Annotated in this window: 53 protein-coding genes and 1 pseudogene (2 of these 54 running past the window's edge); 20 read left to right on the top strand and 34 right to left on the bottom strand. The window is 62.6% G+C overall.

The annotated features are described in order from the left end of the window. Positions 1-416, bottom strand: the 5' portion of a protein-coding gene (locus ATY75_RS22965) for a 3-keto-5-aminohexanoate cleavage protein (RefSeq protein WP_088939348.1). It extends 487 nt beyond the left edge of the window; 416 of the gene's 903 nt are visible here — the first part of the coding sequence; the start codon lies at positions 414-416; its stop codon lies off the left edge, out of view. Here ATY75_RS22965 and ATY75_RS22960 point away from each other — a divergent pair. Continuing rightward, positions 415-1,515: a GlxA family transcriptional regulator gene (locus ATY75_RS22960; RefSeq protein ID WP_245317620.1), complete on the top strand. Its 1,101-nt coding sequence runs from the start codon at positions 415-417 to the stop codon at positions 1,513-1,515. The genes ATY75_RS22965 and ATY75_RS22960 overlap by 2 nt on opposite strands. Here the strand turns inward: ATY75_RS22960 and ATY75_RS22955 are convergent. Next, the gene (locus ATY75_RS22955) at positions 1,490-2,365 is read right to left on the bottom strand and encodes a LysR substrate-binding domain-containing protein (protein ID WP_088939346.1); all 876 of its coding nucleotides are present in this window, start codon (positions 2,363-2,365) and stop codon (positions 1,490-1,492) included. The genes ATY75_RS22960 and ATY75_RS22955 overlap by 26 nt on opposite strands. A 112-nt stretch (positions 2,366-2,477) precedes the next feature. On the opposite strand from ATY75_RS22955, the gene ATY75_RS22950 reads away from it, so the two are divergent. Then, on the top strand, positions 2,478-3,383 hold the full coding sequence (locus tag ATY75_RS22950; protein WP_088939345.1) for an EamA family transporter: 906 nt from the start codon (positions 2,478-2,480) through the stop codon (positions 3,381-3,383). 65 nt (positions 3,384-3,448) lie between these two features. Here the strand turns inward: ATY75_RS22950 and ATY75_RS22945 are convergent, their stop codons facing one another. After that, on the bottom strand, positions 3,449-3,883 hold the full coding sequence (locus tag ATY75_RS22945; protein WP_088939344.1) for a hypothetical protein: 435 nt from the start codon (positions 3,881-3,883) through the stop codon (positions 3,449-3,451). 670 nt (positions 3,884-4,553) lie between these two features. Here ATY75_RS22945 and fdhA point away from each other — a divergent pair. After that, on the top strand, positions 4,554-5,744 hold the full coding sequence (fdhA, locus tag ATY75_RS22935; RefSeq protein WP_064841772.1) for a formaldehyde dehydrogenase, glutathione-independent: 1,191 nt from the start codon (positions 4,554-4,556) through the stop codon (positions 5,742-5,744). 99 nt (positions 5,745-5,843) lie between these two features. Here the strand turns inward: fdhA and ATY75_RS22930 are convergent, their stop codons facing one another. Then, positions 5,844-6,650 (bottom strand): transporter substrate-binding domain-containing protein, encoded by an 807-nt coding sequence (locus ATY75_RS22930; RefSeq protein ID WP_088939343.1) that lies wholly within the window; start codon positions 6,648-6,650, stop codon positions 5,844-5,846. 104 nt (positions 6,651-6,754) lie between these two features. Between ATY75_RS22930 and ATY75_RS22925 the strand changes: the two genes are divergently transcribed. Both ATY75_RS22925 and ATY75_RS22920 read left to right on the top strand, forming a co-directional pair. Next, positions 6,755-9,142 carry an EAL domain-containing protein gene (locus tag ATY75_RS22925; protein ID WP_190241409.1) on the top strand — a complete coding sequence of 796 codons (2,388 nt, stop codon included), beginning with the start codon at positions 6,755-6,757 and terminating at the stop codon, positions 9,140-9,142. Between the two features lie 76 nt (positions 9,143-9,218). Then, the gene (locus tag ATY75_RS22920; RefSeq protein WP_088939341.1) at positions 9,219-9,803 is read left to right on the top strand and encodes an isochorismatase family cysteine hydrolase; all 585 of its coding nucleotides are present in this window, start codon (positions 9,219-9,221) and stop codon (positions 9,801-9,803) included. An 11-nt stretch (positions 9,804-9,814) separates the two neighbouring features. Here ATY75_RS22920 and ATY75_RS22915 read toward each other — a convergent pair whose 3' ends face one another. Next, a complete protein-coding gene (locus ATY75_RS22915) occupies positions 9,815-10,840 on the bottom strand; it encodes a GlxA family transcriptional regulator (RefSeq protein WP_088939340.1) in 1,026 nt (341 codons plus the stop codon). Positions 10,841-11,003: 163 nt separating this feature from the next. Here ATY75_RS22915 and ATY75_RS22910 point away from each other — a divergent pair, with 163 nt between their 5' ends. Beyond that, on the top strand, positions 11,004-11,999 hold the full coding sequence (locus ATY75_RS22910; protein WP_088939339.1) for a glycine betaine ABC transporter substrate-binding protein: 996 nt from the start codon (positions 11,004-11,006) through the stop codon (positions 11,997-11,999). A gap of 127 nt (positions 12,000-12,126) precedes the next feature. Continuing rightward, complete coding sequence (locus tag ATY75_RS22905) at positions 12,127-14,163, top strand: FAD-dependent oxidoreductase (RefSeq protein WP_088939338.1); 2,037 nt, start codon at positions 12,127-12,129, stop codon at positions 14,161-14,163. 49 nt (positions 14,164-14,212) lie between these two features. On the opposite strand, the gene ATY75_RS22900 is transcribed toward ATY75_RS22905, so the two are convergent. The 13 genes from ATY75_RS22900 to ATY75_RS22840 all read right to left on the bottom strand — a co-directional run bounded on the left by ATY75_RS22900 (position 14,213) and on the right by ATY75_RS22840 (position 27,763). Next, positions 14,213-15,010, bottom strand: coding sequence for an ABC transporter ATP-binding protein (locus tag ATY75_RS22900; protein WP_088939337.1), 798 nt, complete (start codon positions 15,008-15,010; stop codon positions 14,213-14,215). Positions 15,011-15,021: 11 nt separating this feature from the next. Beyond that, positions 15,022-15,915 carry a nitrate ABC transporter permease gene (ntrB, locus tag ATY75_RS22895; RefSeq protein ID WP_088939336.1) on the bottom strand — a complete coding sequence of 298 codons (894 nt, stop codon included), beginning with the start codon at positions 15,913-15,915 and terminating at the stop codon, positions 15,022-15,024. Between the two features lie 58 nt (positions 15,916-15,973). Next, positions 15,974-17,287, bottom strand: a complete 1,314-nt coding sequence (locus ATY75_RS22890; protein ID WP_088939335.1) for a CmpA/NrtA family ABC transporter substrate-binding protein — start codon at positions 17,285-17,287, stop codon at positions 15,974-15,976. A gap of 507 nt (positions 17,288-17,794) precedes the next feature. Continuing rightward, entirely contained in the window at positions 17,795-18,982 is a 1,188-nt protein-coding gene (locus ATY75_RS22885; protein ID WP_088939334.1) for an alpha-hydroxy acid oxidase, read from the bottom strand. Between the two features lie 199 nt (positions 18,983-19,181). Continuing rightward, positions 19,182-20,093 (bottom strand): ABC transporter permease, encoded by a 912-nt coding sequence (locus tag ATY75_RS22880; protein ID WP_088939333.1) that lies wholly within the window; start codon positions 20,091-20,093, stop codon positions 19,182-19,184. Further along, entirely contained in the window at positions 20,090-21,190 is a 1,101-nt protein-coding gene (locus tag ATY75_RS22875; protein WP_088939332.1) for an ABC transporter permease, read from the bottom strand. Before ATY75_RS22875 ends, ATY75_RS22880 begins: the two co-directional genes overlap by 4 nt. Beyond that, complete coding sequence (locus ATY75_RS22870; protein WP_088939331.1) at positions 21,190-22,710, bottom strand: ABC transporter ATP-binding protein; 1,521 nt, start codon at positions 22,708-22,710, stop codon at positions 21,190-21,192. The genes ATY75_RS22875 and ATY75_RS22870 overlap by 1 nt, the downstream gene beginning before the upstream one ends. A 3-nt stretch (positions 22,711-22,713) precedes the next feature. After that, positions 22,714-23,811, bottom strand: a complete 1,098-nt coding sequence (locus ATY75_RS22865; protein ID WP_064841635.1) for a BMP family ABC transporter substrate-binding protein — start codon at positions 23,809-23,811, stop codon at positions 22,714-22,716. Positions 23,812-23,837: 26 nt separating this feature from the next. Then, on the bottom strand, positions 23,838-25,217 hold the full coding sequence (locus ATY75_RS22860) for an amidohydrolase (protein WP_088939330.1): 1,380 nt from the start codon (positions 25,215-25,217) through the stop codon (positions 23,838-23,840). A gap of 1 nt (position 25,218) precedes the next feature. Further along, positions 25,219-25,878, bottom strand: a complete 660-nt coding sequence (locus ATY75_RS22855; protein WP_088939329.1) for a glutathione S-transferase family protein — start codon at positions 25,876-25,878, stop codon at positions 25,219-25,221. Continuing rightward, positions 25,875-26,720 carry an aromatic ring-hydroxylating dioxygenase subunit alpha gene (locus ATY75_RS22850; protein WP_088939328.1) on the bottom strand — a complete coding sequence of 282 codons (846 nt, stop codon included), beginning with the start codon at positions 26,718-26,720 and terminating at the stop codon, positions 25,875-25,877. Before ATY75_RS22850 ends, ATY75_RS22855 begins: the two co-directional genes overlap by 4 nt. Beyond that, the gene (locus ATY75_RS22845) at positions 26,717-27,370 is read right to left on the bottom strand and encodes a Rieske 2Fe-2S domain-containing protein (RefSeq protein WP_088939327.1); all 654 of its coding nucleotides are present in this window, start codon (positions 27,368-27,370) and stop codon (positions 26,717-26,719) included. The genes ATY75_RS22850 and ATY75_RS22845 overlap by 4 nt, the downstream gene beginning before the upstream one ends. Positions 27,371-27,496: 126 nt before the next feature. Next, complete coding sequence (locus ATY75_RS22840) at positions 27,497-27,763, bottom strand: acylphosphatase (RefSeq protein WP_088939326.1); 267 nt, start codon at positions 27,761-27,763, stop codon at positions 27,497-27,499. 282 nt (positions 27,764-28,045) lie between these two features. Between ATY75_RS22840 and hpaR the strand changes: the two genes are divergently transcribed. The 10 genes and pseudogenes from hpaR (at position 28,046) to ATY75_RS22790 (ending at position 37,384) form a co-directional block, all read left to right on the top strand. Next, a complete protein-coding gene (gene hpaR / locus ATY75_RS22835; RefSeq protein WP_245317619.1) occupies positions 28,046-28,513 on the top strand; it encodes a homoprotocatechuate degradation operon regulator HpaR in 468 nt (155 codons plus the stop codon). Positions 28,514-28,624: 111 nt separating this feature from the next. Then, a complete protein-coding gene (locus ATY75_RS22830; protein ID WP_088939324.1) occupies positions 28,625-29,611 on the top strand; it encodes a helix-turn-helix domain-containing protein in 987 nt (328 codons plus the stop codon). Positions 29,612-29,713: 102 nt separating this feature from the next. After that, positions 29,714-31,120: an aldehyde dehydrogenase family protein gene (locus ATY75_RS22825; RefSeq protein ID WP_088939323.1), complete on the top strand. Its 1,407-nt coding sequence runs from the start codon at positions 29,714-29,716 to the stop codon at positions 31,118-31,120. A 3-nt stretch (positions 31,121-31,123) separates the two neighbouring features. Then, the gene (locus tag ATY75_RS22820; RefSeq protein ID WP_088939322.1) at positions 31,124-32,719 is read left to right on the top strand and encodes a GMC family oxidoreductase N-terminal domain-containing protein; all 1,596 of its coding nucleotides are present in this window, start codon (positions 31,124-31,126) and stop codon (positions 32,717-32,719) included. Between the two features lie 63 nt (positions 32,720-32,782). Continuing rightward, a pseudogene (locus tag ATY75_RS22815) lies at positions 32,783-33,037 on the top strand (branched-chain amino acid ABC transporter substrate-binding protein); the annotation flags it as partial. Between the two features lie 66 nt (positions 33,038-33,103). Beyond that, complete coding sequence (locus tag ATY75_RS22810; protein ID WP_088939321.1) at positions 33,104-33,970, top strand: branched-chain amino acid ABC transporter permease; 867 nt, start codon at positions 33,104-33,106, stop codon at positions 33,968-33,970. Next, entirely contained in the window at positions 33,967-35,004 is a 1,038-nt protein-coding gene (locus tag ATY75_RS22805; protein WP_088939320.1) for a branched-chain amino acid ABC transporter permease, read from the top strand. Before ATY75_RS22810 ends, ATY75_RS22805 begins: the two co-directional genes overlap by 4 nt. After that, positions 35,001-35,705, top strand: a complete 705-nt coding sequence (locus ATY75_RS22800) for an ATP-binding cassette domain-containing protein (protein WP_088939319.1) — start codon at positions 35,001-35,003, stop codon at positions 35,703-35,705. Before ATY75_RS22805 ends, ATY75_RS22800 begins: the two co-directional genes overlap by 4 nt. Before the next feature lies 1 nt (position 35,706). Further along, a complete protein-coding gene (locus tag ATY75_RS22795; RefSeq protein ID WP_088939318.1) occupies positions 35,707-36,423 on the top strand; it encodes an ABC transporter ATP-binding protein in 717 nt (238 codons plus the stop codon). Beyond that, entirely contained in the window at positions 36,410-37,384 is a 975-nt protein-coding gene (locus ATY75_RS22790; protein ID WP_088939317.1) for a helix-turn-helix domain-containing protein, read from the top strand. Before ATY75_RS22795 ends, ATY75_RS22790 begins: the two co-directional genes overlap by 14 nt. A gap of 33 nt (positions 37,385-37,417) precedes the next feature. Here ATY75_RS22790 and ATY75_RS22785 read toward each other — a convergent pair whose 3' ends face one another. From ATY75_RS22785 to ATY75_RS22710, 16 genes are all read right to left on the bottom strand, one after another. Further along, positions 37,418-37,807, bottom strand: a complete 390-nt coding sequence (locus tag ATY75_RS22785) for a nuclear transport factor 2 family protein (RefSeq protein ID WP_088939316.1) — start codon at positions 37,805-37,807, stop codon at positions 37,418-37,420. A 9-nt stretch (positions 37,808-37,816) separates the two neighbouring features. Further along, the gene (locus ATY75_RS22780) at positions 37,817-38,596 is read right to left on the bottom strand and encodes a MoaF C-terminal domain-containing protein (protein WP_088939315.1); all 780 of its coding nucleotides are present in this window, start codon (positions 38,594-38,596) and stop codon (positions 37,817-37,819) included. Between the two features lie 15 nt (positions 38,597-38,611). After that, positions 38,612-39,400, bottom strand: a complete 789-nt coding sequence (locus ATY75_RS22775; RefSeq protein WP_088939314.1) for an SDR family NAD(P)-dependent oxidoreductase — start codon at positions 39,398-39,400, stop codon at positions 38,612-38,614. 114 nt (positions 39,401-39,514) lie between these two features. Next, the gene (hpaI, locus tag ATY75_RS22770; protein WP_088939313.1) at positions 39,515-40,321 is read right to left on the bottom strand and encodes a 4-hydroxy-2-oxoheptanedioate aldolase; all 807 of its coding nucleotides are present in this window, start codon (positions 40,319-40,321) and stop codon (positions 39,515-39,517) included. Positions 40,322-40,332: 11 nt separating this feature from the next. Then, positions 40,333-41,136 (bottom strand): 2-oxo-hept-4-ene-1,7-dioate hydratase, encoded by an 804-nt coding sequence (gene hpaH, locus ATY75_RS22765; protein WP_088939312.1) that lies wholly within the window; start codon positions 41,134-41,136, stop codon positions 40,333-40,335. A gap of 1 nt (position 41,137) precedes the next feature. After that, on the bottom strand, positions 41,138-42,007 hold the full coding sequence (locus ATY75_RS22760; RefSeq protein WP_088939371.1) for a fumarylacetoacetate hydrolase family protein: 870 nt from the start codon (positions 42,005-42,007) through the stop codon (positions 41,138-41,140). A 25-nt stretch (positions 42,008-42,032) separates the two neighbouring features. After that, positions 42,033-43,484 (bottom strand): NADP-dependent succinate-semialdehyde dehydrogenase, encoded by a 1,452-nt coding sequence (gene gabD / locus ATY75_RS22755; protein ID WP_088939311.1) that lies wholly within the window; start codon positions 43,482-43,484, stop codon positions 42,033-42,035. 59 nt (positions 43,485-43,543) lie between these two features. Next, positions 43,544-44,524: a 3,4-dihydroxyphenylacetate 2,3-dioxygenase gene (gene hpaD / locus ATY75_RS22750; protein WP_088939310.1), complete on the bottom strand. Its 981-nt coding sequence runs from the start codon at positions 44,522-44,524 to the stop codon at positions 43,544-43,546. 39 nt (positions 44,525-44,563) lie between these two features. Then, complete coding sequence (gene hpaE, locus ATY75_RS22745) at positions 44,564-46,081, bottom strand: 5-carboxymethyl-2-hydroxymuconate semialdehyde dehydrogenase (RefSeq protein ID WP_088939309.1); 1,518 nt, start codon at positions 46,079-46,081, stop codon at positions 44,564-44,566. Between the two features lie 45 nt (positions 46,082-46,126). Beyond that, the gene (locus ATY75_RS22740; RefSeq protein ID WP_088939308.1) at positions 46,127-46,513 is read right to left on the bottom strand and encodes a 5-carboxymethyl-2-hydroxymuconate Delta-isomerase; all 387 of its coding nucleotides are present in this window, start codon (positions 46,511-46,513) and stop codon (positions 46,127-46,129) included. 52 nt (positions 46,514-46,565) lie between these two features. Next, on the bottom strand, positions 46,566-47,585 hold the full coding sequence (locus ATY75_RS22735) for a phosphotransferase (protein ID WP_088939307.1): 1,020 nt from the start codon (positions 47,583-47,585) through the stop codon (positions 46,566-46,568). A 7-nt stretch (positions 47,586-47,592) separates the two neighbouring features. Next, positions 47,593-48,876 carry an aspartate aminotransferase family protein gene (locus tag ATY75_RS22730; protein WP_064841606.1) on the bottom strand — a complete coding sequence of 428 codons (1,284 nt, stop codon included), beginning with the start codon at positions 48,874-48,876 and terminating at the stop codon, positions 47,593-47,595. Between the two features lie 2 nt (positions 48,877-48,878). Next, positions 48,879-50,234, bottom strand: a complete 1,356-nt coding sequence (locus tag ATY75_RS22725; protein ID WP_088939306.1) for an aspartate aminotransferase family protein — start codon at positions 50,232-50,234, stop codon at positions 48,879-48,881. Positions 50,235-50,251: 17 nt separating this feature from the next. Continuing rightward, positions 50,252-50,902 (bottom strand): HAD-IA family hydrolase, encoded by a 651-nt coding sequence (locus ATY75_RS22720; protein ID WP_064841604.1) that lies wholly within the window; start codon positions 50,900-50,902, stop codon positions 50,252-50,254. Then, complete coding sequence (locus ATY75_RS22715; protein ID WP_088939305.1) at positions 50,899-52,152, bottom strand: Tm-1-like ATP-binding domain-containing protein; 1,254 nt, start codon at positions 52,150-52,152, stop codon at positions 50,899-50,901. Before ATY75_RS22715 ends, ATY75_RS22720 begins: the two co-directional genes overlap by 4 nt. After that, entirely contained in the window at positions 52,152-52,937 is a 786-nt protein-coding gene (locus ATY75_RS22710) for an IclR family transcriptional regulator (protein ID WP_064841602.1), read from the bottom strand. Before ATY75_RS22710 ends, ATY75_RS22715 begins: the two co-directional genes overlap by 1 nt. A 322-nt stretch (positions 52,938-53,259) precedes the next feature. On the opposite strand from ATY75_RS22710, the gene ATY75_RS22705 reads away from it, so the two are divergent. The 3 genes in view from ATY75_RS22705 to ATY75_RS22695 are tightly spaced (at most 58 nt apart) and all read left to right on the top strand, a layout consistent with a single transcriptional unit that may run on beyond the window. Continuing rightward, positions 53,260-54,714: an APC family permease gene (locus tag ATY75_RS22705; protein WP_064841601.1), complete on the top strand. Its 1,455-nt coding sequence runs from the start codon at positions 53,260-53,262 to the stop codon at positions 54,712-54,714. A 58-nt stretch (positions 54,715-54,772) separates the two neighbouring features. Continuing rightward, a complete protein-coding gene (locus tag ATY75_RS22700) occupies positions 54,773-56,251 on the top strand; it encodes an aldehyde dehydrogenase (RefSeq protein WP_088939304.1) in 1,479 nt (492 codons plus the stop codon). Between the two features lie 33 nt (positions 56,252-56,284). Beyond that, positions 56,285-57,235, top strand: partial view of a cytochrome P450 gene (locus ATY75_RS22695; RefSeq protein ID WP_088939303.1) — the 5' portion only. 231 nt of this gene lie beyond the right edge of the window; the window shows 951 of its 1,182 coding nt (coding positions 1-951); the start codon lies at positions 56,285-56,287; the stop codon falls past the right edge of the window.

Here is a 57,235-nt window from a genome sequence, read left to right as displayed (position 1 = left end):
TTCATCGTGCCGCAGTCGAGCGTGCAGATCTCCGGCAGGCATTCGGCGACATGGCTGACGCGCTCGGTCGCGCCCACCATATCGGTGCCCTTCGGATTGAGGGGCAGGGGGCTTTCGACATCGCCGAAGATCAGATCCCCGCCCATGCCGGCGGTGAGATTGAGGACGACGTCGATATCGGCCGAGCGGATGCGCTCGGTGACCTCCCTGTAGAGATCGTTGCGGCGGCTGGCAGCCCCCGTTTCCGGATCGCGAACATGGCAGTGAACAACAGCCGCCCCAGCCTTGGCGGCGTCGATCGCGGAAGCCGCGATCTGTTTGGGAGTGATGGGAACGTGGCTGGATTTGGAAACCGTATCGCCGGCACCGGTAACGGCGCAGGTGATGAAGACATCGCGGTTCATCACTAGAGGCATGTTTTTGTTCTCCCCGTCTTGTCAGCCATTACGCGACAGGATTGGCGGCGATGCTTTGCATTTTCGGAAGCCATCGATACATTATCGGAACAAAGGGGAGGCGACCTTGCTGCAGCGATCGACGGAACGGCTCGATATCGATCTTCTCGTCCTGCCGGATACGAACCTGATCCTGATCGCATCGGTCATCGAGCCGCTGCGCGGCGCCAACCGCATCGCCGGCAGCGAGCTTTATCGCTGGCGGCTGCTGACGCCGGACGGCACGCCGGTGCCGACCACCAGCCATATCGCCATCCCGGTCGAAGGCAGCTTCCAGGCGACGATTGAAGACAGACCGCTCTTCGTGCTGGCCAGTTACAACTGGCGCCGCAGCGCGACGCCGGCGCTGAAGATGCAGCTTTCCCAGGTCGCCCGCCACCGCAGGATCATTGCCGGCATCGAGTCCGGCACATGGCTGCTCGCCGAAGCAAGCCTGCTCGACGGGCTGCGGGCGACGGTCCACTGGGAAGACTACGAGGATTTTGCCCTGGCCTATCCCGAGGTCCGGGCCGTCAAGGACCGTTTCGTCATCGACGGCAAGCGGCTGACGACATCAGGTTCGCTGCCGACCGTCGACCTGATGCTGGAGGTGATCCGGCAGCGGCAGGGTTATTCGCTGGCGCTCGAAGTCAGCCGGCTGTTCCGCTACGAGCAACCCTTCTTCCATGTGGACGAACCGCTTTCCGCAGCCTCGGCGGGACTGCGCATGCATGACCCGCGGGTGACGCAGGCGGTGCATCTGATGGAAGAGCATATCGAGCAGCCTCTCATTCTCACGCGGCTGGCCCGTAGGGTGGGCGTCAGCGCCCGGCATCTGCAGGATCTCTTCCAGCAGAGCATCGGCGCGCCGCCGCATGTGCATTATCTGGCGCTGCGACTGAATGCGGCGCGCCGCAAGGTGATCGAGACGACGGCCTCCTTCGCCGACATCGCGGCGGCGACGGGCTTCAATTCGGCCTCAGCCTTTGCCAGAAGCTACCGCGCGAGTTTTTCTGAGAGCCCGTCCGAAACCCGGCGCCGCCTGCGCCGCCGCATCACACCATCGCCGGCGCCGCCATAGGCTGGAACGCCTCGCGCACCCTTTCGGCGAGTTCCCGGACGGCTTCGCTGGAGCGGAAAGTGCTGCGGCGGAGCACAACCTTCGAGGAATCGACCGGCGGAAAACCGTCTTCGGCCGTCAGTTCCCGGCAGCCGGGCGGAATGCTGCTGCGGGAAAGCGTGGTGACGGCAAGGCCTGCTGTCACGGCGTTCTTCAGGCCAGAACCGGTATCGGCGATGAAGGCGATCCGGTAGCTGCGGCCGATCTGCTCCAGCGAGCGCAGCGCAAAATCGCGTGACCAGGTGGAGTTGCGATAGGTCGCAACCGGCAGGGGATCGATGTCGTGCAGCCGGTGGACCATCGATGTGACCCAGACGGTGGGATCAATGCAGAGGACCTCGCCCTTGTTCTGATCGCTCCAGTCGAAAACGACGGCGAGATCGAGTTCGTCCCGTTCCAGGGCGGCAAGGTTGCGGACCGTGTAGTCGCAGGACACCGTGACCTCCACCGCCGGATGGCGCACCGCAAAGGCCGCGAGCGCCGCGGGCAGCACCGTCTGGCTGTATTCCTCGGGAATTCCGATCCGCACCGGCCCGTCGAGGGGTTTGCTGCGGATCGTCGCGGCGGCCTCGTTCAGGAGATCGATCACCCTGCGGGCATAAGGCACGAGCTGAATGCCCTGGCGGGTGAGCAGCACGCCACGGGCACCGCGCTCGAAAAGGATCTCGCCGATCGCCGCCTCGAGCCTCTTGATCTGGGTGCTGACCGCCGACTGCGTCCGCCCGATGCGCTGGGCAGCCGCGGAGAAATTCGACGTCTCGGCGACGACCAGGAAGGTCCTCAGCAGGTCGCTTTCGATTGGTTCATGCATGCGCTAGCCATAGAAAAAATCGATAGTAGCCATCTCTACTATTCGTTTGTCTTATGTCAATCGCTGGCGCAGAACTGGGCGGCGTTCGACTTCCTTCTTTGAGACTATCTGCGTGACCATTGAAAATCCGACCACGCGCCTCGCAGGCAGCGAGCACGAGAAGGGTGTGCTTCTCATCGTTGCCGCGACGCTTGCCTGGAGTGCGAGCGGCGTTTACTCGCGGCTGCTCACGACCGACGTATGGACGGCGATCGCCTGGCGGTCGCTGTTCGGAGGCATGTTCCTGCTGATCCCCTGCCTTTTCCTCGAAGGGGGCATCTCGCGGCGGCAATGGCGTTCCGTCCTCCATCCCTCCGGTCTTGCGATGATCGCATGCCAGACTTTCAGTCAGGGATGTTTCATCGGGGCGCTCTACATGACCACCGTCGCCAATGTGACGATGATCTATGCGACGACGCCCTTCATCGCAGCCTTGTTCGGCTGGCTCATCCTCAAGGAGAGGGTTGCCAGGCGGACGCTGATCGCCGGCGCCGTTTCCCTCTTCGGCGTCGGCGTCATCGTCGCCTCGTCGATCGGCGGCGGCACGGGTTGGGGCGATCTGCTGGCGCTCGGCATGACGACGTCCTTCGCGCTCGTCATCATCATTCCGCGCATCAGCCCCGGCGTTCCGAGCCTGCCGCCGACCGTCGTCAGTGCCTTTCTGACCCTGGTCATCTTCGCGCCGTTCGGTTCGGTCGGCTCGCTCGACCTGCACAACTGGATCGTCCTCGCCGCCTTCGGCGCCACCAATTTCTCGCTGGCGCTGGTACTGTTTCTCGCCGGGGCAAAACGGATGCCGCCGGCTGAAGCTGCGCTGATCGGCACGATGGAAATCGTGCTGACGCCCTTCTGGGTCTGGCTGCTGTTTTCAGAGCAGCCGCCCGTCGCCACCTATTTCGGCGGCGCGATCATCCTCGGCGCGGTGTTCTGGCACACGGCTGTCGACTTCAACCGGGGCCGGCGGACTTACGACGGCTAAGCACACCGCCCGATTGCTGCGGCGGCCGTTTCATGTGGCTTTGTTTCATGTGGCCTGGGCCTCAATTAGCCGAAGAACGCACGGAGCTGAGCGAAAAACCCGCTTGGTGTGGGATCTGCCATCTTTCGCACCCGGCGAGCGACCGTTGCCGCGCTGACGCGTTCACCAAAATGACAGAAGCAGACAAGCTCGTGCAATTGCCCGTCGCTGAGCTCGAAGAACCGCTTGGCCTCTCCATAGCTATCATTTTCCATTCCTGCCGCCCGCAGAATGGGATCAGCGAATGCGACGGAGATCGGGGTGTCGTCGTCCCGCATGGCAATCCGATCTTCGATCGGCTGATATTCCGTTTCGTGAAGCGTCTTGAGAAACGGTCTGGGGCTGCGTTCGAGACTTTCGGCCCACCGTTCAATCCGTTCGCGCCGCGTTAATTCAAGGCGCTTGCAGGTCGTGCTGACCTTCGCAATCGTTTTCAACTGCTCCAGTGCATACTGTTCCATTTCGGCCTCCTATCTCTAAGAAAAATAGATGGTCCGCTCCCAAAAACAGCGTGGCTCAGGTCGCAGCCGATGTCCAATCACGATTGGAAACGGCATCTGCCGCTGATCGACCAGATGCGGATCAACGGGTGACAACCGGCGCAGGAACCCTACATTGCTCAAAGGATTTGATCGGAGGCCTGCATTCAAACCTTCTGAACCGATCCGGAAAACCGCCCGATTCCGGGGATCAACTCATGCCTGTCGGCAGCATGCTATCCGCAGCTTTCCGACTGTCGTCTTTGAGTTGCGCCCATGTCGTTTTCTCGGGCGCTGTTTTCCGCCGGGCATGGTTTTCTTGTGATGTTCAAGGCGCTCGTCACTGGCGACGGAACCGTTGGAAGGCCGACCGAAGATTCCAAGATGAATCGAAAGGAGGTTCTGGAGCCCGGAAACCAGCTCTTTGCGCAGCAAATCGGCGGATTGCGGCGGCGATGACGAGTGGAACGACAGGCCGGACCTATCGTCTCGCTCCTCCCCTCCATCAATCTGCCCCCGCCTGTTTGCGAAGTTCGAATATCGCCCGATGCGGCGTTGTGAATACCGGGCTGCAGAGGAGGCAGACCGGAGGAAAAGTTGTCATCGATTGCATCGGTTGCAGATCGAGGCATTCAACGAATGGGAGGAATCCATGAGCAAGAATAGAGGCGTCGTTTATTTGAGGCCGGGCAAGGTCGAAGTTCGCGACATCGACGACCCGAAGCTGGAAGCGCCCGACGGCCGCCGCATCGAGCACGGCGTTATCCTGAAGGTGATCTCGACCAATATCTGCGGCTCCGACCAGCATATGGTCCGCGGCCGCACGACGGCGATGCCGGGCCTGGTCCTCGGTCATGAAATCACCGGCGAGGTCATCGAGAAAGGCGTCGACGTCGAGATGCTCGACATCGGCGATATCGTCTCGGTGCCGTTCAATGTCGCCTGCGGCCGTTGCCGCTGCTGCAAGTCCCAGGATACCGGCGTCTGCCTCACCGTGAACCCGGCCCGTGCCGGCGGCGCTTACGGCTATGTCGACATGGGCGGCTGGATCGGTGGACAGGCACGCTACGTCACTATCCCCTACGCCGATTTCAATCTGCTCAAAATCCCGGATCGGGACAAGGCGATGGCGAAGATCCGCGATCTCACCATGCTCTCCGACATTCTGCCCACCGGCTTCCATGGCGCGGTGCGCGCAGGCGTCGGGGTCGGCTCGACCGTCTATGTCGCGGGCGCCGGCCCTGTCGGCCTTGCGGCTGCGGCTTCGGCGCGCATCCTCGGCGCCGCGGTCGTCATGATCGGTGATTTCAACAAGGACCGCCTGGCGCATGCGGCGAAGGTCGGCTTCGAACCGATCGATCTTTCCAAGAGCGACCGTCTCGGCGATATGATCGCCCAGGTCGTCGGCAGCAACGAGGTGGACAGCGCCATCGACGCGGTCGGCTTCGAAGCACGTGGCCATTCGGGCGGCGAACAGCCGGCGATCGTCCTCAATCAGATGATGGAGATCACCCGCGCCGCAGGCTCGATCGGTATTCCCGGCCTCTACGTCACCGAGGATCCGGGCGCCGTCGACAATGCTGCCAAACAGGGCAATCTGTCGCTCCGCTTCGGCCTCGGCTGGGCCAAGGCGCAGTCTTTCCACACCGGCCAGACACCGGTGCTCAAATACAATCGGCAGCTCATGCAGGCGATCCTGCACGACCGGCTGCCGATTGCTGATATCGTCAATGCCAAGGTTATCCCGCTCGACGATGCCGCTGCCGGCTATGAGAGCTTCGACCATGGCGCCGCGACGAAATATGTTCTCGATCCGCATGGAGAGGTCGCGAAAGCCGCCTAACGCCAGGGACTGAAGACCAAACTGCAGCGCCGCGCATCTTTTCAGACGCGCGGCGCTGTAATATTTGATGCTCTCAATCAGAAGAATCTGTCGGCAAAACTACTGGATGCTGAACGGGAAGTATTTTGCGTTGATCATGTCATAGGTCCCGTCCGCCTTGATGCTCTTCAACGCGTCGTTCAAGCGGGTAAGACGTTCCTTGTCATCCAGGCGCAGCGCGATGCCGGCACCTTCGCCGAAATATGTGACGTCGACCAGATCCGGTCCTTTGAACTCGCAGCAGGTTCCCGCCTTGGTGTTGGCGATCCAGTCGTAAATGGCGAGTTTGTCCTCCAGGATGATATCGACGCTGCCGTCCGAGAGCCCCTTGTACAATTCAGGCGAAGACCGGAAGACCTTCTTTTTCATGTCGGGATAGAGATGGTTGGCGTAGGATTCCTGCGCCGTCGACGACGTCACCCCGAGGATTTTGCCGCTGAGGGCGGCGGGGCTGACATCGCTGATCGGCGAATCTTTCCGTGCAATGAACACCGACGGGCTGTTGTAGTATTTCTCCGTAAAGGCAACCTTTTGGCGCCGTTCGAGGCTCATCGACATGGACGAGATGATCGCGTCGTATTTATCGGCAACGAGATTGGGGATGATATCGTCCCATTTCTCCATGATGAACTGGCAGTCGAACTTGCCGACCTCGCAAAGCGCATTGGCGATATCGATGTCGAAACCCTGAAGCTTGTTGTTGGCATCGAGATAGTTGAAGGGCGGAAATGCGCCTTCGACGGCAATTCGCATCGGCATCGGATCTTGCGCGGCCGCCGGGAATGGCGAGGCCGCAGCCAAGAAGATACCCAGCCCGCCCGCCATCAGCGCTCCGCGCACCATAGTCTGAAGGGATATGCGCAGCATCGTCGGTAGCTCCTTGGGGCGTATTCGATCTCGCCGATTATGCGCCGTAGCTTTTAATTCTACGTGAACGCTTCTTTGTTAGCGTCGACGCATGCGCCCGTGTCGTGGTGTTCAGGGGTTTAGGCTTGCACATCGTTGTTCCTTCCAGCTCCAATACGTTTCAGCAATCCTGGATCGCCTCGGGAAGGATTCTCTTTCTGATCGCCGTCAGCGGGCTGGGAGCGATTGGTCTCGTCGTTTTATCGGCGCTGTGGGCAGGAACCGAAAGCGATGCTGCCGCCCTCGATCGCCAGCGCCAGCTGGTCAATGCACGGCTGCGGGAGCAGGTCGATCAGGTCGCGCATGTTATCGGCCAGTTCGGCAACGGCTATCTCACGCGCGTTTATCCCGCCGCCCGTTCGACCGGAGGCGCCTCCAGTCTCGATGCCGTCCTGACAGCGGCAGCCGGCAGTGCGATCAGCCAGACTGCAATGTCCGCCTTCGGCTACGACCAGGCTTTCGTCGTCGACGAGAAGGCCCAGTTGCTCATGCTGGCCGACGCGCAGACGGAAAAGCGTTATCGCTGGATGAAGCCTCTGTTTTTGCCTCTCCTTCAGGATGCCCGCCTTGGGGTGAGGCAAGGGACGGCGTCCGAACGAATGCCGGCCTCGATGGAAAGCCGCTTTGCAAGCGCGGCCGGTTCCAATCGCGCCTTGGCCAATCTGATGCGGCTGGAAGGCCGCCCGACGATCGTCGGCGTCGTCGCCATCAACGACGCCGATCAGGCACGGCAGCAGCCGATGCGGCAATTCCTGATCGTCGTCCGATTTATCGACGGTGCGGCGCTCGATGAATTGAGCCGGCAACAGGGGCTCAACGGCGCGCGTTTCGCGCGCACCGCCGATGCCGACGAGAACGAGGTTGCGTTTCAGATCGACGCGACGGCAAACGGCGAACCGATCGGCTTCATCGTCTGGCGGCCCGATCTTCCTGGGTCGAGGGTCATCGGCCGCTTGATGCCGGCGCTTTCGATTGCCGCCCTGGTGATCGCGGTCCTGTTCTCGGTTCTGCTCGTGCGCCTGCGAAGCAGTCTCGGCGAGTTGAAGAAAAGCGAGCTGCATGCACGCCAGCTTGCCTTGCATGACGTGCTGACCGACCTTCCCAACCGCGCCTTGTTTGCAATGCGGTTCGACGAGTGCCTGGCCGAGACCCGGAATTCGAGCGAACGCTCGGCTGTTGCGCTTCTCGACCTCGACCGCTTCAAAGCCGTGAACGACACGTTCGGCCATGCGGCCGGCGATGAGCTCATCAGGCTGGCTGCGGAGCGGATCCGCTCGATACTACGTCCAGGCGACACGCTTGCCCGGCTCGGAGGGGACGAATTTGCCCTGCTTCTCCGGGACATCAAAGATCATGATCAGGTCTTGCCGGCAATCTGCGAAGCCATCGTTGCCGAACTTGGCAAGCCCTTCCCGCTTTTGCGGGGCGAAGCGGTCGCCCGCGTCGGAGGCTCGATCGGCGTGACCGTCGTGCCGGATGCCGGCCGGAATGCCGACGACATCATGCGCTATGCCGACGTCGCGCTCTACGAGGCAAAGATGGGCGGCAGAGGTCAATGGCGCGTCTATTCGCCGTCCATGGACGGCGGCAGAAACGCGCGCGACATTCTCAAGAACGAATTGCGCGAAGTTCTGGCCAAAGGCACGGCCTCATCCGCTCGTCCCCATTCAGATGCCGTTGCAAACCGGCCGGACTTCGGATCGCTCGAAGTCTATTACCAGACAGTGCACCGCGCCGAGGGCGGATATTCGGCCTCGGGCGCAGAGGCCCTGGTGCGCTGGCGTCACAGCCAGCGCGGCCTGTTGACGCCGGCGAGCTTCATCCCCGTCGCCGAGGAGGGCGGCCTCATCGACGCTCTCGGTTTCTGGGTATTGCGTGAAGCCTGCCGAGCCGCCTGCAAATGGCCTGAGAACACCTTTGTTGCCGTCAACGTGTCTCCGGCCCAGTTGCGGCGGCCGAATTTCGCCGAGGAAGTCTTCACCGTGCTTCAGGAGAGCGGGCTGCCGCCGTCCCGGCTTGAGCTCGAACTCACCGAATCCTCGCTGATCGAGGACAATTCCGACATCTATTCGGTGCTGAAGTCGCTGCGCAGCAAGGGTATCCAGATTTCTCTCGATGATTTCGGAACCGGCTTTTCATGCCTCAGCCACCTGATGCGCTTCGACATCGACCGCATCAAGATCGATCGATCCTTCGTCTCGCTGCTCGGCACAAAGGCCAACGGGGCAGCGATCATCGGCGCCATCGTCGCGCTCAGCCGCAACCTCGGTATCTCGACGACGGCGGAAGGGGTTGAAACCGAATATCAACGCGACTTTCTGGCCGCCCTCGGCTGCACCGACCTCCAGGGCTATTTCTTCTCCAAACCGGTTCCGCTTCGCGAACTCGACTGTTTCCGCGAACCTGAGACCGCCGCCGGAATGCTGACGATCGCTCCAGACGCCGTCGCCTGAGAGGGCTCCGATCATTTCCCAGCCACGGGAACTTTCGCCGCAGGCGATGGTTGACGCCCGGAGAAGGGAGGATGTGATGGGCGAGATCGGCGAGTGGCGGCACCTTTGCGTCGACATGCAGCGGATGTTTGCCGAAGACACGCCTTGGCATGTTCCCTGGATGGCACGGGTCTCGCCGCAGATCGAGGAACTCGCCGGGCGGCACCCCTCCCGAACGATCTTTACCCGCTTCCTGCCGCCCGATCATGCCGACGAGATGCCGGGGAAATGGCGGGATTATTACCGGAAATGGTGGATGATGACCGGCGAGCACCTTCCGCGCGACCTCGTCGATCTGGCCTCATCGCTGGCGTCACTGGTTCCGCCGGCAAGGCACTTCGACAAACGCACCTATTCTCCCTGGATCGACGGCCGCCTCCATCCGATCCTTCAGTCGGAGCATGTCGATACCCTCGTGATAACAGGCGGTGAAACCGATGTCTGCGTGCTTGCCACGACACTCGGCGCCATCGATCTCGGCTATCGTGTGATCGTGCTGAAGGACGCCGTCTGCAGCAGCGTCGATGACACCTATGACGCGTCGCTGGAGCTTCTGCACGATCGGTTTTCCGTGCAGCTCGAACTGATGGAGGCTGAGGAGTTTTTGCGGGGCGTTGACTGAAGCAGTTCCCGTCAGCGCACTCCCAGTTCGCGATGCGACCGCCGGAGTTTTGCGGGCGTGACGTGATAGGTGCGCCGGAACCAGTTCACCAGATGGGCGCAATCGGTAAAGCCGCATTCATAGGCGATCTGGGCGATCGACCGATCGCTGTTGAGCACCATCCATTTTGCCGCTTTCAGGCGCATCTGGCGCCAATATTCGCCGGGAGCGACCTGCAGATGCTTCTGGAAAAGCCGGGAAAGCTCCCGTTCCGATGTGCCGACACTCGCCGCGATGTCGGCAAGCGAACAGAGCTCGTACATCTTCTGCCGCATCAGCCCGATCGCATTCGCCACGCGGCGGTCCCCGCACTTCATACCGAGATCGGGCTCTTCGATCGCACCCTGCCGGTCGAAACCGTGATCCCCGAGAAGATAGTGAAACGCCTTATGTGCGCGGGACTCCCCGCAGGCATTGGACACAAGATACATTGCGAGCTTGATCGAAGCCAATCCGCCGGGACAGGTTATGACATTTCCGTCAACCACGACGGGCCGGTCGGTGACGGGGATGATATCCGGAAAGGTCTGGCGCAGCAGCCCTGCCAGCGTGAAATGGACGGCGCATTTCTTTCCGGCAAGCAGGCCGGCCTCGGCGAGCACGAAACTTCCTGAGCAGTTGCCGGCCACCGGCACACCTTTGCGCGCAGCACCGGTGACGAAGTCGTAGAGTTCCGGCGGGATCCTGTGGTCGGCGTGCAGTATGCCTCCATGCACGACGATGAAGTCATAGTCGCGTGGATCCCCATACGTTCTGCCCGGCGTCAGTTCCAGGCCGCAGCTGGAGCGTATCGGATCGAGAGTATGCGACAGCAGCTCCCAGTCACAGTAGATTCGCCGGCTGAAATCGCCTTCGTCGCCTGCGAGCCGGAGAAAATCCGTGAAGCAGGCAAGCGGCATCAGCGTGAAGTTCGGCGTGGCGACGATTCCCACCCTGAGCGGAGAGGTGATGTCGGGCGCCGGCTTGCTTGGCCCCAATTGAGAGTAGTCGCGCTGCAAACGAAGGTCCTCCGGGCCATCGAAATTGTCCTAAACGTACAATACTGCGGCAACCAAGACAAATACCATCGATTTGCGTTGGGCGGCGAGGCGACTGAGGCTGGGAAAACCGGTCTTCCCTCCCGCCAAGCAGCTATGCCAAAGCGCAAAAAAGGGGAACACAATGAAAAATCTTCTCGCAATTTCGACGGTCGCGTTGATCGCCGGCATCGCATCCGACGCCAGCGCCGCTTGCGGCACCGTTACCGTTGCCAACATGAACTGGCAAAGCGGCGAACTTCTCGCCCATGTCGATAAGTTCATCCTCGAGCACGGTTTCGGCTGTCAGGTGGAGTTCGTGCCCGGCGATACCGTGCCGACGATCACCTCGATGGTGGAAAAGGGGCAGCCTGATATTGCCGGCGAGGCTTGGGTCGATCTCGTCCCGGAAATCGTCAAACGCGGCGTCGACGAGCGCAGAATTGTAAATATCGGACCGGCTTTGTCCGACGGTGGCATCCAGGGTTGGTATATACCGAAATTCATCGTCGACGCTCATCCCGAGATCAAGACGGTCGATGACGCCTTCGCTCATCCGGAGCTTTTCCCCGCACCCGAGAACACATCGAAGGGAGCGGTCTTCAACGGCCCGACAGGATCGGGCGGCTCGGTCGTCAGCGCCCAGCTTTTCAAGGCCTATGGCGGCGAAGCCAAGGGCTTCGAGCTCGTCGATCCCGGAACCCAGGCCGGCCTCGACGGCGCCATGGCGCGGGCCTATGAGCACAAGGAGGGCTGGATGGGCTATTACTGGTCGCCGACCGCCCTTCTCGGGAAATATTCCATGGTGCGTCTCGAAGCCGGAGTCCCGCATGAGGCGGCGGAGTGGAAGCGCTGCAACACCGCTGCCGATTGCGGCGATCCCAGGAAGAACGAATGGCCGAAGGACCATGTCGTGACGCTTGTCTCAGAGAAACTGGCGGAAAGCGGAAATGCCGGCGTGATAGACTATCTGCGCAAGCGCTCATGGGACAATCAGACCGTCAGTTCGGTCATGTCGTGGATGACCGATGCCCAGGCCGGCGGCGATGACGGCGCGGTGCATTTTTTCAAGGAGCATCCGGAGATCTGGAAGTCGTGGCTGAGCGCCGACGTGGCGGAAAAAGTCACAGCCGCCCTCTGAACTGCAATGTTGCCCGGAAGCGTGTAGCGGTTGCGGGATAACGACATGCATAAGAACAAATAGCTGGTGCGCGGGGTGTCGAGGCCCGCGCATCCGCACTGCAGCGTGAAACCCACCAGGATTCCAGATGACGACCACCTTTCCGAAGACCTTCTCCGAGATCACGCTTGCCGGCCATAGGCTGCGCAACAGGATCGTGTTCGGCGGCCATACGGCAAACATGTCGGTGAATGGTCTGCCGGGCGATCAGACCACCGCCTATTACGTCGAACGGGCGATCGGCGGGGCGGCGATGATCGTCGTCGAGCCGATGCCGGTCCATCCGGCGACCGTGTTGACGCGGGGCAATTTCCGGACATCGGACGACTCCGTCATTCCGGCGTTCAAGAGGCTGACCGAAAGCGTCAAGCAGCATGGGGCCGTCATCGTCCAGCAGCTTTATCATGTCGGCAGCCATGGCGATTCCGACCTTTCCTTTCATCCGCATTGGTCGCCTTCGGGAGGACCGAGCTATCACGATAGCGACGGCTCGCATGCGATGACGGAAGACGAGATCGAGGAAACCATCGAGGCTTTCGTCAAGGCGGCACTGCGTTGTCGGGCGGCAGGTTTCGACGGCGTTGAGGTCTGGGCCGCCTATGGCGGTCTGCTCGATCAGTTTTGGACACCCTTCTATAACCGCCGCGAGGATCGCTGGGGTGGAAGTCTCGAAAACAGAACGAGATTCTCCAGGGAAGTCCTCAACCGCATCCGGCAGGCCTGCGGCCCTGATTTCATCATCGGGCTGACCGTCAGCGACGAGCCGGGCTGTCCGACCGCTCTGAATCGTGATCAGTTGACGGAGATCGTTGCCGGCCTCGATGAGGAGAGGCTGATCGATTACGTGACCTGCGGCTCGGGCGGATATTTCGACTATGGCAGCCTGATGCCGACCTTTCTCTATCCCGAGCGATTGGGTGTCGAGCTGTCGGCACGCCTGAAGCAGGTCGTGAGCCATGCGCTGGTGACGGCGGAAAGCCATATCCGAACACCCGAGAATGCGGAAATCACGCTGGGGGAGGGAGCGGCGGATCTGGTTTCGATCGTGCGCGGCCAGATCGCCGACCCGCATCTTGCCAATAAGGCGCGGTTGGGAACGCCCGAGGATATCCGCGGCTGTCTGTCCTGCAACCAGATGTGCTGGGGCCGGCGGTCGCGCGACTATTGGATCAGCTGCCTGATCAACCCCTCGGTCGGGCGCGAGGCCGAATGGGGAGGCGACCGGTTCGAACCTATCGAAAATCCCCAATTCGTGCTGGTCGTCGGGGGAGGGCCGGCCGGATTGGAAGCGGCGCGTGTGGCCGCCGAAAGGGGCCATCGGGTTATCCTGGCGGAAGCCGCGGACCGGCTGGGCGGCGCCTTCCGCCTTGCCGGCGAGCAGCCAAGGCGGGCGCAGATACTGGACCTCATTTCCTGGTACGAAACCCGCTTCGAAAAACTCGGCGTCGAGGTTCGCTTCAACAGCTATATCGAAGGAAGCGATGTCGCCGACATCGGCGCCGACGTGGTGATCCTGGCGACCGGATCGGTGCCGCAGGAAACAGGCTTTCAGAAGGCCATGCCCGACCGGCCGTCGCTCGCCGGGATCGAACAAGGAAACGTCTTCTCCGCCGAAAGCGTCATGGCCCGCCAGGCAAGGCTCGGCAAACGTGTTGTCGTCGTCGATGAAACCGGCGGCTGGAAGGGCTGCGGCACGGCCTGGAAGCTTGCCGAGCAGGGGCACGAGGTCGTGCTCGTGACACCCGACGCACTCATCGGAAAGGAACTACAGCGCACCTCCGCCGACGTTCCCCTGCGCCGCACGCTCAGCATGCTCGGCGTTCAGTTCCGAACGGAGACCAGCATAGAGAGCTGGCAAGGCCACGCCGCAATCCTCGTCTCCCATCTGACCGGAAAGCGCGAGACGGTCGATGCCGACAGCCTCGTCTTCTCCACCACCAATGTTGCGGCGAACTGGCTCGCCATGGAGCTGGCCGAGCGCGCTATTCCCTTCGTCGAGATCGGCGACGGCGTGGCGCCAAGGCAGGCTCCCTATGCCTTCTACGAGGGACGGCGCGCCGGAATGGCGATCGGTACCGCAGAGGGCACGCGAAACGACGAAACGGCGAAGGTCTGCGCGGCATAGCCCGGGGCGGACCGCGACCGGCCAATCACGCCCGGTTGCTTCCCCGTCGCTATTCCGCGGCTTCAATGAAGCGGTGGCGTTCGTAAAGGAACTTCAGCACGGCCTCCCGGCATTTGAGATATGTCCGGTCGGAGGCGAGTTCGATGCGATTGCGGGGACGGGAGATGGTCACATCGAGCACTTCGCCGATGCCCGCCGCCGGGCCGTTGGTCATCATCACGATGCGGTCGGAGAGCAGCACCGCCTCATCGACGTCATGCGTGATCATCACCATCGTGTTGCCGAGCCGGGCGTGGATTTCCATCACTGCGTCCTGAAGATGGGCGCGGGTCAGCGCATCCAGCGCGCCGAAAGGCTCGTCGAGCAGCAGGATTTTCGGCTCCATTGAAAGCGCGCGGGCAATGCCGACGCGCTGTTTCATGCCGCCGGAAATTTCCGAAGGCCGCCTATCCCTGGCATGCGCCATTTGCACAAGGTCGAGGTTGGCCATGACCCAGTCATGTCGCTCGGTCTTGGTCTTTGTTCGGTTGAAAAGTTTGGAGACGGCGAGATTGACGTTCTCGTAAACCGTCAGCCAGGGCAACAGGGAGTGGTTTTGGAAAACGACGGCGCGTTCGGGACCGGGTCCGTTGACCTCACGGTTTTCAAGAAGCACGGCGCCTGAAGAAACCGGCGTCAGGCCGGCAATCAGGTTGAGCAGGGTGGATTTGCCGCAGCCGGAATGGCCGATGATCGAGACGAATTCGCCCTTTGAAATCGTCAGGTTGATATCCTTCAGGACCTCGGCGCGCACGCCGCCTCGATCGAAATGTTTGCCGATATGGTCGAGCTTGAGATAGGCGTTCATCGATACGTTCCTCAGTTGGCCATGGCGCCGCGGGTGATGAGTTTGCCAAGCGCAGCCACCAGCTTGTCGAGGGCGAAGCCGACGACGCCGATATAGGCGAGCGCGACGATGATGTCCGGCAGGCGCGACGAATTCCATGCGTCCCAGATGAAGAAGCCGATGCCGACGCCGCCCGTCAGCATTTCGGCTGCGACGATGGCGAGCCAGGAGAGACCGACGCCGATCCTGAGGCCGGTGAAGATGTAGGGGGCCGCCGAAGGCAGCATGATCTTCCAGAAAAACTCGAACTGGTTGAGCCGCAGCACCTCGGCGACGTTGCGGTAGTCCTGCGGGATATTGCGCACGCCAACGGCAGTGTTGATAATCACCGGCCAGATCGAGGTGATGAAGATAACGAAGATCGCTGAAGGGTTTGAATCCTGGAAGGCTGCGAGCGACAGCGGCAGCCAGGCGAGCGGCGGAACCGTTCGCAGCACCTGGAAGATCGGATCGAGGCCGCGCATCGCCCAGACCGATTGGCCGATGATCGCCCCGACGATAACCCCGATGACGGCGGCAAGACCGAAGCCATAGGCCACGCGTTGCAGCGAAATCAGCACGCGCCAGCCCAGCCCTATATCCTGCGAGCCGTTGTTGAAAAACGGATAGGCGATCAGGTCGTAGCTATCCTGCCAGACCCGATGTGGCGACGGTAAAGACGCATCCGGCGATGAACAGAGCACCTGCCAGACGAGCAGAATGAGTGCCATGACGATGGCTGGCGGAACGACGTTGCGAAACGCGGCGATTGCCGCATGACGAACATCGATCCGCGATCCGTGCTTGCCGGAAAATGGCAGAATCTTTGCCGCCGGCTTGGCAGTGGCGGCAGTGGAGGGGTTTTCTTGATTTGCCAGGGCGGGCATCGAAGTGCTCCTCACGGGAATGGATGGCCGGCGCGCCGCTGGCGCGCCGGAGGCGAGATCAGGAGACGGCCTTGATCGAAAGGCTGTCGAGATAGGCGGAGGGATTTTCGGGATCGAAAACCTTGCCGTCGAAGAAGGTCTCCTTGCCACGGGACGACGATGCGGGAATATCGGCCGCCGCGACGCCGAGATCCTTGGCGGCCTCGCGCCAGACGTCCTCGCGGTTCACCTGGTTGACCAGCGCCTTGATGTCGGTCGTACCAGGCAGATTTCCCCAGCGGATGTTTTCCGTCATGAACCAGGTATCGTGGCTCTTGAACGGATAGGAGGCACCGTCTTTCCAGAACTTCATGTAGAGGTCGGTGGACTTGACCTCGCGGCCGTTGCCATAATTGATGTCGCCCTTGAGGCGGCCGAGCACATCCTTGGTCGGAACGTTGAACCATTGGCGTTTGCCGAGAATCTCAGCCATCTCCGCCTTGTTATCCATGCTCTCGCACCATTGCTGGGCCTCCATGACGGCCATCAGCAGGGCCTTGGCAGCATTGGGATTCTTTTCGATCCATTCGGCGCGCAGCCCCAGCGCCTTTTCGGGATGCCCCTTCCAGAGCTCGCCGGTGGTCGCCGCGGTGAAGCCGATGCCCTGGTTGACAAGCTGCTCGTTCCACGGCTCGCCGACGCAGAAGACGTCCATGTTGCCGACCTTCATATTGGCAACCATCTGCGGCGGCGGCACGACAATTGTGGAAACGTCCTTGTTCGGGTCGATGCCGCCGGCGGCGAGCCAGTAACGGATCCAGAGGTCGTGGGTGCCGCCGGGGAAGGTCATGGCGGCCTTGATCTCCTTGCCCTCAGCCTTCTTCTTCTCGAAGGCGGCCTTCAGCCTGGAGGCATCGAGCTGCACGCCGGTTTCGGCATATTCCTTGGCGACGGAAATGCCCTGGCTGTCGAGGTTGAGCCGGGCGAGGATCGCCATCGGCACCGGCTTGTTGTTCTGGGTCACCTTGCCGGTATGCATGAGATAGGGGAGCGGCGAGAGGATATGGGCGCCGTCGATGCCGTTCGCTGCGCCGCCCAGCACCAGATTATCGCGGGTCGCGCCCCAGGAAGCCTGTTTGGCCACATCCGTTTCCGGAAGGCCGTGCTTGTCGAAAAGGCCCTTTTCTTTAGCGATGATCAGCGGTGCGGAATCCGTGAGCGCGATAAAGCCGAGCTTGACGCCTTTCACTTCAGGGCCCGTCCCGGCGGCAAAAGCGCCGGAGGGAAAGGCAGTCTTGACGGCGCCGATGAGGGCAGCCGTCGCGGTCGTCTTGAGCATGCTGCGGCGGGTAATGCCGGTTGTCGAAATCCCAGTCGTCGAAATCTTTTTCATCTGCAGGTTCCCCTCTGCTTGCTGAATTCGGACGCAAAAAAACGCCGCCGGAAATTACGTCCAGGGATGGGAGTATCCTGGAGTGCAAAGACCTTGCGACGTCGGTGTCTGTGCAGGCGCTTATGCCGCGCCTATCCGCGCCGGTCGCCGTTGACCGATGCGCCTTAGAACCTGCAAGCAGCGTGCCAATCCTGAAGGTTGGGAATAACAGTCTGAAATAACAGGAGATATTTCGCAAATCCGCAAATGATTATATTTTAGGCATCCACACCGAATGCCGATGTTTTGAGCGACAACTGCTATGCCCGCAGTCGTGGGTGCGCCTATTTGTGCAGTGCACACGCGCGGTTTCGGTCGCCTGGCTGACATCATCAAGCCGAAATCAGCGCTCCAATCATCGGTCTTGCCAAAGGTGGAGAGGCCTTGGAAAAAATGCCGACGGCAAAGCCCCGGCTGCCACTCCGCTCGCCAGCACGATCCGGGTCGCGGGAGATCACGGCTGTCTCGTCAAGTCGAAACGAGGTGGTCTCTTGAAACTTGCTCCATCGTCGTCACGCCGAGTAGGGCCATATTGCTATGGAGCTCAGCCTTCAGGATGTCCGCCGCCCTCAATACGCCGGGCAGACCGGCAACGGCCGCCGCATAAAGGAACGGTCGCCCGACAAACACGAACCGTGCTCCCAGCGCCAAGGCCTTGATGATATCGGTTCCGCGGCGAAAGCCGCCGTCGATCATGACTGGGATCCTGTCGCCCAGACGCTCCACGATCTCGGGAAGCGCCGCCAGAGGAGAGATGGCGCCATCGAGCTGGCGGCCGCCATGATTGGACACGATCACCCCGTCAGCCCCTGTCTCGGCGGCCCGCGCCGCATCGTCCGAATGAAGAATGCCCTTGACGATCAGCTTGCCGCTCCAGCGGTTGCGGATGCGCTCGAGATGGCTCCAGTTCAGATGGTCTCTCCGGCCAAAGTCCCGCGTGACGTTCGAGGCGATGATGGGTGCGCCTCTGGTCGCGTAGGAGTTTTCAAAATGCGGAATGCCATGGCGGGCGATCGTGCGCAAAAATGTCCCGATGGTCCATTGCGGGTGCGAGACACCCTGCCAGGCCAAAGCGAGGCTCGGCCGCAGAGGCGTCGAGAAGCCAGCCCGGATATTGTTTTCCCGGTTCGGGAGCGTGGCGGTATCGACGGTCAGCAACAAGGTGTTAAAGCCTGCCGCAGCAACTCGATCCACCAGCGCATCGATGCGTTCGGGCTCACCGGGCAGGTAGGCTTGGAACCAGGTCGCGGGTGCGGCGGCAATAACCTCCTCGAGCCGAATGAGCGAGGATCCGCTCATGATCATCGGAATGCCGACCTGCGCTGCGCCGGCGGCAAGAACAATGTCGCCGCGATAGGCCATGAGCGCGCTGATCCCCATTGGCGCGATCCCGAATGGGGCGGCATAGGTCTGACCGAATAAGGTCGTTTCGGTGCTTCGCTTCGACACGTCCTGGAGAATACGCGGTCGAAACGCATAAGCCTGAAAGGCTTCGACATTCTTTCGCAGCGATGCGTTGGTTTCGCTGCCACCGGAAATATAGCCGTAGAGCGGCTTTGGCAGATGCCGTTTTGCCTTTGGCTCGAAGTCATCGAGGCAGAGCATAGCCTGCGCCAGCCGGGTCGACCGACGGGAGTCAGGGCTGCTTACTTTCATGGGCGTGCTCCATTGGATTACAGACGAATTGTTTCCTTGGAGAGGCGGTGAATGCCATTGCATCCACCGCTACCCACCGTCAGCCTCCCCGCAGCTTCAATCTTCGCTTGCCTCGAATGCTTTCTTGCGACCCTTCCGAATGGACGGAAATATCAAGGTAACCAGCATACCGGCGCTAATCAACAGACCGCACGATGCTCTATCGCTCGAATGGTTCGCCGAGCGAAGCGACACCGTTCAGTTTCAGCAGGCGACGGTCGGCGGAGATGATGCCGAGCACGATGATGGTGACGAGATAGGGCAGGCTCGACAGTAGCTGCGAGGGAACGTCCAGTCCGGTTGCCTGGGCCGCAAGCCCCATCAGCGAGACCGCGCCGAAGAGGCAGGCGCCGAGGAAGATACGGCCGGTGAGCCAGGTCCCGAAGACGACGAGGGCAATGGCGATCCAGCCGCGTCCGGCGATCATCCCGTCAGCCCAGAGCGGTGTGTAGACGACCGCCGCATAAGCGCCGGCGAAGCCGGCCATCGCGCCGCCGAAGGCGATGGCGAGGATACGGACCGATATCACCGAATAGCCGATGGCGTGGGCCGCCTTCGGGTTCTCGCCGACGGCGCGGACGATGAGACCAAGCTTGGTGTAGGCAAGTATGGCCCAAAGAGCCAGCGTCGCAGCGAGCGAGATCCACACGACGATGTCCTGGACGAAAAGGCCACCGATCACCGGCAGTTCCGACAGCGCTGGAAGAGCAAGCTTTGGAAGACCCTTGACCGTCAGGCTTTCATAGGTCTTGCCGAAGAGGGCCGAGAGGCCTTGGCCAAGAATGCCGATGGCAAGGCCGGCGGCCACCTGGTTTGCCCGGAACCCGAGCGTGACCAAGGCAAAGAACAGGGAAAGGGCGGCACTGCCGAGCCCTGCGACGATGAAGCCGAGAAAATGTCCGCCGCCATGATAAACGACGATGAAGGCTAGCACCGCGCCAAGGGCCATCAACCCCTCGACCCCGAGGTTGAGGACACCGGCGCGCTCGGCCACCAATTCGCCGAGCGCCGCCAGAAGAAACGGTGTCGCAGCCGCAAGCATGCCGGCAAAAATGAACTCGATGGCGTTCATGACACGCTCCGCTGGGCGGAGTGAGGCCATTCGAGACGATAACGCACGAAGGCGACGGCGATCAGGTAGGCGAGCAGCAGACTACCCTGGAAGACACGGACGGCGGCGATCGGCAGGCTGGCCGAAACCATGGCATTGTCGCCGCCGATATAGATAACCGCCATGACCAGCGCCGAGATCACGATACCGATGGGATGCAGGCCGCCGAGATAGGCGACGATGATGGCCGCATAACCGTAGCCGCTCGCGACCGAACGCTGCAGTTGGCCGAGCGGACCGGCAACTTCGGCGGCGCCGGCAAGACCGGCGGCAAAACCACCGATCAGCAGCGAAAGCCAGATCGCCCAACCTTCCCTGAAGCCGGCGTAGCCGGCAGCCCGCGGCGCCAGGCCGCCGACCTGCAGCTTATAGCCGATGAAGCTCCTCTGCATGAAGACCCAGGCCGCAACCGACAAACCGAGGGTGATGAGGAAGGAGACGTTGACGCGAGTCCCGGCAATCAGGGTGGGCACCATCGCATCGGATTGGAACATCACCGACTGGGGGAAATTGAAGCCGTTCGGATCCTTCCAGGGCCCGAGCAACAGATAGTTCAACAATTGCGCCGCAACGAGGCTCAGCATCAGCGAAACGAGGATCTCATTGGCATTGAGGCGCACGCGCCAGAAGGCGGTGAGAGAAGCCCAAATCGCGCCGCCGATGGCGCCGAGCAGCAGCATCGCCGGCCAGATCCACTGGCCCGTCGCCTGGGGAAACCAGACCGGAATGGCGGAGGCGAAGATTGCACCAAGGATAAACTGGCCCTCGGCACCGATATTGAAAACCTTGGCGCGAAAGCCGATTGCCAGCCCTTGGGCGATGAGGAGGAGGGGGCCAGCCTTTAACAGAACTTCCGAAAATGAAGCCCAGGAGAGGAAGGGCTCGAAAAGCATCGCATAGACGACCGCGACAGGGTCGCGGCCCATCAAGACGTAAAGGCCGAGATTAAGTGCGATCGCACCCCCGAGCGCGATGACGGGGGCGCCCAGGGCCGCGGCCAGCGAGGCGCGCTCCCGGCGGACCAGAGTGGGAAGGGAAGTAGGGAACCAGACGCTCATTATTGAACTTTCTCAGGCGAGGTATCTGCCCCGATCATGTATCGGCCTATCTCCTCGGGCTTGGTGTCCCGCGTTGCAAGCGGCGGGCTGAGCCGGCCGTGATGCAGCACCTGGATGGAATCGCAGAGTTCGAACAATTCTTCCAGTTCCTCGGAAATGACGAGGATCGCCATGCCCTGATTGCGCAATGCGACCAGGCGGCTGCGGATGGCGGAGGCAGCGCCGACATCAACCCCCCAGGTCGGCTGCGCCACGAAAAGCAATTTCGGAGACAGCATGATTTCGCGGCCGACGATGAACTTCTGCAGGTTGCCGCCGGACAGGGTGCCGGCTTCCGCATCCGGGCCGGATGTGCGGACATCATACCGACGGATACACTCCTTGGTGAACGTCATCGCCCGCGCCCTTTCGATCAGACCACGGCGTAAAAGCTTGAGCGGATGGGCCGTCAGCAGGCTGTTGAGGACGAGCGACATTTCCGGCACGGCGCCGCGTCCGAGCCGGTCTTCCGGAACGAAGGCAAATCCGAGCTGCCGCCGCGCTGCCGCATCGAGCCTGCCGACATCCATTCCCATCATGTAAATCCGGTCGCGTTCATCGCGCCCCAGCATGGTCTCGCCAGAAATCAGCGCGGCAAGCTCGCTTTGGCCGTTGCCCGAAATGCCGGCAATCCCGAGAATTTCGCCGGCACGCACCTCAAGGCTAAGGCCGGAGAGCGGCACCGCGAAAGGATCGTCGGGCTGGTGATCCAGACCGATGATCTCCAGCCGCTTTTCCCCGCCAGACAGCGGCAACGCCGAGATGGGTGCGGGCATGTCGCGGCCGATCATCATCCGGGCAAGGTCATGGGCATCATGCTCGCGCGGATCGACATCGCCTGTCACGCGCCCGCCGCGAAGGATCGTCGCCCGGTCACAGATCGCTCGAATTTCTTCGAGCTTGTGGGAAATCAGCAGGATCGAAACGCCGCCGTCGCGCAGCCGGCGCAGGGTATCGAAAAGTTTTTCCACCAGTTGAGGCGGCAGGACAGAGGTGGGCTCGTCAAGGATCAGCAGTTTCGGATTGGTCATCAGGCTTCGGATGATCTCCACCCGTTGCCGTTCACCGACCGACAGCGCATGCACATGAGCAAGCGGATCGACTTCGAGACCGAACTCCCGTCCAAGCGTGCGGATACGTTCCTTGAGATCAGCTTTTCGGCCCGGCACCACCAGCTGAATATTCTCGATCACCGTCAAGGTCTCGAACAGCGAAAAGTGCTGGAAGACCATGCCGATGCCCTTGCGCCGCGCCTCCGCGGGTGAGGCGAGGCGCAAGGGTGTACCTTCCCAGACGACATCTCCGTCATCCGGCAGCTCGACACCGTAGATCAGCTTCATCAGCGTCGATTTTCCCGCCCCGTTTTCTCCGAGGATCGCATGGATCGATTGCGGGGCCACGTCCAGATCGATTGCCCGGTTGGCGTGGATCTGGCCGTAGCTTTTCGAAATGCCACGCAGCGACAGGAGCGGAGTGGTCATGAATTATTTCGGCAGCGGCGTCGAGACGCCCTTGACGTGCCAATTCATGGCGATGATCTCGGGGTCGGCCATGGTTGCGCCCGAGGCGGCACCTTCGCTGCCATCGGCCTTGGTGATCGGCCCGGTGAAGGGGGAGAAGCTGCCGCCGGCGATCTTTGCCTCGATCTCTTTGATCTTGGTCATCACGTCGGCCGGAATATCAGGGTTCCAGTCGACCACTTCGACGACCTTGTCGGCGACGCCGAGGAACGCATTGGCCCCCTTGAACGTACCGGCGAGATGGGCATCGACCGAAGCCTTGAAGAAGGGCGACCAGTCCGTCGAGATGCAGCCAAGATAGGTTTTCGGTGCATACTTCTTCATCGAGGAGTTGAGGTTGAAGGCGTAGACGCCGGCGTCTTCGCAGGCCGATATGACCGACGGCGTGTCCTGGGCGTTGGAGAAGATCACGTCGCATTTCTGCGCGATCAGCGCCTTGGCTGCCTCCTGCTCCTTGGCCGGGTCGAACCAGGAATTGACCCAGACGACGGAGACTTCGATATCCGGCTTTACCGCCTGGGCGCCGAGCGTAAAGGCGTTGATCGAGGTAATGAGTTCGGGAATGGCAAAGGCCGAGACGGAGCCGAGCTTGCCGGTCTTGGAAAGTGCTGCCGCGGCCATGCCGAGCAGATAGGTGCCCTGGAAATACTTGGCGGCGAACGGCGAGAAATTGGGAGCAACCTGGAAGCCGGAGGCATGCAGGACCGTCACGCTCGGATCACGGCGGGCGATCTGCAAGGCGCCGTTCTGATAGCCGAAGGAGCCGGCGATCAGGAACTTGTTTCCGTCGGCGACGGTCTTGGTCATGATGCGGTCGGCGTCCGGGCCTTCGGCGATATTCTCAAGCACGGTGACCTTCACCTTGTCGCCGTAAGCGGCCTTGATCGGCTCGAGGCCGGCGGCAAGGGCGTGCCCCCAGCCGACATCGCCGATCGGCGAAGGGACGACGAGCGTGATGCCGAGCGGCTGGTCGGCGGCGAAAGCCATGCGGCTGCCGAGCGCGCCGGCAAGGCCGGTGGCGGCAGCGGCCGTCATCAGGTTTCTGCGGGTCAGTTTGGTCATGTTCTCAGTTCCCTCTTTTGGCTTTTTTAAAATTCTACGGCGGATAGGGCGGCCTCGGCGTCGGCGGACAGTTTGGCCTCGTCGAGACCGGGGAATTCCCCGTTCTGCCAGACGATACGGCCATTGATCATCGTCATATCGGTCGCCATCCCGATGCCGACACGGGCAATCAGGCTCAACGGATCGTGCCGCGTACCGACATAATCCATGCGACGCGTGTCGATCGCAAACAAGTCGGCGGCCATGCCGGGCGCCAGCCGGCCGAGGTCGCGCCGGCCGAGCAGGCTCGCCCCGCCTGTCGTGCCGTAGCCGAGAAAATCGACGGGGGCCGGCACGGGATGGGCGCGGCTCGAAGATACCAGGCACTGCAGCATATAGGCGGAGTGCAGGCAGTGCATCAGGTTGGAGTTGTCGTTGGAGGCGGCCCCGTCGCAGCCAAGGCCGATGCGCAGGCCGAAGGCGGCCATGGCGGGAATGTCGGTGACTTCGGCGCCGACCAGATAGACCGGCTCCGGACAGTGCGCCACGCCGGTGCCGCTGGCCGCCATCTTTCTGAGTTCGTCGTGAGTCAACTCCCAGCAATGGGCATAGAAAGCGTCGGGCCCGGCAAAGCCGAGTTCTTCCAGATAATCGACCGTGCGCATGCCATGACGAGCCTGAATGACCGGGCTTTCGCCCTCGCCGACATGGGTGTGCATCATGACGCCGCGATCGCGCGCCAATGCCACCGATTCCACGAAGGTCTCGCGATAGCAATTCACCGGCTGGCAGGGCGCGACCACGACCTGGCGCATGCTGAACGGGCTGGCATCGTGATAAGTGTCGATCAGCCGGGCGCAGTCGGCGATGAATTCGTCGGTCGTTTCCAGCATCGCGTCGGGAATGGTCGAGCCCTCCGACTTCGGCAGGGTGTTGCCGCCGCGGCCGGCATGGAAACGCATGCCGAAGAGTTCGGCTGCCTCGAACTGGCGGTCGATCAACCGCTTCCCGGCGTGGCGGGGGAAATTGTATTGGTGATCCAAGGCCGTGGTGCAGCCATGTTTGATCATCTCGGCCATCGCCGTGACGGAAGAGTGGTAAAAACACTCGTCATTGAGCTGCGAAAAGATCGGGTAGATCCGGTCCAGCCACTCGATGACCGAAAGCTTCGTCCAGTCGAGATCGACGCGATTGCGCACGAAGCATTGGAAAAAATGATGGTGGGTGTTGACGAGGCCGGGATAGACGAACCAGCCGGCGGCATCCTGAACGGTCGTGCCGGCGGGAAGCGCGTCCGCCGCCAGATTTTCACCGACCGCCACAATCGCCGGACCGTCGGTCAGGAGATCGACATGGCGACGGACGACCGGCCCCTTGCCCTCGTCGACGATCACGGCTGCGCAGTTCTTCAGGAGATAGCCGGTCATGTCACACCTCGCCCGGTGCGGTATGGGGTTCCGGCTTCAATTCGTGCAGCCGGTGAATACCGGGCATTTCGATAAACCTGTCGAGCGCACGCAGGGCCCGCGACCAGAGCCGGATGGCGGGATAAGCATCCAGCGTCACGCCCCCATCGGGCGCCAGCGCCACATAGGGGAAGCAGGCGATGTCGGCAATTGTCGGCCGGTCGGCTGCGAGGAAGTGCATGCCGCAAACACCCTGCTCGACCAGTCCCGCCTCAAGCTCGCGAAGCGCGGCGATGCCCTGGGCCTGCAGCGCGCCGATATCGCCCGGCCGCAGCAGCATCTCATGAAGTCGCGCGCCGCCGAGGCTTGCCGTCAGCCGGCCGGAGAACGAAAGCCATTGCTGCACCTTTGCCGCTTCTTCGGCCTTGCCATTGCCAAGCCATTCGGGTGCTGCCTTGGCGGCGAGATAGACGAGGATTGCCGACGACTCGGTCAGGGTCAGATCGCCATCCTCCAGGATTGGAATGGAACCTGCTGGATTGAGGGCGAGAAGCTCGGGGCCGCGATGCTCGGCGCCGGGATGGAAATCCACCGGGCGGAGTTCCAGCTTCACGCCGGTCAGCGCCGCCATCAGGCGCACCTTGTAGCAGCTGGGAGAGAGAATGTAGTCGTAGAGCTTCATTGCGCCACCAGCTGTGCGCCGTAGGTATAATTGTGACGCTTCAGCCAGCGCCGGTAAGCGATCGATGTGAGATCGGCTCGCGTCGGGATTTCCATGCCGGGATCGAGCGGCAGAAGCGGCGGGATCTGGTTTTCCAGGATCGACCGGTCCTGCAGGAAGATTGTCTGCTGGAAGTGGATGAGATCGGTCATCGCGGTCTCGTCATCGAAAAGCGCCATCCACGGCCAGACGTCGCACAGGTCCTCGGCCAGCGGCTGCACGAAGAGCGTGATGACATCCCACTCGCTCGGGCGGGGCGGGCAGGTCTTGTAGAGCACGGAACAGGTCGGTGCCGGCACGCGGTACATATATTCCGTCGTGATCCCGCCGCTTGCCGATTTGGAGGCCTGCGGCTGGTAAAACTTCACCTGCGTTGCCCAGACTTCATCTTCCGCCTCGCGGATCTCGACCTTGTAGTTCTGGACCTCGGTGTGCGGCTCCGCGCCGAGAATGTCGGTGTGGACGAAGGGGAAATGGGCAATGTCGAGGAAATTCTCGACGGCGCGCAGGGGCGAGCAGCGCACGCGGACCACGCCAACGTCGACGAAACGGCGGCCGGGCTGATCGGCTTCGGGGATCGGGAAAATTTCCTTCTTCGGCTCGCCGAGCGAAGACCAGACATGGCCGTAACGTACGCGCACCGGCAAAACGCGGCCGTCGCCGCCCGTGACCCTCGCATTGCCATCGGCGTCGCTCGCCACGTCGATCGGCTCGCCCATCAGCGCCGTCTTGCGACCGGCGCTGTCGAGCTGACTGAAAAGCCCGACCGGATACCATTCGTCGATCATCGCCTGCATGCTCACCGCGCGATCTCCTTTTTCTGAAGATCCTCAGCTCGGCGGCGCAGACTTTCGGCAACCCGCGAAGCGCCGATGGCCGCAGCAGGGCCGAGGTCATCCTTCAGGAGCACATGGATCAGCGTCTGCGCGTCGTCCTGGACGGATAACAGCAGACAGAGAGCGCCGGTGGATGCGTCGATCTCGACAAGACCGTCAGGGTTCGCCTTCGCGCCGGCCGCCGCTTCGATCGCGGCAGTGCCTGCAAACGCCGTCAGCGAGCGCAAGGGAATGAGGCCGTCAAGCCTTGGCGGCTTCGAAGCGGGCGTACCCACGGCCACCCAGATCACGCTGCCCGCTTCCTCGACTTCATGGGTGGCGACCCGGATGGTTTCCGGCGGCGCCAGCCCCGGATGGGCAGGAATGCGCAGACAGTTTCCGGCCTGGCCATAGCTCCAGCCGTGATAGATGCAGGAAAGCGCCTCGCCGCGCACGAAACCATGGGACAAGCGCATACCGCGGTGCGGACAGCGATCCGCCGATGCCGATATATGCCCCGAAGTGCTGCGCCAGAGGGCGATCGATCCAGATGCCGTCCGGGCGGGGATGACGGTTGCGGCCGGCAGATCCCGGGAAAGGGCGACTGGCGTCCAAAAGCCGGTCGGATCGGATGGCATGACTAGACTTCCTGAACCATACTACGTTTTGTAGAACGATACGCTCAAGGCCTCACGTTTGCATAGTTTTTTCGCATTGGCAACAATGGTTAAATAATATGCACATCGCAAAAACCGCATTTGGTATCAGGCCGTTTTACCGATCATCGCAGTGCGTTCTATGCTCTCGACCCATACGTCGATGGGCCCCAGTGAGCATCCCACCTCCATCATGTCGATCAAATCCTCCGGTCCTGAAAGCTCGAGTTCGATCCGCATGGGACTCGCATGAGATATGGTATGCGAGAGCCCGAGCTTGGCGGCATGGCGCCGGATCCAGGGGACAAAGGACGCAGCCTTGAGATCACCGATAATCGTCATCCGCTCCTGAAGGTGGCTTGTATCTTGTCCCATGCTCGCCCTTGTTTTTCCAACACCATAGCGCCTGAATGAACTTGCGAAAGGGGTATCGTCGAAGCGACGGTACGCCGTCGGAGTTTGCTCTGCAAACACCGGCGACCGTCACGATGCCCATAAGCCTTGTCGGTCGATCGAGAGGCTGGGCTTGTGATTGGTTGTTGCTGTGTTAACTAGCTGTCTTGCGATTTCCGCGGCCGCTCAAGGTCGCGAAAAACCGGTAATCAATCATTGCACGATCGGACCCCGATGAAGAATGGACAGCAGGAAAAACGCGAGATGCCGTCGTTGCCGGGTTCATCGCAGGAGCGCCAGCGGTCGCTCGCGATCGGGCTTTTGCGGGCGCGCGAAGCGGTGATGAGCCATTTCCGGCCGATCCTGGCGGCGCATGATGTAACCGAGCAGCAATGGCGGGTGATCCGTGTTCTGTCCGAAGCGGGAACGCTCGATGCAAGCGAAGTGGCGGACAAGGCCTCGATCCTGGCGCCGAGCCTGACGCGCATGATCCGCTCGCTCGAAGAGCGCGGCTTCATCACCAAACATAAGGACAAGGCCGACGGCCGGCGGGTGCTGCTGCGGATTACGCCCACGGGGCGAGCAATGGTCGACGAGGTCATGCCGGAGAGCCTGAAGGTCTATGCCGATATCGGCGCACGCTTCGGGGCGCAGCGGGTCGAGCAGCTGTTGGACATGCTGGACGAGCTGACGGCGCTGAGGCTCGAAGGCGCGAGCGGCGGTGAGGAGTGACGGCTTTCCGCCCAGATGCAAAGCCCCTTGATTAATGTGTTAAATATTTAATTGACGACGAACCCGGCCTGCGGCAGTCTTCAGTTGTGTAGACACTGTTGGGAGGCAGAGTTGGACCTGTTGCAGAACCGCAGCCTCGTCGATCGCGCCTGGTCGCCGACGCCTTACGATCAATGGTCGGATGACCTTCACAATATCTGCGGGAATTTCAACGCGCACACGATGCAGCGCGGCGACAAAGTGACCGGCACGGCAAGCCGCATCGACGTCTGCGGCATGGAATTTGCCCACGTCTCTAACGATCTCGATTATGTCCATCGCGGCTGGGACGATATTCGCCGCGATGCCCACGAACATCTGTTCCTGATCCTGCAGCTCGAGGGAGCCTGCGGCGTAGAGCATTCCGGCCAGCAGAACATTCTCGATGTCGGCGAATGCATTCTGGTCGATTCCACGCGACCGACCACCTTCTATTTCCGCGGTCACTTCTCCAATCATCTGTCCCTGCATTTGCCGCGGCAATTGATGTATTCAGGCAGCAAGGTGAATTTCGACGTGGCCCGCAAGCTTGCGGCCGACGATCCGATGACGATGATGCTGCGTGCGCTGATCGCCAAGATGATGACGACGCCGGAAAGCGAGGCGGCCTCACCGCATCTGCGCCAGCTGATGTTCGACACGACGCGCCAGGCGTTTCTGTCGACCGACATCCAGACGGCAAGCCTGACTTCCTTGCATGACAGTGCCGGCAGGCGCATGCAGATGGTCGATATTCTGATCGACAAACACCTGACCGAGAGCGATCTCAGCGCCAAATGGCTGGCGACGAGGCTCGGCGTCTCGATCCGCACGCTGCAGCAGGATTTCCAGGGACTGGGCATGACCTGCACCACCGTCATCCGCGACAAACGCCTGCGCTTTGCACGCGAAAAGATCGAGCAGCTCAAAGAGCAGCGCAACGTCGGAACGATCGCCGAAGTCGCCTATTCCGCCGGCTTCAATGACATTTCCTATTTCAACCGCAGCTTCAAGGAACTGTTCGATTGTGCGCCGAGCGAGCTGCTGCGCGCCGGCGAACCGGTGCCAAAGATGGTCTGACGCGCAATTTGCGCTTCCGTCCAAGACGAGGTGCGTTTCTCCCCAAGACGGTTTTTCCAGCCAAAGTCATAGTCCTCCCTAATCTCACGGGAGGAGAATATCGTGAAGCAGTCTACCCTGCTCATCGGTGGCGAAACTGTCGCCACCGCCCATCATGCGCCGGTTGCCAATCCGTCGAACGGCGAAATCGTCGGCTATATGCCGCTTGCCGGGGAAACCGATCTCGACCGGGCCGTTGCCGCCGCCGCGGCGGCTTTCAAAAGCTGGTCGCAGACCTCGAATGAAGGGCGCGCCGCGGCCTGCCGGGCCATTGCCGAGAAGATTGCCGAGCACGCCGAAGAACTGGCGCAGATCCTGACCCGGGAGCAGGGCAAGCCGCTCAACGGTCTAGGATCGCGCTTCGAAATCGGCGCAGCACTTGCCTGGACGCGCCATACGGCCGAACTCGATCTGCCGGTCGAAATCCTGCAGGATGACAATGAGGGCCGTGTCGAGCTGCATCGCAAGCCGATCGGCGTCGTCGGCTCGATCACGCCCTGGAACTGGCCGGTGATGATCGCCTGCTGGCACATCGTGCCGGCGTTGCGTGCCGGCAATACCGTCGTCATCAAGCCGTCGCCCCTGACGCCGCTCTCGACCATCCGTCTCCTCGAGATCATCAACGAGGTGCTGCCGCCCGGCGTCGTCAATGTGATCACCGGCGAAAACAGCATTGGTGCCGCGCTTTCCGCCCATCCCGGTATTGCCAAGATGACCTTTACCGGCTCGACGGAAACCGGCAAAAAAATCATGGCCTCGGCCGTCGCCACCTTGAAGCGGCTGACGCTGGAGCTCGGCGGCAACGATGCCGGCATCGTGCTGCCCGACGTCGATCCGAAGGGCATCGTCGAGGGTCTGTTCTGGGGCGCCTTCATCAACAACGGCCAGACCTGCGCGGCGCTGAAACGCCTCTATGTGCATGACAGCATCTATGAAGAGGTCTGCGCCGCACTTGCCGATTATGCCGGCAAGATCACCGTCGGCGACGGCCTAGATGAGGCGAGCATTCTCGGCCCGATACAGAACGAATTGCAGTTCAACAAGGTGCGCGATCTCGTCGACGACGCGCGCGCAAAGGGCGGCCGCATCCTGACCGGCGGCGCGCCGCTGGACCGGCCCGGCTATTTCTACCCGATCACCCTCGTCGCCGATGTCGACCACGGCGTCCGGCTGGTCGATGAGGAGCAGTTCGGTCCGGCCCTGCCGATCATCCGCTACAGCGATCTCGACGAGGTGATTGCCCGCGCCAACCAGAATCCGGCCGGTCTCGGCGGCTCGGTCTGGTCGGCCGATGTCGAGAAGGCGAAGCGCTATGCGATGCAGCTCGAATGCGGTTCGGTCTGGATCAACAAACATGGCGCGATCCAGCCCAACGCACCCTTCGGGGGCGTTAAACAATCCGGCATGGGCGTCGAATTCGGCGCCGAAGGACTGAAGGAATTCACGACGATCCAGACGGTGTTGAGCTGAGCCATGACGACTTACGATTATATCATCGTCGGAGGCGGATCCTCGGGCTGCGTGCTGGCAAACCGGCTGTCGGAAAATGCGGCGCACAAGGTGCTCCTGATCGAGTCCGGCCGCCGCGACGCCGATCCGTGGATCCATATTCCCGCCACCTTCTTCAAGGTGCTGGGCAAGGGGATCGACATCCATCCCTATGCATCGAACCCCGACAAGGGCCTGAACGGCCGGCCGAGCATCGTGCCGCAAGGCAATGTGCTCGGCGGCGGCAGCTCGGTCAATGCGATGATCTATATTCGCGGCCATCGCAATGACTACGACACCTGGTCGCAGATGGGCTGCGAGGGCTGGTCCTATGACGATGTGCTTCCGGCCTTCCGCTCGCTGGAGCACAATGAGCGGCTGAACGGCCAATTCCACGGCAAGAAGGGCGGCCTGCACGTCTCCGATCCCCGCCATCGGCATCCGCTGAGCGAGGCCTTCGTCCAGGCGGCGACCGAAATCGGCATTCCCCATAATGACGATTTCAATGGCGCCGATCAGGCGGGGGTCGGCTTCTATCAGAGCACCACCCATGGCGGCCGGCGCTGGAGCTCGGCTCAGGCCTTTCTGCGCGAGGCGGAGAAGCGGCCGAATCTCACCGTGCTGACCGAGCGCAAGGTGGCGCGCCTGCTGTTCGAGGGGCAGAGGGCGACCGGCGTGGAACTGCTCGATGGTGCGACCTTCAAGGCGTCGCGCGAAATCGCGCTCACCGCAGGCGCCATCGCCACGCCGAAGATCCTGCAATTGTCGGGGATCGGCGACGGTGCGCATCTTGCCGCGCTGGGCATCCCGGTGATCGCCGATCTGCCGGGGGTCGGCGCCAATTATCAGGATCATCTCGAAGTGCCGGTACAAGGCGAGACGCGCGAGCCGATCTCGATCCTCGGCCACGACAGGGGCCTGCGGGCCGCCGGCCATATGCTGCGCTATCTCACCTCGCATCGCGGGCTGCTGTCGTCCAATGTCGTCGAATGCGGCGGCTTCGTCGATACCGCAGGCACCGGCCAGCCGGATGTGCAGTTCCATGTGCTGCCGGTGCTGATCGGCTTCGTCGACCGCGAAGCGGAGCCCGGCCACGGCCTCAGCATCGGGCCGTGTTACCTCCGGCCGCGGTCGCGCGGCTGGATCAGGCTGAAAAGCGCCGATCCCAGCGAGCAGACCGATTTCAACGCCAATCTGCTGTCTGATCCCGCCGATATCGAGACACTGGTGCGCGGTGTCGAAACGGCAATCCGCATCCTCGATGCCCCGGCGCTCGCCAAGCTGGTCAAGCGCCGCGTGCTGCCGAAGCCCGGCGTCGAGAAAGATCCGGAGGCCCTGCGCGACTACATCAGGCAATCGGCCAAGACCGTCTTCCATCCGGCGGGAACGGCGCGCATGGGCCGCGCTGATGATCGCATGGCGGTCGTCGGATCGGATCTCAAGGTGCGCGGCGTCGAGGGGCTGCGCGTCTGCGACGCCTCGGTGATGCCGACGCTGGTGTCGGGCAATACCAACGCGCCGACGATGATGATTGCGGCAAAGGCTGCCGCGTTCATGACAGGAAAGACGATTTCCGGCTGAGCCCGAAATCCCGATCGCACGACCCCGTGGGGAGCGGGGCAACAACTGGAGGAGACAATGCCTATGACGCTCGATCCCGCCAACATCAATCGCGAGACGGCTTCGGCCGCCGTGCGGGGGATCAAGGGCTTCAAGAGCGATATCTTTTGCGCGCCCTGGTATTTCGGTGACGGCCAGACCCGCCACAACGCCAATTCGACGACGCGCATGGCCGTCAGCGAGGGCGGCAAGTGGAAAGTCGTCTCCGACTGCGCGCCGTCGCCCGATCCTGAGCTGAAGGACATCCGCGCCTTCGAAAAGTCCGCCGGTCTCAACTGAGCCTGCGTCCGCCATCATGCTCCGCGGCATCACCCGCGGAGCATGATAAGTCCCAGAGGATCGCCCATGAACATTCTTCCTTTCATCATTTCGGGGCTCGGGATCGGTGCGGTCTATGCCCTGTCCGGCGTCGGCCTCGTCGTGCTGTTTCGCGCGACCGGCGTTCTCAATTTCGCTTTCGGCGCCTTCGGCGCGATCGGCGCACATTGCGCCTGGCAGTTGCTCGAATGGAAGATGCCGCTCGGCGTCGCCATCCTTGCCGCCGTTGCCGTCTCGACGGCGATCAGTTTCCTCTATGGCCGGGTCTTCGCGCCGATGCTGTCGCATCGCGACACCGTCGTGCGCGCCGTCGGCACGCTAGCGCCGGCGCTCGTCCTGATCGCAGTCATGGGTGTCACCTGGGGCGAGCTTCCCCGTCGCCTGCAGTTTCCGACCGATCAGATGTTCGTGTCGCTCTTTGCCGTGCGCCTCACCTACACCCGCATCATCGCTCTTCTTCTTGCCGTCGCCATGGTCGTTGCGATCACCTTGCTGCTTTCCCGCACGCGCCTCGGTCTCGACATGCGCGCCCTTGCGAATGACCGCGACCTCAGCGCGGTGCTCGGCGTGCGCGTCCTCCATACCGAGACAGCCGCCTGGATCATCACCGGCATCTTCTCAGGCCTCGCCGGCATGTTGCTGGCCGATCTCGTGCGCCTGCAGGGCACGTTCTTGACGCTATTGGTCATCCCGGCAATCGCCGCGGCGATCCTTGGCCAGTTGCGTTCGCTCTGGGAAACGGCGGTCGCCGGCATTCTGATCGGCATTGCCGAGGCGGCGCTGACGCCGATTGCCTGGATATCGCCCTATCGAGCGGCAGCACCCTTCATTATCGCGCTCGCCGCCGTCACGATCCTGGGAGGCACGGCGAAGGCCGCGTTGAAAGACCGATGAGCGTTCAGCCGCAAACAATCGCCTCCAAGGCCGAAGGCCCGCCGATGATGCGCCTGCCGAAGCAGCTTCTGCATGTTCCCGTGACGATGGCGCTCTTCGCAGCCATGGTCGCTTTTCTTGCCAATTCCTTCTGGCTTTCGGCGGCAACCTCGGCCGTCGCGCTGTCGCTGTCGGTTGCCGGTCTTGCCATTCTCTATGGTCAGCTCGGCCTGGTTTCGCTCTGCCAGTTCGCCCTCGTCGGCGTCGGCGGCTGGGTAACGCTGCGCATCGGCCATGCCTTTCATCCACCTTTTGAAGTGAGCCTGCTTGCCGGCGGCATCGTCGCCTCCGTGGTGGGATTGGCCTTCGGCGTACCGGCACTCAGGCTGCGCGGTCTTTATCTCGCACTCGTGACGCTGATGCTCGCCGGCGCCTTCCAGATCATTATCAGTGCCTGGGGTTTCCCCGATGGCGGTCCCGGTTTTCTCGGCCGGGCCGACGGTTCGGGCCGCGAGATGCTGGCAAGGCCTGCAATGGCCGGCGGCGAGATTGCCTATTTCCTCTATGTCTGCGCGGCAGCGGCGATCGGTCTTTTGATCGCGCAATGGCATAAGCTTGCGCGTCCCGGCAGGGCCTGGGCGCTGATCCGCAAGGGCGAGACAGTCGCCGTCGCCAGCGGCGTCAACGTGCTGGTCTACAAGGCCTGGGCCTTTGCGCTCAGCGGCTTGCTCGCCGGCCTTGCCGGCGGGTTGCTGGCCGGCAATGTCGGCCAACTGGACGGGCGCGCCTTCGGCGCCTTCGAAAGCCTCAATCTCTTCGCGCTCGCCATCGTTGGCGGCGTCTTCAACTGGTATGGCGCGCTGATCGCCGGCCTGCTGCTGCGGGCGGTGCCGGCGCTGCTCACCGATCTCGGCATCGACGGCTACGTCACGATCGGCATTTTCGGCGTCGCGCTGTTCCATGCACTGGCGACGGCGCCGGCCGGCATAGCCGGCCAGATCGCGGCATTGATCGCCCGTCTGAACAGCGGCCTATCGAAGGGGAGGGGACGATGATCACCATCGACAATCTCGTCGTTCAGTTCGGCGGCGTGAGGCCGATCAACGAACTCAGCGCGGTGCTGACGGCGCCGGTCGCGGGGCTGATCGGCCCGAACGGCGCCGGCAAGACGACGCTGCTCAACGTGCTTTCCGGCTTCGTCCGGCCGGTTCAAGGGACCGTGTCGCTCGGCGCTCAGCCACTGTTGCCGATGTCGCCGCTCCAGCGCGTACGCGCCGGCTTGCGCCGTTCATTCCAGACCGAACAGGTCGTCGAAGACCTGACCGTCGCCGGCAATATCGCAGCGATCGCCGATCACGTCGTCAGCGCTGCGCATCGTTCCGAAGCGGTGGATGAGGCTCTCTCCTTCGTTGGCCTGGCCGTGGCTGCCGACCGGCTGGGACAATCGCTCAATCTTTTCCAGCGCCGCCTGGTCGAGCTGGGGAAATGCGTCGTCGGCAAGCCGAGACTAATCCTGCTGGACGAGCCGGCCGCCGGCCTGACCGAGGAGGAGGGGAAGGCGTTTCGCGAGCTGGTGCTGCGCATCCCCATGGAATTCAAAGCGCAGGTTCTGGTCATCGACCATGACGTCGATCTCATTCGATCCATGTGCAGCGAAACCATGGTACTCGACTACGGCAAGCTGCTGGCGCTCGGCCCGACGCAGACCGTGCTGGCCGATCCGAACGTGCGGCGCGCCTATCTGGGGGAGTTCTGAAATGAGCGGGATTTCCGAGGTCAGCGTCGAAAACCTCGCCGTCGAACGCGGCGGCAAACGCGTCATCCACGACATCTCCTTTTCGGTCGCGGCCGGCAAGGTGACGACCCTGCTCGGCGCCAACGGAGCGGGCAAGTCGAGCACGGTCATGGCCATGGCGGGCGTTCTGCCACGCGGCGGGGCGGTGCGTCTGGGCGACATCGCGCTCGAAGGTTTTGCGCCCGACCGCATTCGCCGCGCGGGCCTTGCGCTCGTTCCCGAGGGGCATCGCGTGCTGGGGCAACTGTCCGTGGAGGACAATATCCTCGTCGCCGCGCTTGAGCCTTCCACGGCGGCGCGGCGGCAAGGGCTGGAGCGCGCCTATGAGATCTTCCCCGAGCTTGCCGAACGCCGGCGCCAGTCGGCATCCGATCTCTCCGGCGGCCAGAAGCAGATGGTGGCGATGGCGCAGGCTTTCGTCGCCAAGCCGCGTTTCATGATCGTCGACGAGCTTTCGCTGGGCCTGGCGCCTGCCGTGGTCAAGCGTCTGGCCGAGGCGCTGAAGATCGCCGCTGCCGGCGGCATCGGCGTGCTGCTGATCGAGCAATTCGCCAATCTCGCGCTGGATCTTGCCGACAAGGCGCTCGTGCTGGAGCGCGGTCGCCTTGTCTTCGACGGTCCCGCCGCGAGGCTGAAAGCCCAGCCGGACATACTCCACGGCGCCTATCTGGCGAGCTGAGGCGAGGGAGCCGTCATGCGTTTTTTCGGCCGATCACCGCCACGTCGACACCGCTCGGGGCCAAGAGTTCGCCGGGCTTGCCCGCGCGCTGTTCGGCAATGTCAGGCTCGATTTCACGGCGGCCGACGAGGAGAAGAGTTTGATGCTCTCGGCCATGCTGGGAGCCTGCCGCCTGACCCGGCTGGAAGCCGATCGGCATGTGGTTTTCGGCGAGCGAGTGACGGCGGGGCCCGATGATCCCGACGCCATCAAGCTGATCCTGCAGACCGAAGGCAGCGCCTCGATCACCCAAGGTGGTTTGCACGCGCCGGTCTCCATCAATGCGCTTGTGATCTATGATCCGCGCCGTCCCTATGTGCTGACCAACAGCACGCCGGTCCGCCAATTGCTGCTGCAACTGCCGCGGCAGGCGCTGCCGCAGGCCGCGGTCGAGCGGCTGGCCGCGCCATTCACCGCGCATGCCGAGCATGACGGCATGTGCGGCATTCTGCTGTCGCTGATGGAAACGACCATGCACGAGATCGGCCAGCTCGACGAAGCGCGGCGTTCGAGCGTCGGCCAGACGATGATTGATCTCGTTCGCACGATGATCGGCGAGGGGCGGCCGGAGGGACTGGTCGCTAATCCCCTCGATCTGCTGCTGGCGCGTATCAAGGATTTCATCGCCGGGAATATCGCCCGGCCCGATCTCACCGTCGCCATGATCGCGCGGCGCATGGGCTGCTCCGTGCGTTACATCTATCGCGCATTCGAGGCCGAACGGCTGACGCCGTCCGATTATATCTGGGACTTGCGCCTGCAGCAGGCTGCGACCAAGCTGCGCGAGGCCGGCGGCCATAGCGGTGAAATATCCGAGATCGCCTTTGCGCTCGGCTTTTCCTCCAGCGCGCATTTTTCGCGTACTTTCCGCGCCCGCTACGCTGTTTCGCCGTCGCAATGGCGCAAGGCTGCGCTTTCCTGAGGTGGCCCGGCTTTACGCCGGGCCACCTGGATTTTATCGCATCGATTCCGCGACGCGCAGCGTATCGGTAAACTGCTCGAAACGCCGGATCTTGCCGTCCGCGACACGCCAGGCATGGACGACGCGGGCCTTGAAGGATTTACCAGTCTTCCTGTGCATGGCGCTATAGTCGCCGATGGCGATGATGTCGTCGCCGGCGTCGAGAAGACGTTCCAGCTTGAAGGTGTAGCCATCGAATGCCTCACCGAGCGCCTGGAAGACGTTCTTGAAGACCTCTTGCGGGCCGACATAGGTGCCGGCGCAGGGAAAGCCGTCCATCTCCGTCCAGCGGCAGTCGGGAGCGATGTCGGCCAGCATGCCGTCTATATCGCGGCGGTCGTTGGCGTCGTAATGCGCCTTCACGATGTCGAAAGCTCTTCGCATGGTTTGTCCTCACCCCGGGTCCTGGCCCGGCAGGTAATAGGTCATTGAGGCCTTGCGGATGAAAGCGCCGGCCGGGCTGTTCTGGATGCGTCCGTCGCCGGTGATGCCGAGGAATTTGCCGGTCGAGCGCATGTCGTCGAAATTGTAGAAGAAGGTGGAGGCGACCGGGATTTTGAATTCGCGGAAGGTGAAGACGTACTGGTTCTCGTCGAATTTGTAGGTGGTCGTCAGATCGACGTCGCCATGGCCGCGCTGGACGCCGACCAGGCACTGCCAGGCGTAGCGCTTCGATGAAAGGTAAGTGTGTTCGTAGACATGGTTGGGGCTGTAGGTGAAATGCGCCCTGAGCCCGATGAGGTCGCGACTTTCGGCCGGCGCCGGCCCGCTGGCTGCACCGCCCTCGATGACGCCGGGCCGGAAGATCTGCGCCACCTGCGGCTCGCCGGCGGCATCCCTCGCATCGCGGACGATCGAATAGATCGAAAGCGCTCGGCGGGTCCGCACATTGACGATCAGCGTTTCGGCTTCTCTCGGCCGGCCGGCGAAGACGATCTCGATGAAATAAGTATTCGGCGCGACCTCGATCACCTCAGCCTTGTCGGTTGCGCTTTCCTTGCCGTCGGACCATTTGGCCTCGCCTTTGCCCAAGGCAAGGTCCAGCAGGCGGCCGCCGTCGAAGGCGATCTTATAGGACGAGCCGTCAAGCGCTTCGCTCGCCGCCAGGCGGTTCGTGTCGATGCCGTAGGCGAATTCGTCGTAGGTTTTCCAATCCTTCGGATTTTCGTTCATCGTTGTCTCTTCCTATCACTCTGCAAAGGCGAGGGTCGGCAGATCGACCGTGCCGGCGCCGCCGTCGACGGTCAGGATCGCGCCATTGATCATTGAGGCCTCCGACGAGGCCAGGAAGCAGACAGCGTTGGCGACATCCTCGGCGCCTGCCGGGCGACCGAGCGGCACGTCCTTGGTGACGAGCGCATAGGCCTCTTCGACGCTTTTCAGCTGGAATTTCTCGACGATCACCTGCATCTGCTCGTCGGCCATGTCAGTCGTCACCCATCCCGGGCAGACGGTGTTGGTGCGCACGCCCTTGCGGCCGTAGTCGCGCGCCAATGACTTCGCAAGCCCGATGCAACCATGCTTCATCGTGACGTAACCTGCCGCATCCGGCCCGGCGAACAGCCCGGCGATCGAGGCGAGGACGACGATATTGCCCTTGCTCCGGATCAGATGCGGCAGGCATTCGCGGGCGCTGACAAAGGCGGTGTTGAGGTTCATCCGGATGGCGAGGTCCCAGGTCTCATCGGACATGCTGATCGTCGGCCCGACACCGTGGCCACCGGCATTGGCAATCAGAATGTCGAGCCCGCCGAAGGTCTCGACAACAGTTTCGAGTGCTTCCCGCATCGCGGCGCCGTCAGCCGCATCGGCCGTGATGACGCTGGCGCCGATCTCATCGGCAACGGCGCGAAGCGGTTCGGGGCGCCGGCCGACGAGCGCGACATTGCCGCCTTCCCTACGGATGCGCTGGGCGACCGCAGCACCGATGCCGGTGCCGCCGCCGGTGATCAGCGCCGTCTTATTGCTGAAACGCATATCTCTTCCTCCTGGACCTTTCGATCATCATGGTCGAAAGGCCGGGAGGCGTCCTGTCCAGGCGTGCAGTCCGTTTTGACTGAGCGTGCAAAACGCTGCGGGATGCGGGAGAGGTCAGTAGACCTTCACGTCGCCCGCCGGTCTGGCCGGTTCGGCCTTGTGGAAGTCTTCGAGCAGCTTGGCCGTGGCATTGGCCAGCAGCATGACGTCGTTGCCGATCGCGACGAAGGTGGCGCCGAGTTCGAGATAGCGCTTGGAAAGGGCGAGATCGCCGATCAGGATGCCGGCGGCCTTGCCGTGCGACTGGATCCTGGCAAGCGCCTTTTCGACTTCGGCCTGCACTTCGGGCGCGCCCGGTCGGCCGAGATAACCCATGTCGGCGGCGAGATCGGAGGGGCCGATGAAGACGCCGTCGACGCCGTCGGTCGTGGCGATCGCGTCGAGCGCTGCGAGCCCCGCCCGGCTTTCGACCTGCAGCAGCAGGCAGATCTCATCATTGGCGGTCTGGAGGTAGTCTGGAATGCGGTTGAAATCGGAGGCGCGGGCAAGGGCAGCACCGACGCCGCGCACGCCCTGCGGCGGATAACGCACGGCCCGCACCATGGCTTCGGCCATCTCCTTGCTGTCGACCATCGGAATGAGCAGCGTCTGCGCGCCGATATCGAGCATCTGCTTGATGATCCAGGTTTCGCCGACCGGCGGGCGGATCACCGCATGGCTTGCCGATCCCTTCATGGCCTGCAACTGCGAGGCGAGAAGCGGCACGTCGTTCGGCGCATGTTCTGCATCGAGCAGCAGCCAATCGTAACCGGCGCCGGCGCAGATTTCTACCGTATAGGGGCTGGCGAGCGCCTGCCAGAGCCCGATCTGCGCCCGTCCCTCTTTCAGGGCCTGCTTGAAGAGGTTCTTGGGCGCCGGCATGTTTCACTCCTTCATGCAAAATAGAGGCTGACCGAGCCGTAAGGGCCGAAATCGGCATGAATGGTGTCGCCGTGCCGCGCCTCGATCGGACGGATGAATGAACCAGCCAGCACGATCTGTCCAGCCTCGATGCCATCACCATATTGCGCCAGCCGATTGGCGAGCCAGGCGACGCCGCGGGCAGGCTGGTTGAGGACGCCCGCCCCAAGCCCCGTCTCCTCGACCTCGGCATTACGACTGACGATCGCGCCCATCCAGCGCATATCGATCTCATCGGGCCGCGTACCGCGGCCGCCGGTGACGATGCCGGCATTGGCGGCATTGTCGGAAATCGTGTCGACGATGGTGCGCGGCTTCTTCGTCTCCGGATCGACACGCAGGATGCGGGTGTCGAGTATTTCGAGCGCCGGCGTCACGTAGTCGGTGGCATCAAGCACATCGAAGATCGAGATATCAGGGCCGCGCAACGGCGCCTTCATGACAAAGGCGATTTCCGCCTCGATGCGCGGCTGGATGAAGCGATCGGCCGGCACGGTCGCGCCGTCTTCGAAGACCATGTCATCGAAGAGCACGCCGGAATCGGGGATGTCGATATTGAGGGCATATTGCATCGCCTTCGACGTCAGCCCGATCTTCCAGCCGATCGGCTTGCGGCCGCGCGCGATCTTCTTCTTCACCCAGGCGGCTTGCACCGCATAGGCATCGTCCATCGTCATTTGAGGATGCTTCAACGATAGAAGGCCGGTCTGGACACGGGTCCGCTCTGCTTCGTCAAGGTTTAGCGCGGCCTGTTCGATGTCGTTTGACGTCAGCATCTCACACCTCGTCGGCGATGGTGTTTCTCAGGATGCCGAGACCGTCTGCCTCGACTTCGACGACATCGCCTGTTTTCAGCCAGATCGGCGGATCGAAGCGGGCGCCGGCGCCTGTCGGCGTGCCGGTGACGATAACGTCGCCGGGAACGAGCGTGGTGAAAGTGGAGATATAATTGATGATCTTGCGGAAGGAGAAGATCATCCGGCTGGTGCGGTCGCTCTGGCGCACTTCGCCGTTGACGCGGGTTTCGAGCGTGATGTCCTCGAGCTGGGCGGGGTCGGTGAAGGGGATCAGCCAGGGGCCGATCGCGCCGGTGCGATCGAAGTTCTTGCCTTGGGTGACGTTGAATTTGGCATGGCGCACCCAGTCGCGGATCGTGCCTTCATTGCAGAGCGACAGGGCGGCGATGTGGGAGAGGGCATCCGCCTCGGCGATCCGCCGGCCGCCCTTGCCGATGACGATGACGATCTCGCCCTCATAATCGAGCTGCGGGCTTTCCGGCGGCCGGATCAGCGCTTCGCCATGGCCGGTGAAGGAACGGGGGAAACGGATGAAGAGCGAGGGGTTGGAGGGCGCTGTCTGTCCGTCCTTATATTCCTCGTTGCGGTCGGGGAAGTTGACCCCGACGCAGATGATCTTTTCCGGTGACGGAATGGGAATTTCGAAGCGGACGTCGTCAAGCGCGAAATCCGGCTGCAATGATCTGCTCTCCTCGGCGAGCTGAACGAGGCGGCCCGCCTCGATCACCTCGCGAAGGCTCGCCCAGCTTGCGCCGTGGCGAGCCGACAGGTCGATGACGCCGCCCTCGACGGCAAGCCCATAGCCATGACGGCCGTTTCTGGAAAAGGACAGGAATCGTGGATGGGTCATGCTTGTCTCGGGCCTTCTCTTGGCCTCAGGCGATACCGCCGAGGCAGACATATTTGATTTCGGTGAATTCCTCGATGCCGTATTTCGAGCCTTCGCGGCCGAGGCCGGAGAGCTTGACGCCGCCGAAGGGGGCTTCGGCCGTCGAGATCAGCCCGGTATTGACACCGACCATGCCGTATTCCAGCGCCTCGGCGACCCGGAAGACCCGGGCGAGATCCTTGGCGTAGAAATAGGAGGCGAGACCGAATTCGGTGTCGTTGGCCTGGGCGATCACATCGGCTTCGTCCTTGAAGCGGAAGAGCGGCGCCACCGGCCCGAAGGTCTCTTCCCTGGCGACAGCCATGGCAGGGGTGACGTCGGCGAGCACCGTCGCCTCGTAGAAGCGCCCGCCGAGCGGGTGGCGATGGCCGCCGGCAACGACGCGGCCGCCCTTGGACAGCGCATCGGCGACATGTTCCTCGACCTTGGCAAGCGCCGATTCGTCGATCAGCGGGCCGAGATTGATGCCTTCGTCGAAACCGTTGCCGGTCTTCAGCGTTCCCACAGCCTTCGACAGCTTCTCGGCAAAGGCGTCATAAACGCCTTCCTGCACATAGAGGCGGTTGGCGCAGACGCAGGTTTGGCCGTTGTTGCGGAATTTGGCGATCAGCGCACCTTCGACGGCCGCATCGAGATCGGCATCGTCGAAGACGATGAAGGGCGCGTTGCCGCCGAGTTCCAGTCCGAGCTTCTTGATGGTCGGCGCGCTCTGCTTGTAAAGCTCGGCGCCGACTTCGGTGGAGCCGGTGAAAGTCAGCTTGCGCACGACGGGGCTCGCCGTCATCTCGCCGCCGATCGCCCGCGCCGAACCTGTGAGAACGCTGAACAGGCCCTTGGGGAAGCCGGCGCGCTCGGCGAGGATGGCAATGGCGATCGCCGAAAACGGCGTCTGCGACGCCGGCTTCAGCACCATGGCGCAGCCGGCGGCAAAGGCAGGGCCGGCCTTGCGGGTGATCATCGCATTGGGGAAATTCCACGGGGTGATCGCGGCAACGACGCCGATCGGCTGCTTCATGACAAGGATGCGCTTGTCCTTCTGATGGCCGGGAACGATATCGCCATAGACGCGCCGCGCCTCCTCGGCGAACCATTCGATGAAGCTCGCGCCGTAGGCGATTTCGCCCTTGGCTTCAGCCAGCGGCTTACCCTGCTCAGCCGTCAGGATGCGGCCGAGATCGTCCTGGTTCGCCATCATCAGCTCGAACCAGCGCCTGAGGATGATCGACCGCTCCTTGGCTGTGCGGGCTGCCCATTCCTTCTGGGCAACCTCGGCCGCGGCAATCGCCGCCTTCGTCTCGACCGCTCCCAGATTGGGAACGCGGCCGATGATCTCGCCGGTCGCCGGATTATCCACCGCGATCGCATTGTCGCCGGCCTCTATCCACTCGCCGCCGACCAACGCGGCCTGCCGGAACAATGTTGCGTCTTTCAATTCCATGACTCCATCCTCGCCAACGTTGAAAAGCGGGCGATTTCGCCCGCTTTCGGGGTAACCGTTCAAGGCGCGATGATCGGCTGTGCCTTCAAATCAGGCTCGACCACATCGGCGCCGGCGAACAGGCTACCATGTTCGAACCAGGATTTGGGAGCCGGTGCGCCCCAAAGCGTCTGGCGCTGCGGATCCTTGAGGTCCCACTTGATCGGCTCCAGATCGGGATCGACCGTCTGGTAGTCCGAGCAGTAGATCTCGATGCGGTGGCCGTCGGGATCGAGGATGTAGAGGAAGAAGGCATTGGAGATGCCGTGGCGGCCCGGGCCGCGCTCGATATTGGAAACCCAGCCTGTGGTCGCCATCAGGTCGAGCAGGTCGATGATGTTGAGCGGCGTCGGCACCCAGAAAGCGGTGTGGTGCAGGCGCGGGCCGCGGCCGTTGGTGAAAGCGATGTCGTGCACGCCGCCCTTGCGGTGCGTCCAGGCGGCCCAGAGACGGCCAGTCTCGGCATCCTCGGTATATTCGGTGACCCTGAAGCCGAGCTCGTTATAGAAGGCGACGCTTTCGTCGACATTGGGCGAGAAGCAGTTGAAGTGGTCGATGCGCAACGGCTTGACGCCCTTGTAGAGCGCATATTTCTGATGGATCGGCGGCAGGCGATCCATCTTCGAATAGAATTCGAGCGGAATGCCGTGCGGATCGCGGGTGCGGAAGGTGCGCGCCTGATAGGGGCGCTCGATCCATTCCACAGGCAGTCCCTTGTCCTTGAAGAAATGGGCGGCCTTGTCGAGATCCTCATCGCTAAAGACCTTGAAACCAAGGTCGCGGGCTTCGGCCTTGCCGGATTTCTTCAGTACGATGCAATGATGGCCGCGCTCTTCGAGCGCCCTGAGATAGATGGTATCGGCGGTCTCATCCGTCACCTGCAGGCCGAGCGTATCGACGTAGAAGGCGCGGGACTTGGCGAGGTCGGTGACGCCGAGTTCCACATGGCTGAGGCGCACGATGTTGAAGGGCGGATAGAGATTGGGTGTCGGCAGGGGCATGGGTTCCTCCTCTTATGCGTACTTATCTGTATTGACGGCTCAGCCGCCGAGTTTCTGGATGGCGTGCGGCTTGGTGGCAAAGGCGACGTTCTTGGTTTCCATGTAGAAATCGAAGGACCAGTCGCCGCCGTCGCGGCCGATGCCTGAGTTCTTGACGCCGCCGAAGGGCGTCGGCAGGTGGCGGACGTTTTCCGAGTTCACCCAGATCATCCCGGCGTCGAGATGGTCGGTGAAACGGAAGGCGCGGGTGACGTCCGAGGTCCAGAGATAGCCGGTGAGCCCGTACTGGACGTCGTTGGCGAGCGCCAGCGCATCGGCCTCGTCTTTGAAGGGAATGGCGGTCAGCACCGGCCCGAAGATTTCCTCCTGGGCGATGCGCATCCGGTTGTCGGCGCCGGTAAAGAGGGTGGGGGAGACATAGCAGCCGCCGCCCGGGCCATCGAACTTCTCGCCGCCGGCCGCGAGCGTCGCGCCCTCCGAGCGGCCGATCGCGATATATTCCAGCACCTTCTTTTCGTGCACGGGGTGGATCAGCGGACCGATGACCGTCTCGGGATCGAGGGGATGCCCGACCTTGATGCGCCTTGCCTTTTCGGCGACGACCGCGGTGAACCTGTCATAGACGCTGTCTTCGACCAGCAGGCGCGAGGATGAGGTGCAGCGCTCGCCGTTCAGCGAATAGATCATGAAGACGGCGGCATCGGCCGCGCGCTCGAGATCGGCATCGGCAAAGACGACGACCGGGTTCTTGCCGCCGAGTTCGAAATGCACGCGCTTCAGCGTGTCGGCGCCCTGCTTCATGATCATCGAGCCGGTGCGGCTTTCGCCGACGAAGCCGATCGCCTTGATCAGCGGATGTTCGGTCAGCGCCTTGCCGGCATCCTCGCCGAAGCCGTTGACCAGGTTCCACACGCCCTTGGGCAGACCGGCCTCTTCGGCGATTTCGACGAGCAGCCGGGCCGTCAGCGGCGAGAATTCGGCCGGCTTGTGGACGATGGTGCAGCCGGCGGCCAAGGCCGGCGCGATCTTCCAGGTCGACAGCATGAAGGGCGTGTTCCACGGCGTGATGATGCCGACCGGGCCGATCGGCACGCGCGTCGTCACGTTCACCTGGCCGTCGGCGCGCAACGACTTGCCGTCCCGGGCCTCAGGCGCGCGATCGGCGAAAAAGCGGAAATTTTCCGCGCCGCGCAGCGCCGCCTTGGCCATGAATTTCAGCGACTGGCCGGTATCCATGCATTCGACGAAAGCAATCTCTTCGGCGCGCGCAACGATCGCATCGGCGATTTTGTGCAGCAGCTTCTTGCGCGCATCGCCCGGCATGGCGGCCCATTCGCCAAAGGCTGATTTGGCGGCTCTGGCAGCCCGGTCGATATCGGCGGTCGTGCCGCGGGCGACGGTGGCGAGCGGCTTCAGATCGACCGGCGAGAGGGTCTCGAAGGTTTCACCGTCACCACCTGCCACATCCTCGCCGCCAATGCGGTTGAGGACACCGCGTTCCTTGAACTTCGCAAGGTAGATTTCGGCCTTTGCGATGTTTTCCTGCAGTTTGGACATCGTCTGTTTCCCTGATGTTGTCTCGTCCCGCGAGGCGGGGGTTTGTCACTTGCCGCGCAGCCGCGGATGAATGGCGTTCTTCTTCCAGCTCAGCTCCGCATCGATCTCGCGGATCTCCAGCGACAGCGCGAAATGCGGTGTCTCGAAGAGCGGGCCGAGAATTTCCGTCGCCGCCGCAAAGATCGCTTCGCCCGTGCGCTTCTTCTCCTCTGCCGTGCGGCCCGTGCCGATGCGGAAATTCAGGTCGACGAAGGCGTTTTTGGCAAGCCGGTCGGCGATCGCATAGTGATCGGCGCGAAGGGCGCGCACGCGCACCGCACCGATCTCGAAAAGCCCTGTCTCGAGCACGGTCTTCAGCAATGTCTCACAGAGCGCGCCGATATCGGCGCGGCCATCGAGATTGGCCGAATATTCGATGGTGAGATGTGGCATCCGTCCTCCCACGGCTTATTTACTTAACACGTTAATCAATTTGCGAGGGATGTCAAGCGGCGATATCGAGCTTTCTTGCAAGCTCCAGACTTTCGGCGACATAACGCGACAGCCGCTCGGGAGCGTTCGGGATCTCGGGCCGCTCGGCAAGCCAACCGATATAGGTGAGGCTCCTCAGCACTATGAAAAGCGGCAGGCTTTGCAGCGCCGCATCGGAAAGCGCGCGCCGGCTGCGATAGCCTGTGACCACGGCATTCTCGATGGCAGGGTAGGCCGGTTCTTGGCGGTTCTTCAGCAGGGCCGTGGCGAGATCGAAAAGGCGGAAGCCATATCCCGCATCGTCGAAGTCGATGAAGGCGATATCGTCTTTGCTTCCCGTCAGGAAGATGTTCTCGCGCACGAGATCGGCATGGATCAGGCCATAGTCGAGGCCGTGTCGTTGCGCATTGGCAAGACGGTCCCGCAAGTCGTCGCGCAATGCCGAAAGCGACGAGGCCTCGTCGCCGGAAAGCCCCGGGCAATCCCAGAAGCGGCCCCAGAGAGGCCTTTCTCCGAGGAGGCCCTCGCCATCCCATGCCGGGCGGCGGAAATGTTCCGGCGGGTCCCAGGCATCGGCCAGATCATGCATCGTTGCCATCTCCTGGCCGGTGCGGAAAAAGATTTCCGCCTGCGTCTCGGCTGATTGCGGTAGCGGCGTGCCGGTCTGCCCGAGGGCCGTGCCGTCGATCCAGCTGACGACATCGGCATATTGCTCGGGAAACTTTCGGTTGGCCGGAAGAAAGACGAGATTCTCGCCGTCGCTCGTCGCTACGGGGGCAGGCACGTCGAGACCTCCACGCCGCAGCGCTGCCATGAGGTCCAGCTCCGAGCGCAGGCTCGTCTCGTCATGATAGCCCGGTCGATGTAGCCGCAGGGCGGCCAACGGTCCGTCAGCAAGAGTAATGCGGAAGACGGCGTTTTCCCGGTATTTCAGCAGGATCGGTTCATCCGTCAGGACCGCCCAATGGCTGAGCGCTTCGCGCGCCCGTTCCTGCAGGGCATCCCGGATGGTTTGCGGCAATTGATCGGCCATCTCTGTCTCACAGGCCCGACAGCACGTCGTCGAAGACCGACAACATCAGATCGGCATTTTCCCGGGAGAAGGGCATCGGCGGGCGGATCTTGGTGGCGCATTGGTGGATGCCGATCTTGCCCATCAGCACGCCGCGCTGGCGCATCTCGTTGACCATGCGGCTCGCCTCTGCGACGGCCGGCTCCTTCGTCGCGCGGTCCAGCACGAATTCCATGCCCATGAACAGCCCGCTGCCGCGCACGTCGCCGATGATCGCATGTTTCTGCGCCAGCCGCTTGAAGGCGTCGCGGGTGTATTCGCCGACGGCGCGGGCGTTCTCGATCAGCTTCTCATCCTCGATCACGTCGAGCACCGCCATGGCGGCGGCGCAGGAAACGGGATTGCCGCCGAAGGTATTGAAATAGCGGAAGGCCTTGCGGAAGGCGTTCAGCACATCGGCATTGGCAACGACGCCGCCGACCGGATGGCCGTTGGCCATCGGCTTGCCGAGCGTCACGATATCGGGAACGATGCCGGCGCGCTGATGGCCCCACATATCAGAGCCGGTGCGGCCGAAACCAGGCTGGACCTCGTCGGTGATGACGAGGCCGCCGGCCTTGCGCACAGCCGCTACCGTCTTGTCCAGGAAGCCCTGCGGCAGATCCGGAAAGCCTTCATTGGCGAAGAACGGATCGATGATCAGTGCCGAAAACCCATGCGGGCTTTCCTGCAGCGAGGTGATCGCCGCCTCGACCGCGGCCGCAAAGGCTGCGGCAAAGGCCTCTCCGCTTTCACCGCCGAGCGGGCGGTAGCTGTCGGGCGCCGGCACATGGCGGACATGGCCGCCGAAGCCGCCGACCGGCGGCATGCGGGTCGAGAGCTGCGACACGGCGGCGGTATTGCCATGATAGGTATGGTTGGTGGCAATCACCCCGGTCTTGCCGGTGACGGCCTGCGCCATGCGCAGCGCCACATCGTTCGCCTCGCTGCCGGTGCAGGTCAGGATCGCAGAGTCGAGGCTGCTGTCGAAGGTCGCGGTCAGGCGTTCGACATAATCGAGAATGCCTTCATGCAGATAACGCGTATGGGTGTTCAGCGTCGACGCCTGCCGGGTGATCGCCTCGACCACGCGCGGATGGCAATGGCCGACATGCGGCACGTTGTTATAGCAATCGAGATAGCGCCGGCCGTCGGCATCCCAGAGCCAGACGCCTTCGCCGCGCACCAGATGCACGGGCTCGTCATAGAAAAGCGACATGTTGCGGCCGAGAAGCCGGTCGCGGCGCGCGATCAGGGCAGCGTTGTCGGACATGATCAGACTCCCGCCGCGGCAAGGCCGGCGTCGAGCGCCGCCAGGATCGTTTGCACGTCCCCTGCCGTGACGATCAGCGGCGGCGACATGATGACGTTGGCGCCGGAAGTGCGCACCAGCGCGCCGGCCTCGTAAGCGACATCCTGTACCTTCTGCATCACATCCTTCGATGCGGCGCTTTTCTTCTCCCGATTGCTGACGAGTTCGAGCGCGCACATCAGGCCCTTGCCGCGCACGTCGCCGATCAGCTCATACCTGTCCTGCAGCTTCTTCAGGCCCGCGATGAGTTCCTCCCCGCGGACGGCGGCATTGGCGGCGACATTGAGCCGCCTCGTCTCCTTCAAGGTCGCAAGCGCGGCCGCCGCGCCCGTCGGATGACCGGAATAGGTATAGCCGTGGCCGATGCTGCCGAACGCGCCCTTGCTGCCTTCGAACACTTCCGCCACCTTGTCTGAGATCATGACGGCGCCGAAGGGGAAATAGCCGTTGGTGATCGCCTTTGCGGTCGACATCAGATCCGGTTTGACGCCCCACAGGCGCGATCCCGTCCAGGCGCCGGTGCGCCCGAAGGCGGTGATGACCTCGTCGGCGATCAGCAGGATGCCGTGGCGGTCGCAGATCTGGCGCATCAACGGCAGGAAGGTCTCATGCGGGACGATGACACCGCCGGCGCCGAGCACCGGCTCGACGATCAGGGCGGCGATGGTGTCGGCGCCCTGGAAGGCGATCTCGTCTTCGAACAGCCGGCCGATGGCGGCCGCGATCTCGGCATCATCGGTGGTCCCGAACGGGTTGCGGTAGGCGAGAGGCGCCGGCAGATGGAAAACGCCGGGAAGCAGCGGTTCGTAGTTGCGCCGGAAATTCTGGTTGCCGTTGACGGAGGCGCCGCCGAAATGCGTGCCGTGATAGCCCTTCTTCAGCGCGACGAATTTGGTGCGCTCCGGCTGCCCGTTGATCTTGTGGTGCTGGCGAGCCAGCCGCAGGCAGGTCTCGACCGAATCCGAGCCGCCCGAGGTGAAAAAGGAGCGGCTCAATCCGTCCGGCCTGAACCATTCCGCAAGCTCATAGGAGAGCTCGATCAGCGGTGAATTGGTGGTGCCGCGGAATGTCGAATAATAGGGCAGCTCGTCGAGCTGGTCGCGGATCGCCTTCTTCACCGGCTCGCAGGAATAACCGAGATTGACGTTCCACAGACCGCCCACCGCATCCAGCACCTTCTTGCCCTGGATATCGACAATTTCGACGCCTTCGCCCGCAGTGATCACGCGTGGCGGCTGGGCCTGCATTTCGGCCGGATGAGCCATCGGGTGCCACATGTGGCGGGCGTTGTTCTCGATTATGAAATTGGTTTCACGCATCTCGATTCCTCTCTGGTTCAGAGGCCCAGCATCGCAAGGGCGCGGGCATAGCTTTCGGCAGGGCGGGTGACGTCGAAATGCACATGCGGCAATCCGACGGCTTCGGCGCCTTCGATGTTCTTCTTCTGGTCGTCGACGAAGACGCAGGCTTCGCGCGGCAGGCCGAGTTCGGACAGCACCTGCTCATAGGCGCGCGGATCGGGCTTCAGGATCTTGGTGTAGGTGGCGTCGACGATGACGTCGAAGAGGTCGATCAGCGGGAAACGCTGGCGGAATTCGACGCCGTAGAAAAGATCGAGTTCGTTCGACAGGATCGCAAGCTTCAGCCCTGCGTCCTTGGCTCGCAGGATGGCATCGCGGGCCTCCGGCCGCAGCACCAGCTCGGGTTCGGCGCCGCGGGCACGGCGCACGAAGGTCTGCATATCGGCCCAGTTCTCGCCGACCATCCCGCCGATCTCGGCGGCGCGCGTCAGCCAGTAATCGCGTTCGGTGATCTCGCGGTTCTGCATCGCCACCCAGAGCGGGTCGGTCGCGGTGTCGAACGGCCCAAGCCAGGTGAGCGAGCCTGGGGGAAGGCCGAGCGTGCGCTCGGTGATCTCATGCGTCTCGAACAGGGTGCGGGTGACCACGCCGCCGAAATCGAGGATGAGGGCGCGTTCGCTCGTCATGGCCGTCCCTCCGGAATGATGCCCTCGGCCACCCAGCCGTCGAAAACGGCAAGGGCTGCGGCCGCAAAGTCGGGAGAATTGATGTGGGCGTCGACTTCCTGGAAGGTGACGGACGGCGGAACGGCGCGGCGCATTTCGTCGAGGAAGGCGGCGAGGCCTTCCGGATCATGCAGCGGCTCGTCCGGCTTGTCCCATTCCTGCAGCCCTTCGGTCGGCAGCAGGAAGGCGACCTTGGCGTCGGCCCGTTCCAGCTTTCGTCCGATTAGCCGGGCCACGTCCCGCCGGCCTTCCGGCGAGGTCGTCACCGATCCGATCAGCCGGTTATGCGCATGGTAGGGACGGTCGGCGAAGATATCAGGCAGCGTCTGCCAGGCCTGGAGATCGACCATGTCGACGGCGCCGGGGGCGACGATCTGCGGAATGCCGGCGCGGCCGGCATTTTCCAGCCTGTCCGGCCCCGAGGTCACCACCGTGCCGTAATGATGATTGCTGACCTCCTGGATGCAGAAATCGAAGACGGCGGCAAAGCCTGACTGCGCGGCAATGGCCTCGAAGGCGCGGCCGCCCATGCCGGTGGAATGAAAGACGGCGACGTCATAGCCGCGCTTTTCCAGCTCGGGCCGCAGATACTTCATATATTTCAGGCAGGAGGAACCGAGCGAGGTTATGCCGATCAGCGGGCGGGCGCGATCGGGTCTGGTTCCGTGCCTTGCGGCGCCGACGACCGCGCCGCAGGCCTGCGACAGCACCGAGCGGCAGATGCTGTTGAGGCCGTAAAGGCCGCCGGCCCAGAGGATCATCATCAGGTCGGGGGCGATGCGTTCCGGCGGAATCAGGTGGGAATAGGCGATGGTCGAGACCACGAATTTCGGCACGCCGAGCGGCAGCACGGCGGCAACGTCGAGGGCGAGATCCGTGCCCATCGAGCCGCCGAGCACGATGATGCCATCGACAAGCCCGTCCTCGTAAAGCCGGCGGGTCAGCGCTGCCGCACCCGTGGCCATGGCGGCCATGGCACTGTTTTCGTCGCCGCTTTCGGCAATCGCCGCAATCGAGGTCGCGGCCGCCTTGGCGATGTCGTGCTTGGAATGGTCGGGAACATAGGGCGGATCGCCGAGAATGCTGACATCGACCATCACAGGCCGGCCACCGGCTTCTTCAATGACCGACGCCATGAATTGCAGTTCGTCGCATTTCGTATCACCGGTTCCGATGACAAGTATCTTTGGCGAGGGAGCCGCAGGGCTCATCAATCTCTCCTCCTGGTTTTTGGACTGGTTCCCGCGAGCCTTTCCGACCCGTAGTATTTTTCTGAAATTCCGTCGGCGGCAGCGATGGCCTGCGTGCCGAATTCGTGAATGGCGGTCTTGGTGGTGCGCGAGAGCGGGGCGGCGACGGCCACACAGCCGATTGGCCGACCATCCGGCGCACGCACCGGTGCCGCGGCACTGATAACACCGGCTTCGAGGCCCTGATGGCTGATGGAAAAGCCACGCACGGCCGTTTCGTCGAGCAGACCGCGGACCATCTGTGGGTCGACGACGGTATGGTCGGTGAATTTTTCGAGTGGCTTGTGAAGCGCCGCATCGATCTCAGCTGGCGGGCAGAAGGCGAGGAAGGCGAGGCCGGATGCGGTGGCGTGGAAGGGCAGGATGCTGCCGACATCGACGATGATCCGGTGCGCCCGCGGCGGATCTTCCACATGAATGGTCGATAGCCTGCCGCCGGAGAATTCGGAAAGATGCACCGTCTCCGCCGAGGATTCGGCAAGTGTCCTGATGAAGGGGACGGCGACCCGCAGGAAGGGATAGCGGGCCTCGCGGATGCGGGCGAGCCGAACCGGCGCCGAGCCGATCCGGTAGCGGCGGTTGTCGGGATCCTGCTCGACGAAACCGTGTTTTTCCAGTTCCACCAGAAAGCGCCGGGCCGTCGCCTTGTCGAGCGAACACAGGCGGGCGATGTCGGTCAGCCCCACCTCCTTGTCCAGCCGTGACAGGGTGTCCAGCAATGAAAGCGCCTTTCCGATTGTGCTCATCGTTCTTCCTCTCGGGGAGTAGGGTTCATGTCCCGGCTTGTCGCATCCGGCTTTACGCCATCCGCCAAATCAGCCCGCAAACCCTGTACCGCGGCACGACAGCAGCGACCCAAGATACTTAACATGCGAATTAACTTGACAGAGGCTGGGAATGTTTGCAAGTCTATATTTGAAGCTAAGGTTCACATAATGAACCATAAGCGCTGACGGCGGCAAAATCAACAAAAGCCAAAACGCCCCTCGTCAGTCCGGTTCTGGTGGAGGTCGCCTGCGCGCAATCGCAGCGATGATCGGATGCTCTTAAAAAGGGGAACGAAGGCAGATGAATACGCAAAATTCGCAAAGTGCCGCTGAGAACCAGCTGCGCAAAAACAGTCTCGGCGTCGGCGCCGTGACCTTCCTGGTGGTTTCGGCCGCCGCACCGCTGACAGCGGTTGCCGGCGGCGTGCCGCTGTCGATGATGCTCGGCAACGGAGCGGGCATTCCGCTGACCTTCCTGCTGGTCACTGGCATTCTGTTGCTGTTTGCCGTCGGCTATGTCGCCATGGCGCGCCATATCCGCAATGCCGGCGCCTTCTATGCTTATACGGCTCAAGGCCTCGGCGGCCTGATGGGCGGGGCGGCGGCGCTGATCGCGATCCTCGCATACAACGCCATGCAGGTCGGCGTTCTCGGCCTCTTCGGCGCAGCGACCAGGGGCTTTTTCGCCGAGCAGCTCGGCATCGACCTTCCCTGGTGGGTCTGGAGTTATATCGGCATCGCCTTTGTCGCCGTCTTCGGCTACCGGCGGGTCGATCTTTCGGCCAAGGTGCTGATGGTTCTCGTCATTCTCGAATATCTCGTCGTCCTCGTCATCGACGCTGCGATCTTGGCCAAGGGCGGTGACAGCGGCCTGACCGCCACCCCCTTCACGCCCACCGCCTTCTGGAGCGGAACGCCGGCGATCGGCATCCTGTTCTGCTTCGCCGCCTTCATCGGCTTCGAGGCAACCACCATCTACAGCGAGGAAGCCCGCGAACCGCACAAGACCGTGCCGCGCGCCACCTATATCTCCGTGCTGATCATCGGCCTCTTCTACATGCTGACATCATGGCTGATGGTAAATGGCGCCGGCGCCGATAAGCTCGTACCCGAACTGCAGGGCCTCGCCGACCCCACGACCTTCCTCTTCGGTCTCGCCGAACGCTATGTCGGCCACTGGATCACCGTCGTGATGAGCGTTCTCTTCATCACCAGCCTGTTTGCCGGCGTCCTTGCCTTCCACAACGGTGTCGCCCGCTACATGTATGTCGCCGGCCGCGAGGGTCTGCTGCCGAAGTCGGTCGGCGTGACACATCCGGTCTTCCAGAGCCCGCATGTTGGCTCGATCATCCAGACCGTCATTGCCGTGCTCGTGGTCGCACTCTTTGCAGCGACGGGTCAGGATCCGGTGCTGGCGCTGTTCTCCTGGCTCACCAATGTGGCGACGCTCGCCATCATTCTGCTGATGGCGTTCACGGCCTTCTCGATCGTCGTCTTCTTCAGCCGCAATCCGGGGCTCGAGCGTAATGTGCTGGCGGTCAAAATACTGCCCGTCGTCACGGGACTGATCCTACTGGCGCTGGTCTATTACATCTCGGCGAATTTCGGCGCCATCGCCGGCGCCAATGGCGCGCTCGGCGTGTTCCTGCCGGGTCTTGTGCTGATCGCCGGGGTCGTCGGATTGCTTGCCGCGGCGCGTCTGAAGTCTGCAGACGCGGTCGGATTTGCCCGGCTTGGCGCCGGGCAGGAAGCGTGACAAAAACCGATCAACGGTGGCGGATCATCTCCGCCACCTTTTTTTGATGAGGCATGAGATGCAGGACAAAATCGATCAGTTGCGAACGCAGCCCATTCCTTCCCAATCGCTGTTCGTCGATGGCGCCTGGCGCTTGGCCGTCGGTGGAGCGACGATGGACGTCATCTCGCCGATCGACGGTACGAGGCTGACGACGATCGCCGATGCCGGCGCCGAAGACGTCGACCAGGCGGTCAAAGCGGCGCGCCGCGCCTTCGACAAAGGCGGCTGGTCGCGAGCCGCCCCTGCCGAGCGCAAGAAGGTGCTGCTGAAGATCGCCGAGTTGATCGAGAAGAACGCGCTCGAACTCGCCGTGCTCGGCGTGCGCGACAACGGCACCGAAATTTCGATGGCGCTGAAGGCTGAGCCCGGCAGTGCCGCCGGCACCTTCCGCTATTATGCCGAGGCGATCGACAAGGTCTATGGCGAGATCGCCCCGACCGCCGACAACATTCTCGGCCTCGTTCACCGTGAGCCCGTAGGCGTCGTCGCGGCCATCGTGCCGTGGAATTTCCCGATGATGATCGGCGCCTGGAAGATTGCGCCGGCCCTTGCCGCCGGCAATTCCGTTGTGCTGAAACCGGCCGAGGGCGCGTCGCTGACCCTGCTGCGGCTCGCCGAACTTTGCGCCGAGGCGGGATTGCCGGATGGTGTGCTCAACGTCGTCACCGGGCGCGGCGCCGTCTGCGGCGAAGCACTCGGGCTGCACATGGATATCGATGTGCTGGCCTTTACCGGCTCCGGCCCGGTCGGGCGCCGGCTGCTGGAATATTCGGCGCGCTCCAACCTGAAGCGCGTCTATCTCGAACTCGGCGGCAAATCGCCGAACATCGTCTTCGCCGATGCGCCGGATCTCGACCAGGCCGCCAAGATCTCGGCCTACGGCATCTTCCGCAATTCCGGCCAGGTCTGCGTTGCAGGCTCGCGGCTGCTTGTGGAAAAATCGATCCACCCGGAGTTTTCGGAAAAAGTCGCCGGCATCGCCGCCTCCATGAAGGTCGGCGATCCCCTGCAGCTTTCCACCGAGGCCGGCGCAATCTCAAGCGAGATCCAACTGCAGAAAGACCTCGGCCATGTCGCCCAGGCCCTGTCTGAAGGCGCCCTGCTACGCACCGGCGGCACCCGCATTCTGGAAGAGACGGGCGGCTATTACATGCGCCCGGGGGTCTTCGACGTGACACCCTCCATGACGCTCGCCCGCGAAGAGGTCTTCGGACCGATCCTGTCGATCATTCCCTTCGAAACGGAGGCGGACGCCTTGCAGATCGCCAACGCCACGGAATATGGCCTTGCCTCCGCCGTCTGGACCTCGAACCTGTCGCGCGCTCACCGGATGGTGCGCGGCATCCGCGCCGGCGTCGTGCACGTCAACACCTATGGCGGCGCCGACAACAGCGTGCCGCTCGGCGGCGTCAAGCAATCGGGCAACGGCCACGACAAATCGCTGCATGCGCTCGATAAATATATCGATCTGAAAACCGCGTGGATCCAGCTTTGAACAGGAATTTCGGCCAGCGGGAGGAGGCTGCCCATGACTTTCCCTGAAACCATCACGGTCGAGGAGCTCGAAGCCGACCCTTATCCAATCTATGCCAGATTGCGGCGGGAGATGCCGGTCGCCTATATCCCTGCCGTCAATCTTTGGTTCGTGACGCGTTTCAAGGATGTCGAATACCTGTCGAAGACGCCGGAAACTTTCACTGCCGCAGTCGAAAGATCGCCGCTCGACCGGAGCTGGGGCAAACCGACCATCCTGACCGCCGACGGTCCGGTGCATAAAAATCTTCGCAGCGGCGTCGATCCGAAATATCATCCGAAGCGTGTTGCCGCCTATATGGACGATCTGGTCCTGCCGATCGCCCGGGAATATCATCACCGCCTGCTGGCCAGTGGCGGCGGCGACCTGATGTCGGACTATTTCGAACCGATTTCGATCCTCAGCCTCGCTCGTTCACTTGGGCTCGGTGATGTCGATCTCGACACGCTCAGGCGCTGGTTCTTCGGTCTGGCGCAGGGCGCAATCAATTTCGAATGCGATCCGGAGCGGCAGGCCGTTGCCGATGCGGTCAGCACCGAAATCACCGGGATCGTGACGCCCGTGATGCAAAAGCTCATCGAAGAACCGGACGATTCCGCTTTATCGCATATGCTGCATGACGGCATGCCTGAGGGCGAAACCCGCACCGTAGAATTCGTGCTGCCGACACTCAAAGTCCTGCTGCTCGGGGGTATGCAGGAGCCTGGCCACGGAGCGGGTTCGATCATGGCAGACCTTTTGCAGAACCCGGATCAGTTCGCGGAAGTGAAGGGCGATCCCGACGCGCTTCTGCCACGCGCCGTCGACGAAGGTTTACGCTGGGTGACGCCGATCGGGACGCAGACGCGGCAGACGACACAGGCTGCCGAAATCGGCGGCGTGACGATCCCCGCCAACCAGCCGGTCGCCGCCGTGCTCGCTTCGGCTTCGCATTGCGAAAGCCGG

The organism is Rhizobium sp. N122 (assembly GCF_002211295.1).
GTDB lineage: Bacteria > Pseudomonadota > Alphaproteobacteria > Rhizobiales > Rhizobiaceae > Rhizobium.
This window is presented reverse-complemented; position numbering and strand designations above follow the sequence as displayed.

Bases quoted from the DNA above. Each gene is read 5' to 3' on its own strand.
- ATY75_RS22795 (WP_088939318.1), top strand. From the start codon at position 35,707: ATGAGCGGGATTTCCGAGGTCAGCGTCGAAAACCTCGCCGTCGAACGC.
- ATY75_RS22840 (WP_088939326.1), bottom strand. From the start codon at position 27,763: ATGGGACAAGATACAAGCCACCTTCAGGAGCGGATGACGATTATCGGT.
- gabD (WP_088939311.1), bottom strand. From the start codon at position 43,484: ATGGAATTGAAAGACGCAACATTGTTCCGGCAGGCCGCGTTGGTCGGC.
- ATY75_RS22865 (WP_064841635.1), bottom strand. From the start codon at position 23,811: ATGACCAAACTGACCCGCAGAAACCTGATGACGGCCGCTGCCGCCACC.
- ATY75_RS22775 (WP_088939314.1), bottom strand. From the start codon at position 39,400: ATGCGTTTCAGCAATAAGACGGCGCTGATCACCGGCGGCGGCACCGGC.
- ATY75_RS22820 (WP_088939322.1), top strand. From the start codon at position 31,124: ATGACGACTTACGATTATATCATCGTCGGAGGCGGATCCTCGGGCTGC.
- ATY75_RS22785 (WP_088939316.1), bottom strand. From the start codon at position 37,807: ATGCGAAGAGCTTTCGACATCGTGAAGGCGCATTACGACGCCAACGAC.
- ATY75_RS22715 (WP_088939305.1), bottom strand. From the start codon at position 52,152: ATGAGCCCTGCGGCTCCCTCGCCAAAGATACTTGTCATCGGAACCGGT.
- ATY75_RS22955 (WP_088939346.1), bottom strand. From the start codon at position 2,365: ATGCATGAACCAATCGAAAGCGACCTGCTGAGGACCTTCCTGGTCGTC.
- ATY75_RS22870 (WP_088939331.1), bottom strand. From the start codon at position 22,710: ATGACCACTCCGCTCCTGTCGCTGCGTGGCATTTCGAAAAGCTACGGC.
- ATY75_RS22700 (WP_088939304.1), top strand. From the start codon at position 54,773: ATGCAGGACAAAATCGATCAGTTGCGAACGCAGCCCATTCCTTCCCAA.
- ATY75_RS22860 (WP_088939330.1), bottom strand. From the start codon at position 25,217: ATGACCGGCTATCTCCTGAAGAACTGCGCAGCCGTGATCGTCGACGAG.
- ATY75_RS22920 (WP_088939341.1), top strand. From the start codon at position 9,219: ATGGGCGAGATCGGCGAGTGGCGGCACCTTTGCGTCGACATGCAGCGG.
- hpaD (WP_088939310.1), bottom strand. From the start codon at position 44,524: ATGCCCCTGCCGACACCCAATCTCTATCCGCCCTTCAACATCGTGCGC.
- ATY75_RS22805 (WP_088939320.1), top strand. From the start codon at position 33,967: ATGAGCGTTCAGCCGCAAACAATCGCCTCCAAGGCCGAAGGCCCGCCG.
- ATY75_RS22720 (WP_064841604.1), bottom strand. From the start codon at position 50,902: ATGACGAGCGAACGCGCCCTCATCCTCGATTTCGGCGGCGTGGTCACC.
- ATY75_RS22885 (WP_088939334.1), bottom strand. From the start codon at position 18,982: ATGAAAGTAAGCAGCCCTGACTCCCGTCGGTCGACCCGGCTGGCGCAG.
- ATY75_RS22945 (WP_088939344.1), bottom strand. From the start codon at position 3,883: ATGGAACAGTATGCACTGGAGCAGTTGAAAACGATTGCGAAGGTCAGC.
- ntrB (WP_088939336.1), bottom strand. From the start codon at position 15,915: ATGCCCGCCCTGGCAAATCAAGAAAACCCCTCCACTGCCGCCACTGCC.
- fdhA (WP_064841772.1), top strand. From the start codon at position 4,554: ATGAGCAAGAATAGAGGCGTCGTTTATTTGAGGCCGGGCAAGGTCGAA.
- ATY75_RS22705 (WP_064841601.1), top strand. From the start codon at position 53,260: ATGAATACGCAAAATTCGCAAAGTGCCGCTGAGAACCAGCTGCGCAAA.
- ATY75_RS22905 (WP_088939338.1), top strand. From the start codon at position 12,127: ATGACGACCACCTTTCCGAAGACCTTCTCCGAGATCACGCTTGCCGGC.
- ATY75_RS22880 (WP_088939333.1), bottom strand. From the start codon at position 20,093: ATGAACGCCATCGAGTTCATTTTTGCCGGCATGCTTGCGGCTGCGACA.
- hpaI (WP_088939313.1), bottom strand. From the start codon at position 40,321: ATGCCGGCGCCCAAGAACCTCTTCAAGCAGGCCCTGAAAGAGGGACGG.
- ATY75_RS22710 (WP_064841602.1), bottom strand. From the start codon at position 52,937: ATGAGCACAATCGGAAAGGCGCTTTCATTGCTGGACACCCTGTCACGG.
- ATY75_RS22890 (WP_088939335.1), bottom strand. From the start codon at position 17,287: ATGAAAAAGATTTCGACGACTGGGATTTCGACAACCGGCATTACCCGC.
- ATY75_RS22800 (WP_088939319.1), top strand. From the start codon at position 35,001: ATGATCACCATCGACAATCTCGTCGTTCAGTTCGGCGGCGTGAGGCCG.
- ATY75_RS22735 (WP_088939307.1), bottom strand. From the start codon at position 47,585: ATGGCCGATCAATTGCCGCAAACCATCCGGGATGCCCTGCAGGAACGG.
- ATY75_RS22730 (WP_064841606.1), bottom strand. From the start codon at position 48,876: ATGTCCGACAACGCTGCCCTGATCGCGCGCCGCGACCGGCTTCTCGGC.
- ATY75_RS22855 (WP_088939329.1), bottom strand. From the start codon at position 25,878: ATGAAGCTCTACGACTACATTCTCTCTCCCAGCTGCTACAAGGTGCGC.
- ATY75_RS22930 (WP_088939343.1), bottom strand. From the start codon at position 6,650: ATGCTGCGCATATCCCTTCAGACTATGGTGCGCGGAGCGCTGATGGCG.
- ATY75_RS22900 (WP_088939337.1), bottom strand. From the start codon at position 15,010: ATGAACGCCTATCTCAAGCTCGACCATATCGGCAAACATTTCGATCGA.
- ATY75_RS22810 (WP_088939321.1), top strand. From the start codon at position 33,104: ATGAACATTCTTCCTTTCATCATTTCGGGGCTCGGGATCGGTGCGGTC.
- ATY75_RS22845 (WP_088939327.1), bottom strand. From the start codon at position 27,370: ATGCCATCCGATCCGACCGGCTTTTGGACGCCAGTCGCCCTTTCCCGG.
- ATY75_RS22725 (WP_088939306.1), bottom strand. From the start codon at position 50,234: ATGCGTGAAACCAATTTCATAATCGAGAACAACGCCCGCCACATGTGG.
- ATY75_RS22740 (WP_088939308.1), bottom strand. From the start codon at position 46,513: ATGCCACATCTCACCATCGAATATTCGGCCAATCTCGATGGCCGCGCC.
- ATY75_RS22910 (WP_088939339.1), top strand. From the start codon at position 11,004: ATGAAAAATCTTCTCGCAATTTCGACGGTCGCGTTGATCGCCGGCATC.
- ATY75_RS22780 (WP_088939315.1), bottom strand. From the start codon at position 38,596: ATGAACGAAAATCCGAAGGATTGGAAAACCTACGACGAATTCGCCTAC.
- hpaR (WP_245317619.1), top strand. From the start codon at position 28,046: ATGCCGTCGTTGCCGGGTTCATCGCAGGAGCGCCAGCGGTCGCTCGCG.
- ATY75_RS22760 (WP_088939371.1), bottom strand. From the start codon at position 42,007: ATGACCCATCCACGATTCCTGTCCTTTTCCAGAAACGGCCGTCATGGC.
- hpaH (WP_088939312.1), bottom strand. From the start codon at position 41,136: ATGCTGACGTCAAACGACATCGAACAGGCCGCGCTAAACCTTGACGAA.
- ATY75_RS22960 (WP_245317620.1), top strand. From the start codon at position 415: ATGTTTTTGTTCTCCCCGTCTTGTCAGCCATTACGCGACAGGATTGGC.
- hpaE (WP_088939309.1), bottom strand. From the start codon at position 46,081: ATGTCCAAACTGCAGGAAAACATCGCAAAGGCCGAAATCTACCTTGCG.
- ATY75_RS22875 (WP_088939332.1), bottom strand. From the start codon at position 21,190: ATGAGCGTCTGGTTCCCTACTTCCCTTCCCACTCTGGTCCGCCGGGAG.